The organism is Marinobacterium lutimaris (assembly GCF_900108065.1).
GTDB lineage: Bacteria > Pseudomonadota > Gammaproteobacteria > Pseudomonadales > Balneatricaceae > Marinobacterium_D > Marinobacterium_D lutimaris.
Map to the genome: position 1 here is coordinate 1 of NZ_FNVQ01000009.1, position 57,671 is coordinate 57,671.

Annotated in this window: 53 protein-coding genes and 5 pseudogenes (1 of these 58 running past the window's edge); 32 read left to right on the forward strand and 26 right to left on the reverse strand. The window is 56.7% G+C overall.

Features of this window, described 5'->3' with window-relative positions:
* The first annotated feature begins 121 nt into the window (after positions 1-121).
* The 6 genes and pseudogenes from C4S72_RS26245 to C4S72_RS25850 all read left to right on the forward strand — a co-directional run bounded on the left by C4S72_RS26245 (position 122) and on the right by C4S72_RS25850 (position 2,729).
* Positions 122-436 carry an Lrp/AsnC family transcriptional regulator gene (locus C4S72_RS26245; RefSeq protein ID WP_200826895.1) on the forward strand — a complete coding sequence of 105 codons (315 nt, stop codon included), beginning with the start codon at positions 122-124 and terminating at the stop codon, positions 434-436.
* 232 nt (positions 437-668) lie between these two features.
* Positions 669-815 (forward strand): hypothetical protein, encoded by a 147-nt coding sequence (locus C4S72_RS25840; protein WP_160115587.1) that lies wholly within the window; start codon positions 669-671, stop codon positions 813-815.
* 83 nt (positions 816-898) lie between these two features.
* Entirely contained in the window at positions 899-1,039 is a 141-nt protein-coding gene (locus C4S72_RS25845; protein WP_160115588.1) for a hypothetical protein, read from the forward strand.
* Positions 1,040-1,211: 172 nt separating this feature from the next.
* A pseudogene (locus tag C4S72_RS26110) lies at positions 1,212-1,883 on the forward strand (tripartite tricarboxylate transporter permease).
* A gap of 350 nt (positions 1,884-2,233) precedes the next feature.
* Positions 2,234-2,593 (forward strand): tripartite tricarboxylate transporter permease, encoded by a 360-nt coding sequence (locus C4S72_RS24320; protein WP_104005813.1) that lies wholly within the window; start codon positions 2,234-2,236, stop codon positions 2,591-2,593.
* Complete coding sequence (locus tag C4S72_RS25850; protein WP_160115589.1) at positions 2,580-2,729, forward strand: hypothetical protein; 150 nt, start codon at positions 2,580-2,582, stop codon at positions 2,727-2,729. The genes C4S72_RS24320 and C4S72_RS25850 overlap by 14 nt, the downstream gene beginning before the upstream one ends.
* Positions 2,730-3,007: 278 nt before the next feature.
* On the opposite strand, the gene lpdA is transcribed toward C4S72_RS25850, so the two are convergent.
* From lpdA to C4S72_RS24355, 7 genes are all read right to left on the reverse strand, one after another.
* The gene (gene lpdA, locus C4S72_RS24325) at positions 3,008-4,399 is read right to left on the reverse strand and encodes a dihydrolipoyl dehydrogenase (protein WP_104005814.1); all 1,392 of its coding nucleotides are present in this window, start codon (positions 4,397-4,399) and stop codon (positions 3,008-3,010) included.
* Positions 4,399-5,679: a beta-ketoacyl-ACP synthase II gene (gene fabF, locus C4S72_RS24330; protein ID WP_104005815.1), complete on the reverse strand. Its 1,281-nt coding sequence runs from the start codon at positions 5,677-5,679 to the stop codon at positions 4,399-4,401. Before fabF ends, lpdA begins: the two co-directional genes overlap by 1 nt.
* Before the next feature lie 47 nt (positions 5,680-5,726).
* Entirely contained in the window at positions 5,727-7,205 is a 1,479-nt protein-coding gene (locus tag C4S72_RS24335; protein ID WP_104005816.1) for an MFS transporter, read from the reverse strand.
* An 86-nt stretch (positions 7,206-7,291) separates the two neighbouring features.
* Entirely contained in the window at positions 7,292-8,098 is an 807-nt protein-coding gene (locus tag C4S72_RS24340) for an oxidoreductase (RefSeq protein WP_104005817.1), read from the reverse strand.
* 12 nt (positions 8,099-8,110) lie between these two features.
* Entirely contained in the window at positions 8,111-11,197 is a 3,087-nt protein-coding gene (locus C4S72_RS24345; protein ID WP_104005818.1) for an efflux RND transporter permease subunit, read from the reverse strand.
* On the reverse strand, positions 11,194-12,438 hold the full coding sequence (locus C4S72_RS24350) for an efflux RND transporter periplasmic adaptor subunit (protein WP_104005819.1): 1,245 nt from the start codon (positions 12,436-12,438) through the stop codon (positions 11,194-11,196). The genes C4S72_RS24345 and C4S72_RS24350 overlap by 4 nt, the downstream gene beginning before the upstream one ends.
* An 83-nt stretch (positions 12,439-12,521) precedes the next feature.
* Positions 12,522-13,139, reverse strand: coding sequence for a TetR/AcrR family transcriptional regulator (locus tag C4S72_RS24355; protein WP_104005820.1), 618 nt, complete (start codon positions 13,137-13,139; stop codon positions 12,522-12,524).
* Positions 13,140-13,270: 131 nt separating this feature from the next.
* Between C4S72_RS24355 and C4S72_RS24360 the strand changes: the two genes are divergently transcribed.
* The gene (locus C4S72_RS24360) at positions 13,271-14,758 is read left to right on the forward strand and encodes an efflux transporter outer membrane subunit (RefSeq protein ID WP_104005821.1); all 1,488 of its coding nucleotides are present in this window, start codon (positions 13,271-13,273) and stop codon (positions 14,756-14,758) included.
* A 191-nt stretch (positions 14,759-14,949) separates the two neighbouring features.
* Positions 14,950-15,480, forward strand: a complete 531-nt coding sequence (locus C4S72_RS24365) for a PaaI family thioesterase (RefSeq protein WP_200826896.1) — start codon at positions 14,950-14,952, stop codon at positions 15,478-15,480.
* Between the two features lie 142 nt (positions 15,481-15,622).
* On the opposite strand, the gene C4S72_RS24370 is transcribed toward C4S72_RS24365, so the two are convergent.
* The gene (locus C4S72_RS24370; RefSeq protein WP_104005883.1) at positions 15,623-16,012 is read right to left on the reverse strand and encodes a cupin domain-containing protein; all 390 of its coding nucleotides are present in this window, start codon (positions 16,010-16,012) and stop codon (positions 15,623-15,625) included.
* Positions 16,013-16,079: 67 nt separating this feature from the next.
* Here C4S72_RS24370 and C4S72_RS24375 point away from each other — a divergent pair, with 67 nt between their 5' ends.
* Complete coding sequence (locus C4S72_RS24375) at positions 16,080-16,898, forward strand: AraC family transcriptional regulator (RefSeq protein ID WP_104005823.1); 819 nt, start codon at positions 16,080-16,082, stop codon at positions 16,896-16,898.
* 133 nt (positions 16,899-17,031) lie between these two features.
* Positions 17,032-17,706, forward strand: coding sequence for a GNAT family N-acetyltransferase (locus C4S72_RS24380; protein ID WP_104005824.1), 675 nt, complete (start codon positions 17,032-17,034; stop codon positions 17,704-17,706).
* Between the two features lie 269 nt (positions 17,707-17,975).
* Here C4S72_RS24380 and tnpC read toward each other — a convergent pair.
* The 3 genes and pseudogenes from tnpC to tnpA all read right to left on the reverse strand — a co-directional run bounded on the left by tnpC (position 17,976) and on the right by tnpA (position 20,285).
* Positions 17,976-19,504: pseudogene (gene tnpC / locus C4S72_RS24385) on the reverse strand (IS66 family transposase).
* 92 nt (positions 19,505-19,596) lie between these two features.
* Positions 19,597-19,932: an IS66 family insertion sequence element accessory protein TnpB gene (gene tnpB, locus C4S72_RS24390; RefSeq protein WP_160115590.1), complete on the reverse strand. Its 336-nt coding sequence runs from the start codon at positions 19,930-19,932 to the stop codon at positions 19,597-19,599.
* On the reverse strand, positions 19,929-20,285 hold the full coding sequence (gene tnpA / locus C4S72_RS24395; protein ID WP_104005826.1) for an IS66-like element accessory protein TnpA: 357 nt from the start codon (positions 20,283-20,285) through the stop codon (positions 19,929-19,931). Before tnpA ends, tnpB begins: the two co-directional genes overlap by 4 nt.
* 85 nt (positions 20,286-20,370) lie before the next feature.
* Here tnpA and C4S72_RS24400 point away from each other — a divergent pair.
* The 6 genes and pseudogenes from C4S72_RS24400 to C4S72_RS24430 form a co-directional block, all read left to right on the forward strand.
* Positions 20,371-20,619 (forward strand): annotated as a pseudogene (locus C4S72_RS24400) (DDE-type integrase/transposase/recombinase); the annotation flags it as partial.
* A 266-nt stretch (positions 20,620-20,885) separates the two neighbouring features.
* A pseudogene (locus tag C4S72_RS24405) lies at positions 20,886-21,953 on the forward strand (IS110 family RNA-guided transposase).
* A 16-nt stretch (positions 21,954-21,969) separates the two neighbouring features.
* Positions 21,970-22,284, forward strand: a pseudogene (locus C4S72_RS24410) (integrase core domain-containing protein); the annotation flags it as partial.
* Between the two features lie 104 nt (positions 22,285-22,388).
* Entirely contained in the window at positions 22,389-23,027 is a 639-nt protein-coding gene (locus C4S72_RS24415) for a hypothetical protein (RefSeq protein WP_104005827.1), read from the forward strand.
* A 3-nt stretch (positions 23,028-23,030) separates the two neighbouring features.
* Positions 23,031-23,543: a hypothetical protein gene (locus tag C4S72_RS24420; protein WP_104005828.1), complete on the forward strand. Its 513-nt coding sequence runs from the start codon at positions 23,031-23,033 to the stop codon at positions 23,541-23,543.
* 311 nt (positions 23,544-23,854) lie between these two features.
* The gene (locus C4S72_RS24430; protein WP_104005830.1) at positions 23,855-25,072 is read left to right on the forward strand and encodes a DUF1173 family protein; all 1,218 of its coding nucleotides are present in this window, start codon (positions 23,855-23,857) and stop codon (positions 25,070-25,072) included.
* Between the two features lie 102 nt (positions 25,073-25,174).
* Here C4S72_RS24430 and C4S72_RS24435 read toward each other — a convergent pair whose 3' ends face one another.
* Positions 25,175-25,459, reverse strand: coding sequence for a hypothetical protein (locus tag C4S72_RS24435; protein ID WP_104005831.1), 285 nt, complete (start codon positions 25,457-25,459; stop codon positions 25,175-25,177).
* Between the two features lie 114 nt (positions 25,460-25,573).
* Between C4S72_RS24435 and C4S72_RS25955 the strand changes: the two genes are divergently transcribed.
* Positions 25,574-25,714: a hypothetical protein gene (locus tag C4S72_RS25955; RefSeq protein WP_200826897.1), complete on the forward strand. Its 141-nt coding sequence runs from the start codon at positions 25,574-25,576 to the stop codon at positions 25,712-25,714.
* Positions 25,715-25,723: 9 nt separating this feature from the next.
* Complete coding sequence (locus C4S72_RS26250; protein ID WP_146071934.1) at positions 25,724-25,897, forward strand: zf-TFIIB domain-containing protein; 174 nt, start codon at positions 25,724-25,726, stop codon at positions 25,895-25,897.
* 307 nt (positions 25,898-26,204) lie between these two features.
* Here the strand turns inward: C4S72_RS26250 and C4S72_RS24440 are convergent, their stop codons facing one another.
* The 9 genes from C4S72_RS24440 to C4S72_RS24480 form a co-directional block, all read right to left on the reverse strand.
* Positions 26,205-26,492, reverse strand: a complete 288-nt coding sequence (locus C4S72_RS24440) for a hypothetical protein (protein WP_104005832.1) — start codon at positions 26,490-26,492, stop codon at positions 26,205-26,207.
* Positions 26,482-27,276, reverse strand: coding sequence for a hypothetical protein (locus C4S72_RS24445; protein WP_104005833.1), 795 nt, complete (start codon positions 27,274-27,276; stop codon positions 26,482-26,484). The genes C4S72_RS24440 and C4S72_RS24445 overlap by 11 nt, the downstream gene beginning before the upstream one ends.
* Positions 27,270-27,560: a hypothetical protein gene (locus C4S72_RS24450; protein ID WP_104005834.1), complete on the reverse strand. Its 291-nt coding sequence runs from the start codon at positions 27,558-27,560 to the stop codon at positions 27,270-27,272. Before C4S72_RS24450 ends, C4S72_RS24445 begins: the two co-directional genes overlap by 7 nt.
* A 696-nt stretch (positions 27,561-28,256) precedes the next feature.
* Entirely contained in the window at positions 28,257-30,398 is a 2,142-nt protein-coding gene (fadB, locus tag C4S72_RS24455) for a fatty acid oxidation complex subunit alpha FadB (RefSeq protein WP_104005835.1), read from the reverse strand.
* Positions 30,399-30,463: 65 nt separating this feature from the next.
* Entirely contained in the window at positions 30,464-32,122 is a 1,659-nt protein-coding gene (locus C4S72_RS24460; protein WP_104005836.1) for an electron transfer flavoprotein-ubiquinone oxidoreductase, read from the reverse strand.
* A gap of 29 nt (positions 32,123-32,151) precedes the next feature.
* Positions 32,152-33,081: an electron transfer flavoprotein subunit alpha/FixB family protein gene (locus C4S72_RS24465; protein ID WP_104005837.1), complete on the reverse strand. Its 930-nt coding sequence runs from the start codon at positions 33,079-33,081 to the stop codon at positions 32,152-32,154.
* Positions 33,082-33,091: 10 nt separating this feature from the next.
* Positions 33,092-33,841, reverse strand: a complete 750-nt coding sequence (locus tag C4S72_RS24470; protein ID WP_104005838.1) for an electron transfer flavoprotein subunit beta/FixA family protein — start codon at positions 33,839-33,841, stop codon at positions 33,092-33,094.
* A 34-nt stretch (positions 33,842-33,875) separates the two neighbouring features.
* A complete protein-coding gene (locus C4S72_RS24475) occupies positions 33,876-35,111 on the reverse strand; it encodes a CaiB/BaiF CoA transferase family protein (RefSeq protein WP_104005839.1) in 1,236 nt (411 codons plus the stop codon).
* Between the two features lie 55 nt (positions 35,112-35,166).
* A complete protein-coding gene (locus C4S72_RS24480) occupies positions 35,167-36,354 on the reverse strand; it encodes an acyl-CoA dehydrogenase (protein WP_104005840.1) in 1,188 nt (395 codons plus the stop codon).
* Positions 36,355-36,549: 195 nt separating this feature from the next.
* On the opposite strand from C4S72_RS24480, the gene C4S72_RS24485 reads away from it, so the two are divergent.
* The gene (locus C4S72_RS24485) at positions 36,550-37,311 is read left to right on the forward strand and encodes a FadR/GntR family transcriptional regulator (RefSeq protein WP_104005841.1); all 762 of its coding nucleotides are present in this window, start codon (positions 36,550-36,552) and stop codon (positions 37,309-37,311) included.
* Between the two features lie 78 nt (positions 37,312-37,389).
* On the opposite strand, the gene C4S72_RS24490 is transcribed toward C4S72_RS24485, so the two are convergent.
* From C4S72_RS24490 to C4S72_RS24500, 3 genes are all read right to left on the reverse strand, one after another.
* The gene (locus tag C4S72_RS24490; RefSeq protein ID WP_104005842.1) at positions 37,390-37,920 is read right to left on the reverse strand and encodes a cupin domain-containing protein; all 531 of its coding nucleotides are present in this window, start codon (positions 37,918-37,920) and stop codon (positions 37,390-37,392) included.
* Positions 37,921-37,993: 73 nt separating this feature from the next.
* The gene (locus C4S72_RS24495) at positions 37,994-39,115 is read right to left on the reverse strand and encodes an alcohol dehydrogenase catalytic domain-containing protein (RefSeq protein ID WP_104005843.1); all 1,122 of its coding nucleotides are present in this window, start codon (positions 39,113-39,115) and stop codon (positions 37,994-37,996) included.
* Between the two features lie 105 nt (positions 39,116-39,220).
* Entirely contained in the window at positions 39,221-39,802 is a 582-nt protein-coding gene (locus C4S72_RS24500; protein ID WP_104005844.1) for an amino acid synthesis family protein, read from the reverse strand.
* 122 nt (positions 39,803-39,924) lie between these two features.
* On the opposite strand from C4S72_RS24500, the gene C4S72_RS24505 reads away from it, so the two are divergent.
* The 3 genes from C4S72_RS24505 to C4S72_RS24515 are packed head-to-tail and all read left to right on the forward strand — an operon-like array spanning position 39,925 to position 42,880.
* A complete protein-coding gene (locus tag C4S72_RS24505) occupies positions 39,925-40,779 on the forward strand; it encodes a fumarylacetoacetate hydrolase family protein (RefSeq protein WP_104005845.1) in 855 nt (284 codons plus the stop codon).
* 54 nt (positions 40,780-40,833) lie between these two features.
* Entirely contained in the window at positions 40,834-41,391 is a 558-nt protein-coding gene (locus C4S72_RS24510) for a VOC family protein (protein ID WP_104005846.1), read from the forward strand.
* A 58-nt stretch (positions 41,392-41,449) separates the two neighbouring features.
* Positions 41,450-42,880, forward strand: a complete 1,431-nt coding sequence (locus tag C4S72_RS24515) for an aldehyde dehydrogenase family protein (protein WP_104005847.1) — start codon at positions 41,450-41,452, stop codon at positions 42,878-42,880.
* A 289-nt stretch (positions 42,881-43,169) separates the two neighbouring features.
* Here C4S72_RS24515 and C4S72_RS24520 read toward each other — a convergent pair whose 3' ends face one another.
* Positions 43,170-44,105, reverse strand: a complete 936-nt coding sequence (locus C4S72_RS24520; protein WP_104005848.1) for a LysR family transcriptional regulator — start codon at positions 44,103-44,105, stop codon at positions 43,170-43,172.
* Positions 44,106-44,225: 120 nt separating this feature from the next.
* Here C4S72_RS24520 and C4S72_RS24525 point away from each other — a divergent pair, with 120 nt between their 5' ends.
* From C4S72_RS24525 to gfa, 4 genes are all read left to right on the forward strand, one after another.
* Positions 44,226-45,401, forward strand: a complete 1,176-nt coding sequence (locus tag C4S72_RS24525; protein ID WP_104005849.1) for a cytochrome P450 — start codon at positions 44,226-44,228, stop codon at positions 45,399-45,401.
* 11 nt (positions 45,402-45,412) lie between these two features.
* Entirely contained in the window at positions 45,413-45,730 is a 318-nt protein-coding gene (locus C4S72_RS24530) for a 2Fe-2S iron-sulfur cluster-binding protein (RefSeq protein WP_104005850.1), read from the forward strand.
* 105 nt (positions 45,731-45,835) lie between these two features.
* Positions 45,836-47,050: an NAD(P)/FAD-dependent oxidoreductase gene (locus C4S72_RS24535; protein WP_104005851.1), complete on the forward strand. Its 1,215-nt coding sequence runs from the start codon at positions 45,836-45,838 to the stop codon at positions 47,048-47,050.
* A 72-nt stretch (positions 47,051-47,122) separates the two neighbouring features.
* Positions 47,123-48,130: an S-(hydroxymethyl)glutathione synthase gene (gene gfa / locus C4S72_RS24540; RefSeq protein ID WP_104005852.1), complete on the forward strand. Its 1,008-nt coding sequence runs from the start codon at positions 47,123-47,125 to the stop codon at positions 48,128-48,130.
* A 128-nt stretch (positions 48,131-48,258) separates the two neighbouring features.
* On the opposite strand, the gene C4S72_RS24545 is transcribed toward gfa, so the two are convergent.
* The gene (locus C4S72_RS24545) at positions 48,259-48,948 is read right to left on the reverse strand and encodes a GntR family transcriptional regulator (RefSeq protein WP_104005853.1); all 690 of its coding nucleotides are present in this window, start codon (positions 48,946-48,948) and stop codon (positions 48,259-48,261) included.
* A gap of 292 nt (positions 48,949-49,240) precedes the next feature.
* Between C4S72_RS24545 and C4S72_RS24550 the strand changes: the two genes are divergently transcribed.
* The 6 genes from C4S72_RS24550 to C4S72_RS24575 form a co-directional block, all read left to right on the forward strand.
* Entirely contained in the window at positions 49,241-49,642 is a 402-nt protein-coding gene (locus C4S72_RS24550; RefSeq protein WP_104005854.1) for a GlcG/HbpS family heme-binding protein, read from the forward strand.
* A gap of 119 nt (positions 49,643-49,761) precedes the next feature.
* Entirely contained in the window at positions 49,762-51,399 is a 1,638-nt protein-coding gene (locus C4S72_RS24555; protein ID WP_104005855.1) for a DUF1302 domain-containing protein, read from the forward strand.
* Positions 51,400-51,422: 23 nt separating this feature from the next.
* Positions 51,423-52,775 carry a DUF1329 domain-containing protein gene (locus C4S72_RS24560; protein ID WP_104005856.1) on the forward strand — a complete coding sequence of 451 codons (1,353 nt, stop codon included), beginning with the start codon at positions 51,423-51,425 and terminating at the stop codon, positions 52,773-52,775.
* Between the two features lie 117 nt (positions 52,776-52,892).
* Positions 52,893-53,987, forward strand: coding sequence for a WD40/YVTN/BNR-like repeat-containing protein (locus tag C4S72_RS24565; protein ID WP_104005857.1), 1,095 nt, complete (start codon positions 52,893-52,895; stop codon positions 53,985-53,987).
* 14 nt (positions 53,988-54,001) lie between these two features.
* Positions 54,002-56,434: an efflux RND transporter permease subunit gene (locus tag C4S72_RS24570; RefSeq protein ID WP_104005884.1), complete on the forward strand. Its 2,433-nt coding sequence runs from the start codon at positions 54,002-54,004 to the stop codon at positions 56,432-56,434.
* Between the two features lie 257 nt (positions 56,435-56,691).
* Positions 56,692-57,671, forward strand: the 5' portion of a protein-coding gene (locus C4S72_RS24575; protein ID WP_104005858.1) for a hypothetical protein. The gene runs 442 nt beyond the window's last position; only the first 980 of its 1,422 coding nucleotides appear in the window; the start codon lies at positions 56,692-56,694; its stop codon lies beyond the right edge, outside the window.

Here is a 57,671-nt window from a genome sequence, read left to right on the forward strand (position 1 = left end):
ACTCGGCGCTGTATCTTCTGCGTTGGGTCATGAACACTCCTTTGGCACATTGTGCCTCTTTTCAGAAGTGTCCGCAGTAACGGGGTAGAACCCCAAGAGCGACGGTATAATTATCGGCACAGTGGCCAGACTGGATAGCAGTAAGATCGGACGACCTCTGCTTGCGTTCATCCATGTCGACACGTCTAGTTGGGCTGTAACCCGCTCGATCCTCGCTCTCAAGGAGCTCCCCGACGTAGAGGAAATTCACACGGTGGCAGGTGATAGTGCCATGTTGCTAAAAGTCAGAACCCAGGACACCCGCTCACTGGAAGATCTGCTGGAAGTGATTCATTCGATTGACGGTTTCAGCGGAACACGCAGCTACATTGTTCTGCCCCCCATCTGGAAAGGGGACCGGCCCCGGTGCTCTCGAATTAGCATGCAGTGCTGTTAGCGCCGATTCAGACAGGCTGACGCTCGTCTACCTACCGATCGGAGCCGTAGCCATCCAGCCGTTACTGCGCGCGCGTCCCGATAGCGTCGAAGACTATGCCTATGCTCCGCCGGTCTTCCTCCCGGTCAGCAGCGGGTCTGACCTGACTTCGGTCGATGATGTGATCACGGCCGGTAAAAGCGGGCGCGAGATCTACGGCTCTTAAGGACCGGGAACCATCTCCCATCTCGTTATGGCAGGGGGCGAGATCCAGCTCTTTGTCGACACCACGACCGTGCTGGAATCGAATGAAGTGAAAGCGCTCGCGATCTTCGCCGAAGAGTGCCTGGAGGCCTATCCGGAAATTCCTCCGCTGAAAGAGTTCTGCTGTAACCTGTAGATTTCGGTCTGGCAAGACGTCTTTGCGCCTAAAGACATGTCGCAGGAAACGCTCGACGAATATGCAGCGGGCTGTGTAAAGCAGTGCAGAGAGAAATCCATCCCTACCTGAAATACTCCCGCACCGGCTTTACCTATCGTGGTTCTGTGGCATTCGGGGAGTTCACGCGCAAGAGTGCCGCAACCAACGGCGATATCCTGAAAGATGCTGGCCTTGTTAAATGAAGCTTATCGTTGAAATCAAGTCTACCCCGCCATTAAAAGCAACCAGGTTGATGTGCAACGCCCTTTCAACAGCAATACCCAGCTTGCACTCTTCGAGCAGGGGCTGGGGATCGAGCTTTTGTGGGTGAGCCGGGCAGATGCTGAACGCGGCGCGACCGTGGAACTGCCGCTCATGCGGCTCAGACTCTGGATCGGCTTGTCGGCGGTCGTGCTCATCCAGTGTGTCCTCCAAGCCCGCATAGGCCCACGCAAAAATGGACTGGGTGAGCTACGGTCGGGCTGTCTCGCCACCTGCTTGAGATCCGGCTGCACTAACTGCTCCCGGGAGGTCTCTTCTGATGGATACGGTTATGAACGCACTCGGCCTCGTCTTTTCGCTGGGCCCTATCTTCGCCATCCTCTTGTGCACGGCATCGGAGCGTTGCCGGTGCTGGCCTCGGTCGTCAGTATCTCGATCTGCCTGCTCTTCACCTTAAGCATGGATGCCGTCACCAACATTACACGGTTGCTCGGCGTCTACGGCGGGGCCATCTCGGCCATTCTTATCAATTCGCCCGGTACACCACATTCGGCAGTCACCATACTTTACGGCTATCCAATGGCGCGACTAAATGAGGCCGGCAAGGCGCTGGGCTGAGTGACGCTGTCCTATGTGATTGGCGGACTGATTTCCTGTATTGCACTAATAATTGCAGCGCCGCAGCTGGCGAACTTCGCCACCAATTTCGGCTCCGTCAAAATCTTCGCCCAGATCGTGCTGGCGTTAACCTACATTTCGGAGGTCTCGAAAGGTGCCATGAACAAGGGATTGTTGATGGGCATCGTGGGCTCGCGCTGGCGCTGATCGACGCCGATCCGGTCACCCGCAGCAGTCCCTTCACGTTAGACACCCAGTTTCTCAGGGTGCTGACCTCATCGCCGTGGTTATCGGCATCTTAGCGCTGTCTGAAGCCTTCATCCGCATTGCGCGTCCGGGCGAAGGCGGGATGGAGACCTCCGGCACTCGGATGACGCTGCCGAGCCTCGACTAATGGAAAGGCGTAATCAGTGTATTGTTGCGCAGCTTGGTTATCGGCAGCCTGATCGGCCCCCTTGCCCGGCAAGGGCCCGGCAAAGGTGACCTTTGTGGCCTACGCACTAGGCGAGCAATCATCAACCCGTAGCAAGAACTTTGGCTAGCGTGAGACGGCTGGGTTGATTTTATCTGAGTCGGCCAACAACACCGTGACCGATAGCGCCATGATTCCGACACTCGCGCTTGGTATTCCCGGCGAGGTTGTCACGGCGATTCTTGTAGGAGCCCTCGTCATCCAAGCTATGACACCGGGCGTGCGGCTGATGACTGAACGCGTCGAGACGGTCAACGCGATCTTTATTTCACTGATCCTAATCAACATCACGATGCTGTTCCTCGCCTTGCCCAATCATCCGGGTCTTTGGCTTCCTCGCGGTCATCCTGTGCGGCGGAGCTTTCCCGCCGGCACCTTTGGTCATCGGCCCGGTTCTCGGCCCGCAGTTCCAACAGAACCTGCGATTAGGGATGCAGATCCATGAAGGCAATGACCTGGAGTTTTTCACTGCTAGCCCCATCGCCTCCCTGCTGTTCATCTCCATTGCACTGGACGTGCTCTGGCCACCCGTCTCGGTGTTTATCCGAGTAAGGCGGGTCACCCGAACACGCGAAGCCTGAGGGCGTCGTGTAAATTTGGGGGCCCTCTCGAAACCAGGTTCTCACGGAAACTGCCGACCACCAGATGGAGTCATTAAGACCGCAACGTCCCTGAACCCGGCCAATCGCCGCCGATGCCTTCTCTGTTAACCGGCATGCCGGCTGGTTAGGCCGTCACTAGCCGAACCGGCTCTCCAGCATTAATGCTGTGGCACTTCAGAGTTCCTCGGTTTTGCTTGAGGTCAACCTATACCGGCAAGCGGGTTCTCGCGACCGTGGTCAGCTGCCGCATTCGGCGTCTAGCAATTGATCGGCAAGCCGGACACCGCCATCGCCGCTTCCTTGAGCGCTTCCGAGTGCGTCGGGTGCGGATGACAGACGTAGGCGATGTCGACGCTCTTCGCGCCGAGGGCCATGGCCTGTGCTGCCTGAGAGATCATCGTTCCGGCGACGGAGGCGATCATCCACACGCCCAGCACCTGATCCGTTGCGGCATCGCTCACCACCTTGACGAAACCATCCGGCTCCAGGTTCGTCTTCGCGCGCGCATTGGCGAGCATCGGGAAATGGCCAACCTTGACCTCACCACGTGCACGGGCCTGCTCTTCGGTCAGACCGATGCCGGCGATCTCCGGCAGTGTGTAGATAACCGATGGAATCGACGTGTGGTCGGCTGCTGTCTGACCTGCGATCCGATCGGCCACCGCGATGCCCTCCTCCTCGGCCTTGTGCGCGAGCATGGGGCCCGGCACCACATCGCCAATGGCCCAGATGCCGTCCACCGCCGTGCGAAGGTGCATGTCGACCTCGATCTGCCCCCGCGCGTTGGTCGACAGGCCCGCCTTGTCCAGGTCAAGCCCTTCAGTGTTCGGACGTCGGCCGATTGCAACGAGGACCGCGTCGGCTTCAAGGGTCTCCGACGCGCCTGTCTCGACCGATTCGATCCTGAGCCTGGCGCTGTCTCCCAACACCCGTACATCCGTAACCTTGGACGAGAGCCTGAAGCCGAATCCCTGCTTCTTGAAAATCTTCAGCGCTTCCCGACGAATATCGGCATCCATGCCCGACAGCGGCAGGTCGAAGTACTCCACTACAGTCACCTCGGCGCCGAGGCGCTTCCATACCGAACCCAGTTCCAGTCCGATCACGCCGCCGCCGACGACCACCAGGTGTCGGGGCACACTGGGCAGCTCCAGCGCGCCGGTCGAGTCGAGAACGACCTGCTGGTCGATCGCCACACCGGGCAACGGGGTCACCGAGGAGCCGGTGGCGATCACGATATGAGCCGCACGGACAGTGCGACCGTCGACCTGCACGGTGTTGCTGTCGACGAAGGACGCCTGCCCCTTGATCCATTCAATATTGTTCTTGCGAAACAGATAGGCCACTCCGTTGTTGAGCGACTTCACGACGCTCTTCCGATAGTTGTGCATCGCGTCCAGATCGAGACTGGCATGGGGCGTGTTGATGCCCAAGCGGGCGAACTTCCCGGAAGCGGCCTCGGCATAGATCTCCGAGGCATGCAGCAAGGCCTTGGATGGAATACATCCCACGTTGGTGCAGGTGCCCCCTAGCGCAGCGCTGCGCTCCACACAGGCCGTGCGCAGGCCGTGTTGGGCGGCGCGAATCGCGGCGGCGTAGCCGCCGGGGCCGGCGCCGATGATCAGTACATCGAAGATATCGTCAGACATTAGAGTCTCCTTGCAGAAGTTGAATCCCAACGGCGAAGCAGGACGCTGGCGTTGACGCCGCCAAAACCGAAGCCATTGGAGATGGCATACTCCATCGGCATCTGCCGCGCGCTACCCCGTACCAGATTCAGCCCCGCGGCAGCGGGATCCGGATGTTCCAGATTGAGCGTGGCCGGCGCGATCTGGTCGCGCAGGGCTAGGATCGTCAAGATCGCCTCCAGTCCTCCCGCCGCGCCGAGCAGATGACCGGTCGCCGATTTGGTCGCACTGACCGCCACCTGGTCACCGAACAGTGCCTTGATCGCGGCCAGTTCGCCCCGGTCGCCCAGCGGCGTGGAGGTGGCATGAGCGTTGACGTGCTGGAGATCGGCCGGAGTCAGTCCCGCCTGCGCCAGCGCGATCTCCATGGCACGCCGGGCGCCACTGCCATCCTCCGGACCCGAGGTGATGTGATGGGCATCCGCCGTCGTGCCGTAGCCAACGATTTCGGCAAGGGGCGTCGCGCCACGGGCAAGCGCATGTTCAAGCTCCTCAATAACCAATACGCCCGCACCTTCGCCCATGACAAACCCGTCCCGGGCCCTGTCAAAGGGACGCGAGGCACGCGCCGGCGTGTCGTTGAAACCGGTGGAGAGGGCGCGAGCGGCGGCAAAGCCACCCAGGCTTACCTTGTCGATGCAGGCCTCGGCACCACCGCAGATCGCCACATCCGCCTCGTTGGCTCGAATCAGCCGCGCGGCGTCGCCAATCGCCTGCACGCCTGCCGCGCAGGCGGTGACCGGCGCGCCGATCGGACCCTTGTAGCCGTAGCGAATTGAGATGTGACCGGCGGCCAGATTGACCAAGAATGAGGGCACAGTGAAGGGCGACAGGCGGCGGACGCCCCGGTTGTCGGTCGTGCGCACCGCCTCGGCAATGGCCGGAAAGCCGCCCACTCCGGACGCGATCACGGTGGCAGTGCGCTCCAGTTCGTGCGCATCGGTAGGCTGCCATCCCGCTTGGGCGACCGCCTCCTCCGCGGCCGCCAATGCAAACAGCATGAAGCGATCCATCTTGCGCTGCTCTTTAGGCGCGACAACGCGATCGGCATCGAATCCGGCCTCCGGGTCCTCCGTGAGATCAGGGACCACCCCGGCTATCTTGACCGGCAGGTCACCCACCAGAGTTTCAGGTAGTTGCCTGATGCCGGACTGTCCGTTCAACAGCCGGGCCCAGGTAGGCTCTACGCCTACCCCCAAGGGCGAAACCAGCCCAAGGCCTGTAACAACAACGCGACGCATGCTCTGTTCCTCGTTTGAAATTGGTAGATCTCTTCTAGCTCTTGCCGTTACAAGAGCGCAGGATCGACTTTTCGTTTTTTCGGTTGAGATTCGATGACCTTGGACAAGGTGTTGACGGGCAGACACAGAACTGCAGTCATCAACGCCAATGCCATGTGACACAGGTAGACCACATCGAAATCCGCACGCTGCAAACCGGCACTGCCAAGCAGCAGCACGGTGAGGGCAACCCCTATCACAGCGCCTATTTGCCGTATCGCCTGGTTGACGGCACCGCCTACGGCGTAATGTTCCAGTGGCAGGTGGCTGACAGCAGCGCCCGATAGCGAAGGCAACACCATACCCACGCCAATGCCGCTGAACAGCATGCCTGGTAGCCACTGCGTCAGATAGGCGGGCTCAGTGCCGGGCACCAGCAAAAACCACAGTGCGCTGGCCGCGTAGATCAGGCACCCCACGACCAGCAAAGGTCGGTGACCATACCTGCTCGCCAACCGACCTGACAAAGCAGCCACGGGAACTACCAGCAGTGGTCCGGGAGCCATCGCCAGCCCAGCCAGAGGCAGCGAGTAATGCCAGATTGAACGCATGTAGAAAAAGAAGGCAAAAAACATCATCGCGAACGCGATGCCGAAGCTCAACGTTGCGAGATTGACGTAACGGTAGGTGGCGTTGCGAAACAAACCCAAGTCCACCAGTGGCGCCACGGTAGTCCGCGCCCAGACGCAAAATCCGACGACGCACGCTAATCCGATGCCTGCAGCACCCAGAAGCTCGTGGCGTGACCAGGCAGGCGACTCCGCTTGCACGATGGACAGCGCCAGGGCGCCAATACCGACGATCAGCAAGCCCATCCCCACTAAGTCCAGAGGGCGCCCTCGGCTTGGCTGCCGGGCTTCCGTCAGCAGGGTTGCACCGCGCCATATGGCAACAATGCCCAACGGTACATTCAGGTAGAACGCCCATTGCCACCCGAGCGACGCGATAACGAACGCACCCAGGCTCGGCCCCACTGCAGCCGCCAGCCCACCGACCGCCCCCCATAGACTGACCGCTACAGCTCGCTTATTTATCGGGAACGCTGCCAGTACCAGCGAGAGTGATGCCGGCGTCAGTAATGCTGCGCCAATTGCCTGCAGAACCCTTGCAGCAACCAGCCACTCCACGCTGACAGCCAGGCCACAGGCAACGGAAGCCGCCAGAAACAACGCTACGCCAGCGAGAAACACCCTCTTGCGCCCATGCCTGTCCGCCAACCCGCCGGCTGGGATCAGCATCGCTGCATAAACCACGGTGTAGGCATTGAGCACCCACGAAAGGTCTGCCGCTGTGGCCTGCGGAAACCCTTCCCGCAAGGCACTGAACGCTGCAAACAGCATGGTGCCATCCATGGAGACAAGGAACACCGCCATACTGGCCACCCAGAACACCGGCCATGGCGAGGCCGTACTGGTAGGCGAACTTGGCAAAGCCTGTTCCATGGCGGCAGGCGAGGAAATGATGGTCTGGCTGTTCGGAGCACTCATTGGGTTCTTCCGGTCATCTGGTGCACTTGCTCTCTCAGAGCTAGGCTCTTTGGTTGCCTACAAGCGCTAGTAAGGTTGTGATCGATTCAGGCGAGCCCAAAGGTTTTCCTCAGGCCCTTCTCAACCGGGCCGGTGGGCATGAAGCGACGCAGTTTTCTCAACAGAGAGGCTTCACCCTTGGGTGTATGCCGCATCTTCCAAGCGCCCAAAGCAGCTTCGACTATCGTGGTGGCGACGCCATCTGGCTCGGGCGCTTTTTGGACGTTGTTCTGGATCGCCTGGGTCACGACACCGAGTTCCTTGCTGTAGTCCGGGATTCTGGTAGCCGTTTGGGGCGCATTGAGATCCAAGTTGGTCTTGGTAAAGGAGGGTTCGACCAGCGCCACTCGAATGCCGAACTGGCGCACCTCGTGATCCAGGCTTTCGGACAGCCCTTCGACGGCATGCTTGGATGCCGAATAGAGCCCCATATACGGCGCCGGCAGAAAGCCCAGCACCGAACTGACATTGACGATACGACCGGAACGCTGCTCGCGCATGTGGGGCAGCGCAGCCTTGATCGTGCGCAAGAGGCCTAGAAGGTTGGTGTCGAACAGCGTCTGGGCCTCGGCAATCGAGGTTTCTTCCGTCGCGCCGAGCAGGGTGACACCCGCACTGTTGACCAGCACATCGATGCGCTCGGCCTGAGCGATGATGGTCTGGATTCCTTGTTGAACCGATGCATCGTCACGGATATTCATCTCGACCAGTTCAACACCGGGGATCGGTTGCGCCTGTGCAGTGTTGCGCACGGTGCCGAAGACCCGGCAGCCACGCTCGAGAAATTTCACGGCGGCGGCACGCCCGATACCCGATGATACGCCGGTAACAACGACCACTTTTGAGTTTGACATGGCAGTTCCTCTTTATATGACGGTTTCGGATATTGAAACGCGACTTTGCGATGAAGCTTTGATCTTGAACCAGATTGAGTACATAGCCGGCAGGAATACCAGGGTCAGCACCGTTCCGGCGAAGGTGCCGCCGATCAGGGTGTAGGCCAGGGTGCCCCAGAACACCGACTGGGTCAGCGGTATGAACGCCAGGATGGCGGCGAGCGCGGTCAGGATGACCGGGCGCGCGCGCTGCACGGTGGCCTCGACCACGGCATGGAACGGCGCCAATCCAGCCTCCTCGTTGTCGCGGATCTGACCAATCAGGATCAGCGTGTTGCGCATCAGGATGCCGGACAACGCAATCAGGCCGACCAGGGCGTTGATGCCGAACGGCTGCTGGAACGCCAGTAGCGTGGGCACGACGCCGATGAGGCCCAGCGGCGCGGTGGCGAACACCATCGTCATGGCGGAGATCGAGCGTACCTGGAGGATAATGGTGATCAGAGTCAGCGCGATCATGACGGGGAAGATCGGCAACAATGCGCTATTCGCCTTGCCCGACTCCTCGATGGAACCGGCCATCTCGATCCGGTAACCGGTCGGCAGCGTGGCGACAATCGGCTGGAGCTCCGTCCACAGGCGGGTGGAGACATCCGGCGGCTGCAGGCCCTCGGCGATATCGCCGCGCACGGTAATGGTCGGTGTGCGATCGCGGCGGCGCAGGATCGGATCTTCCATGCGCACGTCCACTTTTCCCACCTGCGACAGAGGAATCCGCTGACCGCTGGCGCCAACAAGGGTGAAGTCGGCGATCCGACTCGGATCGAGCCGCGTCTCGCCGGCCGACCGGGCCGTAACCTGCACCGAACGGATATCTTCGCGCACATCGGTGACCGGGATGCCGCTCAGCAGGAACTGCAGTTGCTGAGCCACGTCGGTGGAAGTCAAGCCTATGCTCTGCAAACGATCCTGGTCGAGGGAGAAGTGCAGCGTGGGTACGCGATCGCCCCAGTCGGTGTTGACCGTCCGCATCTGAGCATCGGCCTGCATCACGCCACTCACCTCTGCCGCGATCTCACGCAGCTGGTCCGGGTCCGGCCCCATGACGCGAAAGGCAACGGGAAACGGCGACGGCGGACCGAACACGATCTGGGTCACACGCACCCGCGCCTCAGGCGCCAAACCGTCGGCTATCGCCTGCCGCAGCCTGAACTTAAGCGCCTCCCGTTCCCTGTCATTGCCCGCGAGCACCACAATCTTGGCGAACGACGGATCGGGCAATTCCGGTGACATCGCCAGGAAGAAGCGCGGAGCGCCCTGGCCGATGTAGGCAGTCACAATTCTGGCCTCCTGCTGCTGCGCAAGCCAGGCTTCGACCTTCGCCGTCGCGGCACTGGTTTGCTCGATCGAGGTACCATAGGGCATCTGCACCTCAACCAGCACTTCGGGCCGGTCGGAGGTCGGGAAGAACTGCTTCTTCACCACCCCCATGCCCATCACTGCGATCACGAAGGCGCCGATCACGCCGGCCGCGACCAGCCATTTGCGCCGGACCACCCATCCGAGCAGGCGGCGGAAACGCTCGTAGTTCGGCGTGGCGTAGATGGACGCGTGCCCGCCTGCTTGCTGCTCATAGTTCGGCAGCAGCTTCACCCCCAGGTAGGGCGTGAACACCACGGCAACGAGCCAGGAGGCGATCAAGGCAATGCCGACGATCCAGAACATGTTGCTGGTGTACTCGCCGGCGGTCGACTTGGCGAAGCCATTGGGCATAAAGCCGATCGCGGTCACCAGGGTGCCGGCGAGCATCGGCGCGGCGGTATGGCTCCAGGCATAGGCGGCGGCCTGTATTCGCTCGTAGCCCTCCTCCATCTTCACCACCATCATCTCGATGGCGATAATCGCGTCGTCTACCAGCAGTCCCAAGGCCAGGATCAGGGAGCCAAGCGTGATGCGGTCGAAGTTCTTTCCGGTGGCCGCCATGACGATGAAGACCACGGCCAGGGTCAAGGGGACCGCGGCCGAGACCACGATGCCGGCGCGCCAGCCCATGCTGAGGAATCCCACCAGCATCACCACACCGAGGGCGACGAAGAACTTGACCATGAACTCGTCGACCGCCGAGTGGATATTGACCGACTGGTCGGTGACCTTGGACAGACTCATACCTAGCGGCATCTCGGCGTTGATCGCTTCCGCTTCGGTCTCCAGCGCCTCGCCGAGATCGAGGCCGTTCCACCCCTCGCGCATGACCACGCCAAGCAGCAGGGTCGGTTCGCCGTTGTTGCGGATCAGGAAGGTAGCCGGATCCTCGTAGCCACGCTTCACCTCGGCGAGGTCACCGAGCTTCAGCGTCTGGCCCCGCGCCGCGACGGGCGTATTGCGGATCGCTTCCAGATCGTCGATGGCACCATCGAGTCGGATGAAGACCTGTGGCCCCTTGGCTTCGATCGAGCCGGCGGGGGTCATCTGGTTGCGGCTATTCAGCGCGTCAAAGAGATCGCGTGGAGACACACCCAGGGTGGCAAGGCGGTCATGGGAGAACTCGATGAAGATCCGCTCGGCCTGCTCGCCAATGATGTTTACCTTCTTGACACCGGGCACGTGAAGCAGGCGCTGGCGCAAGGTCTCCGCATCGCGCACCAGTTGCCGATGCGGCTCGCCCTTGGCTTTCAGGGCATAGAGCGCGAAGGTCACGTCGGCGTATTCGTCGTTCACCATCGGGCCGATGACGCCCCGCGGCAGCGTGAGCGCCTCATCACCGAGCTTCTTGCGTGCCTGATAGAACTGTTCAGGGACATCGGCGGGCGGCGTACTGTCGAGCAGCACCACCGTGGTGAAGGCCAGGCCCGGTCGCGTAAACGTCTCGGTGCGGTCATACCAGCGCAGCTCCTGCATCCGCTTTTCCAGCGGCTCGGCGACCAACTCCTCCATCTCCTTGGCGGTCGCTCCGGGCCAGGCGGTGATCACGGTCATCTGCTTGATGGTAAAGGCGGGATCCTCTGCCCGGCCCAGCGTCAGGAAGGCGAAGACGCCGGCGATGAAGATCGCCAGCATCAGGAACAGGGTGACCGAGCGCTCGCGTACGGCGAGCGCGGAGAGATTGAAGCCGCTCATTGGCGTTCCCCTAATCCGCTCAGGGCTGCTCCCCCTGATTCGCTCATGGCTGCCCTCTCGCCATTGACGGCCAGGCCGTATGCGGCAGCGTTCCCGATCAGTCGCACGGGCTCGCCTTCATGCAGCAGATGGGCACCGAGCGCCACGACGCTGTCACCAACCTCCAGATCACCGACCACCAACGCCGTTTCGTCACTGAGACTGGCGACCTTCACCGCATGCCAAGTGGCGCGAGGCCCCTGCTCTTCGCTCCCCAGCCCCTCGACCAGCCAGACACCGGGGCCTTTGCCCGAATCGTAGAGCGCGCCTATTGGTACTTGGAGCATCGGTGCCTGGAGCGCCGGCTCGGAACTGCCGGCCGGCCTTTGTGTTGCCGAATCATGCTTGGCCGGATCCTGGTTGGTCGCAAGCTGAATGGAAACGGTGGAGCCCAGCGGCGCGTTCGCCAGTCCTTCCTCCAGCACGTATCGCGCCTCGAAGGTCCGGGTCTGGGGGTTGGCCGCGTCCGACAACTGGCGCAGTGTCGCAGAGCCGGTCTGCCCGCTGCTATATAGTGTCGCCCGGCCGGTGGATCCGATCACCGGACGCAGGGTTTCGGGGAGTTCGATAATCGCCTCGCGAGCCCCGGCATGTGCCACACGCACGACAACCTGACCGGCACCGACAACCTGCCCCGGCTCGGCCAGGGTCTCGACTACCACACCATCCGCATCGGCCAACAGGACAGCGTAGCCGGTCTCGTTACGGGCTACCTCGGCCCGGGCCTGGGCCGCATTAAGCTCCGCCCGGGCTGCCATGGCGGCCGCCTTGACCTTGTCGTAAGCCGATGCCGACACCGCGCCCCTGGAGACGAGATCTCGGTATCGCGCCTCGTCCTCCGCGGTCTGGCGCGCAAGCGCGGCGGCAGCCGCAACCGCTTCCTCATAGGCGCGCGTGGCAAGCCTCAGATCCGTGGGGTCGATACGCATCAGCGGCTGACCGCGCTTGACCGACTGTCCGGTATCGACCAGACGTTCCAGGATCTTGCCGGGTACACGAAAGCCAAGGCCGCTCTGCACCCGCGCCGCGACGACACCGGTGAACGCGCGCTCCGCCTGACCGGCTGTCGCCACCGTTGCTACCCGTACGAGGGGGCTTTGCGTGCGCGGATCGGTTGAAGAACTAGCGTCATTACATGCCGACAAGGCCAAGGGCAGCAGACCGATGACAGCAAGGAGTGGGATATCACGGTGCTTAAGCATGGAGACCTCCTAAAGAGTGAATGTCCCCATACTAGAACTAGTGACCATTTTCGTCAATGGTCACAATCAGTATTTACTAGCGTCTAAGGTGCCAAACTGCGCAACACCAGATTCGAAAGCTGTACCGGTGCCTCCTCGACAAGATCGAGGTTGTACTGCAGTTGAAGCGGATTGACATAGGGCTGCATGACCAAGTCGACCGCATGCACCGTCTCGTCCAAGGGAGTCTTGCGCTCGAACTCGCCGCTCTCCCGCCCTTCGCGGACCACCTCCGTCAGAATCTCACGAATCCGCTCGCAGTAGGAACGGGCGGACGGCCAGCCCTCGCCGGCGGAATACGCCGCGATGTCGTAAAGCTTGCGCTCATTGAAGAAAAGTCCCGCACCAGTCTCCACTAACGTCTTGAACATTCTACGAAATTTTTCGGATGGCGTAGTCGCATCGGCCACCGCCCGTTCGACCGCCGCGATCATCGTACTCAAAGTTTTGGCACAGATCGCCTCGCCGATCGCCTGCTTGGAATCGAAGAACTTGTAGATGTACGCCTTGGAAAAACCGATCGCCTTGGCCAGGTCGGAGACCGTGGTCTTCTCGTACCCGTAATGGCTGAAGTGCGCTTCAGCCGCCTCCACGATCTGCTCGCGAACACTGTGTTCGGCGGGGCCGCGCGACTGCGGGACAGAAGACTCGTTTTCACTCATAAGAACACCTTATCTCGATATTTTCGATTGACAACTAGTGACCATATTGGACTATAGTCACTTTAGCAACTCAACTACGTAACTCAATTAAGCAACTCAAGCTAACACCACTCAACTGCCGGAGAACTTCCATGCTTACCCGCCCCCGCTCTCTTGCCTTTCTGCTGAGTGTCAGCGTCATGACGGGCTGCGCGGTCGGCCCTGACTACAGGGCACCCGAGACCAGCCTGTCGGCTCGCTTCCTCGGTCAGGACAGTGTCGAGCAGCGGCAGGCTCAAAACAGTGCTGAGCTGCAAGCCTGGTGGGCATCTTTCGATGACCCGTTGCTGACACGCTTCGTCACCCTGGCGCTCGAACAGAACCTGGATATTGCACAAGCGGCGGCGCGAGTCGTCCAGGCGCGGGGGTCATTGCACCTGGCCGATGCGGCACTGCTACCGTCGGCGAATGTGAGTGCTCAGGGTGCGAAAGCCTACCAGTCGATCGAAACCCCGCTGGGACAGGTGCTCAACTCGACGCCCGATTTCGACCGCAGTGGCAGCGCCTACGAGGCCGACCTTGTTGCAGGCTGGGAGATCGACCTGTTCGGCGGCCTGCGGCGAGGCCGGGAAGCCGCACACGCAGCGTACGCGGCATCCGAAGCCGGCGCCGTGGCGACACGACTCGCCGTGGCTGCACAAACGGCGGATCTGTACGTCACGATCCGAGGCTTGCAGGCGCGCATCGCGATCGCCGAACAGCAGGCCCAGACCCGCCGCCGCCTGCTCGACACGATCAGGTTCCAGTATGAGAAGGAGATCGCCGCCGAACTTCAAGTGAATCAGGCCGAGGGCTCGCTTGCTCAGGTCGAAGCCCGGATTCCCGTCCTCGAAGCGGGCCTCGATGCAGCGATGAACGCACTGGACGTACTGCTCGGCGCACAGCCGGGCACCTACCGTAACGAACTGACCCCGGTGGCGCCGATCCCGCTCGCGCCGGCGCTGGCCGAAACCGGCACCCCGGCCGAGATGATTCGCCGCCGACCGGATCTCATCGTCGCCGAGCGGCGCCTTGCCGCAGCCAATGCTCGCATAGGCGTGGCAATTTCGGAGTACTACCCCAAGTTCTCACTCGGCGCGCTACTGGGCAGCGCCACCACGATATCGAGCGGCAACCTGTTCAGCGGTGACGCCAACCAGGCCCAGGGCGTGCTCGGACTACGCTGGCGCCTGTTCGACTTCGGCCGCGTCGAGGCACAGATCGCCGCCGCGCGTGGCCAGGAAGCCGAAGCGCTCGCAGCCTACCGCCTGGCCGCGTTGAGGGCAACCGAGGAGGTCGAGAACGCCTTCTCGGCTCTGATCAAACGTGAGGCCCAATTCGGCATTTTAACACGGGGAGAAACATATCTCGCCCGTGCCCGCGAGAACTCGCTTGCCGCCTACGAGGGGGGCGTCGTCAGCCTGATCGAGGTGTTGAATGCCGACAGTAATCTGCTGCAGGTGAGTGACGCCAAGGCACAGGCGCAAACCGAGGCGACACGCGCCGCCATCGTCTCCTTCCGGGCACTCGGGGGTGGCTGGGATCCGAGAAAGGCCAGCGACCTCTCGACGCCCTCCTTCTCTGGCAACAATCAAAGGTGAGCAACATGATCACGGAGGACCCATCACGGGTACTCATCACGGGCCGTCGCGCAGAATCGACGAGGCGATTGCCCGCCAACATGCCGAACAAGGCCGCTCGCTGGTCTTAGCGGCATACCGGCTGGGCAGGCCCTGGGTAACCACGCACATGATCTCTAGAGGTTAACTGCATGACATTACACTGCGACGCTATGAATCCCGAAGAGACGCTGGCTCTCTGGCAGGCCGAGGACACCGCCATACGGGCCAGGCTCCAGCCCACCCCCGGCGTGGCATCGCCGGCCCAGATCGCCAGGCGCAGCGGATTGCAGATATTGGAAGCGATCTCCGCCGGCGAGCTGCCGCTACCGCCGATGGCGGGCACGCTCGACTTCATCCCGGTTCACATCGAGTCCGGATATGCAGTATTCCAGGGACGGCCGGACTCCAGTTACTACAACCCGATGGGCACGGTACACGGCGGCTGGTACGCCACCATGCTGGATACGGCGATGGGATGCGCCGTGCACTCGACATTGCCGGCGGGAAAGGCATACACGACTCTCGAACTGAAGCTCAACCTCATTCGTCCCCTCTCCGAGGCGGTGCCGCTGGTGCGCGTGGAGGGTCGCCTGGTTCACGGCGGTGGTCGAGTAGCGACGGCAGAAGGCCAGATTTTCGGACCGGACGGCAAACTCTACGCACTCGCGAGCACGACTTGCTTGCTATTCAAACCGACGTGATAACCATCGGCAGTTTTGGGGCGCAGATGAAAACTTCGTACTGAATTACCCCTAGTCCTCTAGACACCTCAATGCCATAGGATGGGCTTACCCCCGCCCTTGAAAATCCGGGGGTTGCACTTCATTCTGCCAGCGGATCGACTCAACTTGGGCCGTCGACATTGAGGAGGGTTTCGCCTTCGCCGATACGCACGAAGACGTAGTGAACATCGTCTCCGCCTTCCAAGATTTGGCACCGATGGATCGCCTGGCGCGGGAAATAGGCATAGTCGCCCTTGCCAATCTCGAAGGATTGCTCACCGTTTTCACCGTAGTCGACACGAATTCGACCCGAGAGCATATACATCACGCTGTCGAAATCCTTATGATGATGCCACTGGCTTGGCGCGTTGAGTGCCGTGACGTGGCACTCGCCAACCCAAAGCGTGCCTGCCTCCAGTGCCTTCTTGCGATTCTGCCCTGGCGTCTGAGGCCCCTGGGTCAACTGCTCCGCTTTCACGAAGCCGATCTTTTCAAATAGTCCTCTGTTCATGTCGATACCTCTCATTGTTGGGCTATGCCTGTCTTGAAAGCAGTGAATTTCAGAGTATTCTGGTCGAATGAAGATAACTGGACATTTTCTGTCGCCAACGCGACAGGCTGAAATTCTTCCGTTCGAGACTGCGTCGCGTTCGATCGTCGGGTTCGCATGCGACTACCCGGCAGGCCTGTCGTCGGGCATGCATAGTCATCCAAGGGCGCAATTGCTCTACGCAACTTCAGGTGTCATGCGGGTGGACACGCAAGACACCAGCTATCTTGTGCCACCCACGACCGCTCTCTTTCTTCCCGCCAACGTGGAGCACGCCATCAGCATGGATGGCCCGGTTGCGATGCGAGCGCTGTTCATGCGGGAGGAGGTCGCCGCACGGGTGGCAAATGTGACCAAGGTCATCGCGATTTCGGGCCTGCTGCGCGAACTCATCCTCGCGGTCTGTGCCGAGACGGTGGAGTGGGAACTAGAAGGCCGGGGGTATTACCTGACTGAATTGACTCTGGATGAGATCGCCAGGGCAGAGCCGCTTCCGCTCGGTCTGCAGTTGCCATCCGACGCACGCCTTCTAAGGGTGGTGATGGGGCTGTTGAAGCGTCCGCACGACAGGAGCAATCTTGAAGAGTGGTCGGATGTCGCTAGCGCGTCGAGCCGGACGCTCGCCCGATTGTTCCGGGCGGAAACAGGAATGAGTTTTCGACAATGGCGACAGCAGGCGCGTTTGACGGCGGCGCTCAGTGCCCTGTCCACCGGGGGTTCTCCCGCCCGGGCCGCCGCCATTGCGGGCTTTGATTCGGTCCCTGCTTTTGGTGCTGCGTTCCGGGGGCTTTTCGGAATAACCCCAGGCCAGGCGCGTCGACGCTATTTCGGTTCTCGAGACGAGTAAACAGGTATTGTCCGATTGGCGATAGAAATTGTCAGGTTGCCATTCGTCCCGTCAGCTAGATTGTCTTTGGGCTGAATATCGCGGTGACACCCACCCGTTAATCTCAACCAGAATTATTGCAGAGGAGACACCTATGGATCTTTCAAATTGGCGTGGTGCCCCCCAACCTGAGCGGGTGACCCTACAGGGGAGATATGCGCGGCTAGAACCGCTTAGCGAAGCGATACACGGGGCGGACCTGTTTGCCGCCGCGATCGAACCCGGTGCGGATGGCCGGTTCCGTTACCTTCCCGACACTACGCCTCCAGACTATTCGGCCTTCACCAACTGGCTGCAAAAAGCGGAAGCATCGGCGGACCCAATGTTTTTCGCGGTTATCGACATGCGGACCGGCCGGGCGGAGGGGCGCCAGGCACTGATGCGCATCGATGCAGACAACGGGGTCGCCGAGGTTGGGCACGTACTCTGGTGTCCTGCAATCGCGCGCTCAAGGATATCGACAGAGGCGCTTTTCCTGATGGCGCAGTATGTTTTCGACGAGCTCGGCTACCGCCGCTTCGAATGGAAATGCCACAATCACAACTTGCCGTCAAAGCGCGCGGCTGAGCGGTTCGGCTTCCTCTTCGAGGGTATTTTCCGCAATCACCTGGTAGTGAAAGGTGAAAATCGCGACACCGCCTGGTTCGCGATGACGGATGACGACTGGAAATCGATAAAGCCAGCCTATCTTGCTTGGCTTGATCCGACGAATTTTGATTCGAATGGACAACAACGCACCAAACTGGCGATCGGATTAAAGGCATCGTAACTAGACCGTTTCCCAGTCGTGTCGGAGGATACCTCACGCCTGACCATCGAACGCTGCCGCCCATCCATAAAGCGGTCAGACAGCCAAATTTTCAACATCGCAATCTGTTGCGACGCAGAGCAATCCGGGGGCTTACGCTGACTGGTAATCTTTTTTAGACCAAACAGCTTTAAAAAGTGCCTCAGTTTACGTTTGCCTCCAGTCCTTTGTGTAGTGTTTCAATGATTCCGGACACCAATTTAGGTGGTACAGTCGTAACCGTCTGCCGGTCACACCTTGTCAGCGGTAACCGGCGTCCAGTTATGCGGCAGTAACTCATCGATGGCACTGGCCTTCTGTTTCGGCAGCCGGGTGAGTACATCCTTCAGGTAGGCGTAGGGTTCATGTCCGTTCAGCTTCGCTGACTGGATCAGACTCATGATCGCGGCAGCCCGCCGGCCACTGCGCAAGGAGCCTGCGAAGAGCCAGTTCTTCCGACCCAACGCCCAGGGTCGGATCAGGTTTTCCACCCGGTTGTTATCGATCGGCACCGATCCATCAACAAGGTAACGCGTCAGGGCTGTCCAACGCTTCAGACTGTAGTCCAGCGCCTTAGCGGTCGCTGTCCCATGGGGTATTTTCGTACGTTGGGCCTGCATCCATTGATGGAGTGCGTCCAGTATCGGTTTGAATCGGCTTTGCCGGATCTGCTCCACGGCTTGGCCGGCGATCTGACTTTTACCGCTGACCTCCAGTTCCACGAACTTGCGACGGGCATGGGCCATACAGGCGATCTCGGCGACCCCTTGGGCGAAGCTGGCCTTATATCCGCTGTAGTCATCACAGACCAGCTTGCCGCTCCACTCTCCGAGCATCTCTCGGGCGTGCTGTCCGCTCCGTCCGGGAGTGAAGTGATAGATCACCGCGTTCAGGTTAGAGAACGGAGTGCTGGCGTAGGCCCAGATGTAGGCTTTATGGGTTTTCTTCTTGCCGGGAGGCAGCATCGGTACCGGTGTCTCATCCGCATGCAGCACCGCTTCCTTGAGGAGCGTATCGCGCAATGCATCGACCAGTGGCTGTAGCTGTACTCCGCAGACACCGATCCACTCGGCCAGGGTGGAACGCCGGCACGGGTAAAGATCTGTTCCTGTCGGTACAGCGGCAGGTGGTCTGCGTACTTGGCGATCAGCACCTGGGCGAGCAACACTGAGGTAGGGATCCCCTTGTCGATGATCTGTGCCGGCATCGGCGCCTGGATTAACGTCTCGCAGCGATTACAGGCCCACTTGCCCCGGATATGCCGCTCCACCGTGAACACGCCGGGCGTATAGTCGAGCTTCTCACTGACCTCTTCGCCGATGCGCTTGAGCTGGCAGCCGCAGGTGCACCGGGTATTGTCCGGCTCATGGCAGATCTCGGTACGGGGCAGTTCAGGCGGGAGCGGTGAGCGCTTGGGCTGACGCTTTTCAGCAGGGGCGACCGCTGGAGCCTGTAATTGCTCCAGTTCGGTCTCTATTCCGGCGATATCCGCATCCATTACTTCGTCCAGCAAGCTGATCTGAAGCACGTTGAGGTGTTCGCTACGCTGACCGAATTTATGCCGTCTCAGTAAGGCGACTTCGTAGGTGAGTTACCCGATTTTCAGATCGCGCTGCTTGATGGTTTGGTCACGTTTCTGGATGACCTGGTCGCGTTGCTGGAGAGCTTGATCGTGGGCCTGGATCACCTGGTCCTGTTGCTCGACACGGGTCATCAGCTCGGCGGCTAACTGGCGGAGCTGTTCAGGTGTGAGCTGGGTCAGGTCCGGGGATGCACTCATGCACGACAGTATGCCCGCATTGACCGAACTTGGGGATGCCCGGATCGGCTAATAGCCCGGCGAGCGTGCCTGTGCTCAACTCGGTTAAAGCCTCAGATCTGCGTAATCACACCGGCGGCACCGACGTGCTGCCAAGGGAGCCCCTGTACCAGTGCTGTCAGTTGCTCGGCTGTTAATACCCGGTGATCGCCGCGCCAAGCCTCGGCCCAGTGGAACTTGCCCTGGTTGAGGCGCCGTGCGCACAACCAGATACCCAGGCCGTCATGCACCAACACCTTCATCCGGTTACCGCGCTTGTTGGTAAACAGGTAAGCGCAGTGTGGGCGAGCCTCACCGAATACCTTAATCACGCGTGCCAGAGCCGTATCCGGTCCCGCCCGCATATCCATGGGTTCGGTGGCTAGCCAGATCTCATCAATACGGATCATTGCAGCAGATCCTGCAACCAGCGCAGACATCGGTCGCCGTCAGCCAGGGGCCAGTTCACGACGATGCTGCCGTTGGTTCGCGGGATCTCGATACGGATCACGCTTGAATCCGAAGCAGCGGAAGAAAGCGAAGGCGCTGAAACGGGCAGCGGTAGCTTCACAAAATCATTCGGCGCCGGCAGCCTGCTTTGTTGGCGAGCCTTACGGATCCAAGTCTGAACTTGGTTAGCATTGAGTTCATGTTCACGCGCTACCTGCGCGACCGAAGTACCAGGTTGGAGGCAGGCAGAGATCACTGCGGCCTTGAACTCGGGAGAATGTCGGCGACGCTTGCGGATCGTGTCGGTCGTCATGATAAGTGCCCACTTAAATATAGATGGGCACTTATTGTTGGCGTACTGACTGGACCCGGAAAGATGGGTTTACCGGACGGTTACACCCAACCGCCTCAATAGGGAGTTTGAGCCAGCCGCACCGAATCAGGCGTGGTGTGGCGACATCACATATGTCTGGGTGCAGAACCGGTGGTGTTATCTGGCTGTTGTGCTCGACCTGTTTTCTCGCCGTATTGTCGGATGGGCCTTCTCTGAACGTCCAGATGGTGCCTTGGTGGTGAAGGCGCTCGATATGGCCTTTGAGCAGCGAGGAAGGCCGGCTGGGCTTCTGTTCCACTCCGATAGTAATACTGTCAGGGCAAGGTATTTCTGATTTTTGCTTTACTTGAAATCCTCGGTGCCGCAAGGGTTCTTGGGTTTCCTGACCCGCACTCCGATCGACTGAGTTAAGTGTCTTTCCCTGGACCTGTCGGTAATCTAAGAACACCTCGCGGCTGGGGTTTCGCCCCGCCGATGCATGTGACTCAAGAAGGGCCTGACAGCCTGTCTCGTTACTGTCGCGTCCAAGCTATCGTGCATGGTGAAGCCATCTTGAAACAGAGAGCCAGGAGCTTCGTCATGTCTCCACAACAGGTCGTTTGCCCAGTAATTGTCGGTGGTGTTGATACCCATAAAGATATGCATGTTGCTGCCGCAGTTGATGAACAGGATCAGGTTCTTGAAACAGCAACTTTTCCGGCCACTCGCCATGGTTACAAAGCCATGCTGACTCGGATGCGCAACTTTGGCGAAGTTACCAGGGTCGGCATTGAATGCTCAGGAACCTACGGAGCAGGTCTTATGCGCTATTTGCAGCAGGCCAACATCACGACTTGGGAGGTTACAAGTCCAGATAAATCTGTCCGCCGCAAGCGGGGTAAAGATGACAACATAGATGCTGAGAATGCTGCACACGCAGCTTTCGCAGGCATTCGCACGGTAACACCAGAGGCGCGTGATGGCATGGTTGAGGCATTACGTGTTCTGAAAGTGTGCCGGAAGACTGCTGTCGCAGCCCGCCGTGTAGCCCTCCAGATGATTCAAACTCAGATTGTCTCTGCTCCGGAAGGGTTGCGAGAGCAGCTTAGAGCCATGACGCGCATGCAGCTTATTCGGACGTTCGCATCATCGCGTCCCGACCTGGGAGGATATCGAGATGTCGTTATGGCCTATCGGATAGCTCTGAAATCCCTCGCTCGACGATATGTAGAGCTTCATGACGAAATCGCAGATTTGGATATCATGATTAAGGCAATAGTTGATGAACTCGCTCCGGACTTGGTGTCCAGAACAGCTATTGGTTATGAGTCAGCGGCCCAAATGCTGATTACGGCAGGTGATAATCCTGAACGGCTTGGTTCTGAAGCCAGTTTTGCTGCGCTCTGCGGAGTAAACCCTATTCCCGCTTCCTCTGGAAAGGTCCAGCGCCACAGACTCAATCGGGGCGGTCCAATAGTGCGCTACATATCATTGCAATCGGTAGGCTTAGGATGGACATGAAAACCCAAGAGTACGTTACAAAACGAGTCGCAGAGGGACATTCCAAGCTGGAAACTATCCGTTGCCTGAAACGTTACATAGCGCGTGAAATTTTACATTTTGCGCCATCGACAACGTGAGATTGGACAGTCGAAAATTGCTGCTTGACTCTTAGAAGGGCGTCCAGGGAAGTCAGTATGCCAGCAGAGTATTCCGTCAGCGGTTGTGGCGTTACCGCGTTCAACAAAGCATGAGCCGGCGTGGCAACTGTTGGGACAATTCGCCAATGGAAAGGCTATTCCGAAGTTACAAGAGCGAATGGATGCCCAGCATTGGCTACTCATCCGCTCAGGAAGCACAGCGCGATATCAGCTTCTACTTGATGGAGCGCTACAACTGGCTGCGCCCCCATCAGTACAACGATGAAGCGCCGCCCGCAAAGGCAGAAGAAAAGCTTACTGTCCGGGATTGGTTGACCACTACAGTTCGCCAGATTTAAGCCTTGAAATTCATCTGAATTGGAACATTTGGAATGTCCCAATTCCCCGATATTTTCGGGAACCCTCGTTTTACAGTAGCGCAATCCAGAATAAGGAGATTCGTATGAAGATTTCGCGTGCAATAGCGCCGTCGCTTGTCGTCACTGCACTGTCACTCACTGTAACCGGCTGCATTACAACGCAAGGTGAAGACACCTACGTCAACGGCCAGTGCGTCACTTGCTGGCAGAACCCGCTTAGCATCGAATCCTCCACTGGCGCGAACTCACCGACTCCTAACACTGGTATGACGGTAAACGGCGTGACCCAAAGCTGCCGCCCGGCAACCTCTAAGTATGACCGTACTTGGCATGCTCATGATGAGCGGTGGTGCGATAACGTCACGCTCCCCGGCGCTAGCCTGTCTCCGAGTGTCACGTACACAGAGACTGTGGCAGCGCCAGTGGACACGGCCTACATCAAGGCCAAACGCTTCCTGCGCTTTACTGACCCTGATGACAACCCCAATGGTGACTCACCCTTTGCTGCTGCTCGCTGGGACGCCCTCCCCGGCTCCTATTACAACGTCGTTGGCATGTACGGTGGGCCCATGCGGCAGATGCTTTGGTACGCCGAGTACGACTTGCAGCTGGAAAAAGTATCCAGCACGCGCACGAAAGTCAGCATTCGCAACCGCGTTTACAGCCGGGGCATGGATCCTGCTGAATTCCGCAAACAGCTGATGAATGCCATCAAGAGGTGAGCCATGAGCCTTTCATGCCGGGAAGTGGACAACATTTTCCAGTCGATCGTGATCCAAGTGCAAGATCCGCCGCAGATGCTGAATGCGTCTATGGCCGCCTTCAAGCCAGAAGATCCAACGCGGATGGAGTGGCGTTACGAGTTGCGCGGCTTTGTCCGCGGCCTGACTGTCACTGGGCAACTGAATGGAAACGTATTAAAGCAGACGGACCGCCTGTTTCAGCAACCCAAGGATGGCCAAACCCGGCCAGGACGAATCCATCTGTTTTCCATTGATGTTTTTGCACACGCTCCCGGCAAGAAAGGCCGAATTTTCCAGTTCGACGTTGCAGCCATGAACCCGATGGATGCCTACGTCCAACTTACCAAACGCTTGGTATATCGCACTATCCCTGACGTTTACCAAGTTGAGGTATTTGAGTCGGCCCTTGCTGATCGTGAGGCCACCCAGCAACCCGCTCGCCTATTCGGAGAGGATGAGCTTATTTTTGTGACCGACAATGGACAGACGAAATAGCAATTCCACAGTTGACCATTTATATCCGGACAAAACGCCTTTCACTGTCAAATTTGAGACGGACACTTGGATTTTTCTGCTTGATCTTGATGATGATTCGGCTGCGTCCATCATGGATTCTGCCGATTGGGTTATAGCCTCTCTCCGCGTGTACCGGGGCATACTGAGCAAAAAAGTCTACTTCCTCGACACCCGGGAAGGATTGCTTGAAATCACCCATAACGGTGAAGAAAAAACTGGCATCATCCGCTGCTCACACTCTCAACGGGTATCAATCGAACGCTTAATCCAAAACCAGAGGACACAGTCCAATGAGCATGGTTCAGATCCAGATCGCCGGGAATACCTATAACTCCCAGTCTGTAGGCTTTAAAGATGTGTTGAAACAGGCCTACGAAGGGCGGGAACGCCCTTTGTGCCTGTGCACTGCAAAAAGGCCGGAGCTCTATATCGCCAAAATCAACGACGGATACTTCCTGAAGCGCATGCCCGGCACCGGCATCGAGCATGATGCAGAATGCCCCCACTTCGAAATATCTCCTTTGCTATCTGGCCGCGGTAACTTGGAAGCCTCTGCCATCACCCACGACCTAACATCCAACACCACCCTCTTAAAGCTGGGATTTCCACTTTCCACGCACATTGGTTCTTCCAGGGGCGCCCCGCCCCCCGGCAGTAACAAGGCAACGCAAGAAGTTGCCAGCGTACCAGATCGGAAATTGAACCTGCGTAGCCTGCTTGACCTGATCTACGAGGATGCACACCTCAACCGCTGGTACCCCGCTATGGAAGGTAAGCGGTTCTGGGGTATCGTGGCGCGGGAAATAGCCGGAGCGACGAAGCCCCTGCGTACCTCACGCAGCTCCCTCTCCAGCTCATTCATGATACCCAAGTACGCCAAACGCGGCGAGTATGGGGGGAACAATGCGAGCTGTGCAGCCTTCATCGACCAACTGGCAGGCAAGGGCAGCAAACGCCCGAACGGCTTTGTGATCGGGGAGATTCACTCGATACACACCGACTATAACCGTCCCCGCCTGGTCCTGCAGTTTATGGACACGGCCATTGAGCTGGACCCAACCGTATATACCAAATTTAGTGCAGTGTTTGAGGAAGAGCTGGCCCTTAATGAGGGCAACAATGACGTTCACTTGCTCGTGATCGTCTGCGTTCATAACGAAATGTCACGCCTGGTAGCCAACCAGATGACCGCCATGTTGCTTGATGAACATTGGATACCCGTTGGCCAGTCTGCCACTGAAGTGCTGCTGCTAGAGTCAATGCATAATCAAAAGCGGGCGTTCCAGAGAATACTGCGCTACACAGCTCCACCCGAACAGGTTATGGCCACGGCGATTCTTCTGGATACAGTTGAACCCACGCCAATCTTCATTGCGCCAGCCCCAGAAGATGAAGACGAGGCTAAACAGTATGTATCCTTGGTGAAAAATGAAGCACCGGATGCGGTGATTATCTACCCTGGCTCAACGTTTGAGTTACCACCGAAACGGACTCAGCAAAGCAACTGAAGCTCAGTGGGCTGAACCACGCCCGTCAGAAGCTAAAATTCCTTCAAGGGTGTGACGGCACTCCTTATCGTGACAAGCGTACCCTCCCATTTTTTCCCCTGGTTAGCCTTTAGATTGCATCATCTGCGCTGTCATCGCCCGACTCTCCTTTGCAGTACGCGAGCAACTGCCGTGATTCCACAACGCCTTCGTGACCATGACGAACGCATCTATTTCATCTGGCGTTGCGCCTATTTCCGCCGCAAAGAGATCCAGGTTTGTGAAGTCAAACCGGGTCAGGTCGATCGGCTGTTTGATCTGATGCTCGGCAAAACCCCTGGCGTATTCTTCATCGAGTTCCGGGTTCTTGCTCATCGCCCGGTAAACCAATTCCTGCAGGTATTCCATCATCAATTCCCTTGTCTAACTGAAAGAAAACCAGCTTCAGCGTGTGTTTTAAGTTCCTGAATTTATCACAGAATATCCTTATCTCATGAACATCCAGCAAGGTGATAAATCAATATGAGTCGTGAAGAATTGGAACAACTTGCTCTCTCTGCTGTGCCTGCTGACCTTTACTACGACCTGCAGGACACATTGAACGAGACGCCGGATGAGGATCTTTGGACGATCGTGAACGACGACCAAGAGCTCGAACATTGAGGAGGATCTATGTGTGAGGACAAAACGCCAGCTAAATGCCCCGATTGCGGGGTCCCGGCAGGACAATTACACCGTCCAGGATGCGATGTGGAGATTTGCCCCGAGTGTGGTGGCCAAATGATAGATGATGAGTGTTATGTGCAATCACCCCGTATACCGTGGAGCGGTGTTTGGCCCGATTAACGTCATGCGCCCTTCAAGTTTGCTAATGTCCGGTTCAGATCCAACGTGATCCTGGCTATCGCCTGCACCGGGTGCGCTGTCGCAATGGGGTCAGCTACTACTATTCGCTTTTTTCGCTCACCCCATTGTTCCATATTTGATCTGCACGTCGTTAGGGACCTGATTAGTGGAGCCGGGCATGGCACGTCTGCTCTAGGTAATGGCGATTTACCGCGCCTTTTTGCAAACCACCCGCGGACGCAGATCCTCTACTATCGACGCCCAGTTACCCTGTGCTGCTTCCCGCAGGCAAACCATAAAGAAGGACTCATCTGGAATTGAATGCAGGATGGGCATCTGATTCTGCTGCTCGATGTTGGGCATCGTGCTCGTTCCAATACTGCAGATTGTTTAATAAAGCCTGCTCCCAACCCTCGTGGATTTGGATACACATAATCTCACCGTAGGGAGTATCTCCCCAATAGAATCCGGCCTCGTTTTCGAAGATCACGTCACAGCCGTTCGTGAAATGCACCATTTTACCGATCAGGTCCGGCAACAGCTCTACAACAGCAGCCAAGTCATCACAGTCTATCGTGACGCGCTCAATCCTCATTGAGTTTGCTCCGACCCTGTAGCACTTCCCGATACGGATTATCCGGAGATTCCTGGGCCAGAATACTCATGGCTTTACGCATATCCTGCATGGTTTCAGCGCTGCTGAGATATCTCGGATCGCGCCTTGCCACTTCGACGCCGGCACTCAATAGCTCTATGCCTGCTTCCCTGGTGGTTACATCCTGCAGGTACCAGAATCCAAGCTGGAACTGGCACGGCGCGAATCCGATCCGTGCACAGTTGGAAAGGTACTGGAATGTGCGCAGGGCTTCGTCCGAGATTTCCCCTTCGCCCCCCTTCATCGGCGTTGGTATCGCACGCTGCTGCCACGCTTGTAATTGTCGTTCTGCCCAATAGACCTGAGCAGGCCAGTAGTCTCGAATAGCCGCGACTGATAGCAGCTTAATTGCTGCTTGATCGCGCTCATCACCTGTAAAATTCTGGTCCTTCGCATATGTCAGAATCAGAGCGACATTCACTACCGTATCCAGACTGAGGGTTGTCTCCTGCTCGAACAGTCGCACCCAATACCCAGGGCCTGCTGTTGCAATATAGGGAATCCCGATCTGTTCTTGTCGCGTAGGTGAATTTTTTGACTGCTGATCAAATGCGATGGCTAGCAACAGTAGGCTTTCTGCCCTGTTCCCATGCTCGAGGCTATCACCAAATACTTCTTGGATATCCTGCTCTGTCGGGTTCGGGATGGAATCCGTGGCGGAGTCTGCAGCTGACAACTTGAGGCAGAATCCCAGCGTCAGTAGCAGCACTGCGCGCTTCAACATAAGCCCAGCTTCCCGCCTCTACCAGCTGAGAAGTTAGGAATATCCTCAGCAGGCATACCCTGCAATGCAAGACCTCTAATCCAGCGCTCATTCGCTATGTGGAAGTAAACTGTAATTGCTGAAGTGCCAGGACTGAAGGTAGCCTTTCTGGCCACCGTTGCTTGTGCTTCTTGAAGGTTTCCAGCAAGCATGCTTTTGCGGCTGACGTGATTAAAATTATCAACTAACCCAACAGCGTATGAACACGTTCGTTGCGCGAAATCGACGTGAAGCAGGTTACCCATAGTGCCCTCCATAGATGCTTGTGTGCATTCTAGGGCACCCTCAGTGTCTCCGTGTTGGTAATTAGAACATCCAATATGTCCCAATTATTAGGCTGACAGCATTCCAGGGGGCGAATGGCCTCCAGACTCTTATCGATCAGATCCACAGCCATTGATTGGACTTCATGACCTTGGGCGAGAATCCCGAAGCAAGTCCTGGTTGGCACTGCTGAAGTCCCGTTGTAATAGCCGTTTGCAGACGCTCGACTCGTAGTGCGCTATGAGTGCAATCGGCACTTAGCTGACGTTTGGCTCGCAGTGCTCCATACGAGCTACCGGCACAGAGCGGACGCTCATGAGTCATATAAATGACCGATACCTATGGTTTAGTGCGCACCAAAAATAGGAGCGATTCAGTGTCCACCTGAGTACCACAGTCCAGCATACTAATAACAACAAATGGCCCAAGAGAGATATAAGGCACTACAAGAAAGCCGATGTGAAATCTGAGTCAGGACAGGTGTTTCGGGGCATCATCAGGCAGGTAGCCATTGAGCATGCCTCCATTGGTAACTGGGGTGTATCATCCTTTTTCGGGTGTAGTCCATTATGCTCATTGCATATTGTTACGGATAGTTGCCAAGGGCCGGTAAGACGAGGCACACGCTATACGGAAATAGATCCAATCCCGCATTGCAGTGCGCCGACTCCGTCCCATTACCTGTAAAGTATGCCGCTTTTACGAAATGCTTCACGGAAGCTTTGCGGCAACTGGTAGAGTGGTCCGTTTGCTTGGAGAGATTCGACCCGGTCTGCAAAACGAGAGGCGCCATACTGCTCGATATAACAAAGGGCACCGCCTCGGAATTTCGGAAATCCGAGACCAAGAATCAGTCCCATATCAACCTCTGCAGCGGTGGCCACTACCCCCTCACTCAGGCAGAGATAGGACTCCAGGCAGAGCGGTATCATCATCCGATCGATAATCTCTTCATCGCTGATATCGATCGAACGCGTTACCTTCTCTGAAATCAGCTTCAACGCTTGCTTAGTCGCACGCTTGTCGCGTGCGCCTTTACTGTAGTCGTAGAAACCTGTGCCATTTTTCTGCCCCAAAGCGCCCTGCTCCAGCAGCCATTCGATGATCGGCTTCTCAGCATGACCCATCCGTTCAGGATAGCCCTCTTGCAACACCTGATCTGCGTGCACCATGGTGTCCAGACCGATGACGTCCGCCAGATAAGCCGGACCCATCGGCCAGCCGAATGCTTCCATAACCCGGTCGATGCGCTGGAAGTCGACACCGTCATGTAGCAGGCGGTTAAACGCGTTGAAGTACGGGAACAGTACACGGTTAACCAGGAATCCTGGACAGTCGTTGACGACAATCGGCACCTTACCAAGGCTCAATGCGTAGCTTAGCGTCGACGCGATTGTCTCATCACTGCTCTGCTTACCCCGAATCACCTCCACCAGCGGCATCAGTGGAACCGGATTGAAGAAGTGCATACCGCAGAACTGTTGGGGCCGCTTCAACCCTTTTGCTAGCTGGGTAATGGATATTGTTGAAGTATTTGAGGTCAGAATTACACCATCCGCGAATTTCGACTCGGTCTCCTGCAACACCGATGATTTCACCGCCTCGTTTTCAACTACCGCCTCTACCACCAGATCAACATCGGCAAGCAACGTGTAGTCCAGAGTCGTTGCGATCCGCTCAATGCAGGCAACCTCCTGCTCCACGCTGAGGCGCCCTCTCTCAACCTGCTTGTCAAACAGCCCATGTGCGGTTGAGATACCTAGATCCAGCGCCTCCTGACGAATATCCTTGAGCACCACCGGGGTACCGCTTAGCGCAGACTGGTAGGCGATACCGCCTCCCATGATACCCGCTCCGAGAACGGCTGCCTTTTTCACCGGTTTCACAGCACCAGGGGCCTGCTTGGCGCGCTGGTACACACGCTGTTCGTTAATGAACAGCCCCACCAGGCTTTCCGCTTCACTCGATCGGGCAAGCTTAGCGAAACACTCTTTCTCTCGCAGCAGCGCTTTATCGAAGTCTAATCCCGCATGTCCAGCCACCAACTCGACGATATGACCGGCAGCCGGGTACTGCGGACTCAGGTACTTGGCAAAGCGCTCGGTGAAAGTAGTGATATGTTCATTGATGGCGGGATCCTGGGCACTCAACGAGGCTTTTTTCCATGGCCGGGCGGTGCGCCAGTCAATCTCCATGGAGACAAGGCGCTCGAGATGAGCCAAGGCAACAGAGTGCAACTCGTCATCATCAACCGCAGAGGATGCGATTCCAAGCTCCACAGCTCGCTGCGCCTTGATCGGGTTGCCAGAGACCATCATATCGAGTGCTGGTATGGAACCGACCAGACGACTGAGACGCACAGTGCCGCCCCAACCTGGGCAGATACCCAGTTTGACTTCCGGTAACCCGACGCGGGTTGAGGTCGTCATAATGCGAGCATCGGCGAGCAACGCCAACTCCAGTCCTCCGCCCAGTGCCATACCATTCACCGCAGCAACGCTGGGGAACGGCAGGCTTTCAATCCGGCAGAATAGTGCATGAGCTTTATCCAGCCATTCATCTAACACACCGTTACCCTGGGTGAAAAAAGTGGGAAACTCGAACACATCCGCACCCACGACAAAAGTCGATTTGGCGCTTCTGATCAGCAACCCCTTTACATCGGGATCTGATTCAAGCTGTGTCACCGCCCTATCAAGTTCAGCCAGCGCTGCCTGGTTGAGTGAGTTCGCCGAGCTGCTCTGTTTATCGAGTACAAGCTCAACCAATCCCGATTTACCGGTCAACGGTTTGAGCCTCAACGTATTGCCACTGTACATCTATCTCTCCTCATTATTATTCTCTTGTCCGCCGTCAGATAGCGTCTAGCAACCCACATGGGGCCTTACATATTCGGATAGTTGGGACCGCCGGCCCCCTCAGGCACTGCCCAGGTGATATTCTGGGCCGGGTCCTTGATGTCACAGGTTTTGCAGTGCACGCAGTTCTGTGCATTGATCTGGAAGCGCGGACCCGATGCCTCTTCGACTATTTCGTACACCCCCGCCGGGCAGTAGCGCTGAGCCGGTTCTGCGAAGGTCGGCAGGTTCTGCTGCAGCGGGATATCCGGGTTCTTCAGCTTCAAGTGGCAGGGCTGATCCTCTTCGTGGTTAGTGTTGGAGATAAACACCGAGGAGAGCTTGTCGAAGCTGAGCTTGCCGTCCGGCTTCGGGTAGTCGATCTGTTTGCACTGGTCGGCCGGTTTGAGCTGGGCGTAGTCCGGTTTGTCATCGTGCAGGGTGATCGGCAGCTTGCCGCCGAAGAGGTTCTGATCGATAAAGTTGAAGGCGCCACCGAGGATCGGACCGAACTTGTGCATCGCCGGGCCAAAGTTACGGGAGCGGAACAGCTCGTCATAGGCCCAGCTGGCTTCGAATTTGTCCGTGAAGCTGCTCAGTTCTGAGCCGCCTTCATTACCAGCGGCAATCGCTTCAAATACCGCTTCGGCGGCCAGCATGCCGGACTTCATGGCGGTGTGCGTGCCCTTGATCTTGCTGAAGTTGAGAGTGCCTGCGTTGCAGCCGATCAGCAGACCACCGGGGAATGTCATTTTCGGCAGTGCGTTGAAACCGCCCTTGGTGATGGCGCGGGCGCCATAGGCCACACGCTTGCCGCCTTCGAGATGCTCGGCCAGCACCGGGTGATGCTTCAGGCGCTGGAACTCGTCGAACGGGCTGAGCCAGGGGTTTGTGTAGTTGAGGTCGACGATCAGGCCCACCACTGCCTGGTTATTCTCCAGGTGATAAAGGAAGAAACCTCCGGTCGTGTCACCTTCAAGCGGCCAGCCGGAACCGTGAACCACCAGACCCGGCTTGTGCTTGGCCGGATCGATATCCCAAAGCTCCTTTAGGCCGATACCGTAGTGCTGGGCGTCAGCCTCGTTATCAAGCTTGAACTGCTCGATCAGCTGCTTGCCGAGATGACCGCGGCAGCCTTCTGCGAACAGGGTGTACTTGGCGTGCAGCTCCATCCCTTGCATGTAGTTGGGGCCCTGCTCACCGGCGGCGGTGATACCCATATCACCGGTGGCTATGCCTTTGACTGAACCATCGTCATTAAACAGGATTTCTGCAGCGGCAAAGCCGGGGAAGATCTCCACGCCCAGGCCTTCCGCCTGTTCCGCCAGCCAGCGGCAGACGTTGCCGAGACTGACCACGTAGTTGTTCAGATCCTGACCTGTGTTGTGCATGGTCTTGGGAATCAGTGCGTTGGGCAGTTTTTTGGCTGCCGTATCGCTTTTCAGCAGGTAGAGCTCATCCGAGGTCACCAGCATATTCAGCGGTGCGCCCATTTCTTTCCAGTCCGGGAAGAGTTCATCCATGGCGCGGGATTCGATCACCGCGCCGGAGAGGATGTGTGCTCCCACCTCGGAACCCTTCTCGACCACGCAGACCGTCAGCTCCTGTTCTGCTTCCTGAGCCTGTTGCATCAAGCGACAGGCGGCGGACAGGCCCGCAACGCCTGCACCGACGATGACGACATCAAATTCCATGGATTCACGCATGGCGTACTCCTATTTCAGCGGGTGTCGGGTTATAGCTTCTCAGCCAGCTCCGGCAGCGCTTGGAACAGGTCAGCCACCAGACCATAGTCAGCGATCTGGAAGATCGGCGCTTCCTCGTCCTTATTGATCGCCACGATTACCTTAGACTCCTTCATCCCCGCCAGGTGCTGGATCGCACCGGAGATACCCACGGCGATATACAGCTCAGGCGCGACGATTTTGCCGGTCTGCCCCACCTGCAGGTCGTTGCTGACAAAACCGGCATCCACCGCGGCACGGGAGGCACCAATGGCGGCACCGAGCTTGTCGGCCACGCTATCTAGCAGGGCAAAGTTCTCGCCGGTCCCCATACCGCGACCACCGGAGATGATGACGCGGGCACTGGCCAGATCGGGACGGTCGGACTTGGCCATCTCTTCGCTGACAAAGGCGGAGGTGCCAGCATCGCAGGCAGTCGTGATGGCGTTGACGATGGCACTGCTCCCCTCAGTGGCAGCGGCATCGAACGCCGATGCGCGCACGGTGATTACCTTGACCTCGTCCAGCGACTGCACGGTGGCGATAGCGTTACCGGCATAGATCGGGCGTTTGAAGGTGTCGGCGGACTCCACAGCGGTGATCTCACTAATCTGGCCCACATCGAGCAGGGCCGCCACACGGGGCATCAGGTCCTTGCCTGTAGTACCGGCCGGAGCCAGGATGTGACTGAAGCCGGCCGCCTGTTCGACCACCAGTGCGGCCAGATTCTCGGCCAGTGCCTTGTCGTAGACCGGATTGTCAGCCAGAAGGACATTGCTTACCCCAGCCGCCTTGGCGGCATCGTCCGCCACGGCAGCGCAGCCGCTGCCCGCCACCAACACAGTAATATCGCCGCCGATCTGCTGAGCTGCGGTCAACGCGTTCAGGGTGCCCGGATTGAGGGTCTGATTGTCGTGTTCTGCAATAAGTAGAATGCTCATATTCGTCCCCTCAGATCACTTTCGCTTCGTTTTTAAGCTTGTCCACCAACGCATCCACGCTGTCTACCTTAATACCGGCCTGACGGCTGGCCGGCGTTTCCACCTTCAACAACCGGCTGTGCTGCTTCAACTCCACACTTAGATCAGCCGGGGTCTTAACCTCGAGGGGCTTGCGCTTGGCCTTCATGATATCGGGCAGCTTGGCATAACGCGGCTCATTCAGACGCAGGTCGGTGGTCACGATGGCCGGCAGGACCAGCTCGACGGTTTTCAGGCCGCAGTCCACTTCACGGGTTACCATAGCCTTCTCACCTTCGACCTTCACTTCGGACGCGAAGGTGCCCTGGGGACGACCGGTCAGCGCCGCGAGCATCTGGCCGGTCTGGTTGTTGTCGACATCGATCGACTGCTTGCCGAGGATCGTCAGGCCCGGCTGCTCGGCTTCCACCACCCTGGCCAGGAGTTTGGCCACGTTGAGCGGCTCCGGCAGATCATCGCACTCGATCTGGATAGCGCGGTCGGCGCCAAGCGCCAGCGCGGTACGTAGCTGCTCCTGAACCGCTTTCGGTCCGATGGAGGCGACCACTACCTCGGAGGCGATACCCGCTTCCTTCAGGCGGATCGCCTCTTCCACGGCGATCTCGCAGAAGGGATTGAGAGCCATTTTGACGTTAGCCAGGTCCACATCGGTGTTGTCGGCTTTGACCCGTACCTTGACGTTGTAATCGATAACGCGTTTTACACTTACCAGTACTTTCATAACGTACCTTTCCTCAAAAAATCAGCCCGACGCCTTAACGGATCACACCTTTCGCTTCCAGGGTATCCAGTTGCTCTTTGCGCTTGGGTAAGAGTCTCTCCGTCCGCTCAGGTAACAATCTCTCTAGCACCTCGCGGGTATGCTCACCCAGTTGCGGTGGCGGCAAATCGGAGTTCACGTGCAGGTTATCGAAGCGGACAGGGTTGCTGACCAGAGACACCTCTCCCGCCTCGGCGTGAGGTAAGTTGAGTTTCATGCCTCGGTGCTGAACCTGGGGATCGGAAAACACCTGTTCGATGCTGTTGATTGGACCACAGGGCACGCTTTCACACTCCAGCTCACTTAGCCAGAACTGGGACGGTTTGGATTTGATCAATTCTTCTATTTGCGGCACCAACAGAGTGCGGTTTTCGACGCGACTGCGGTTAGTGGAAAAACGTTGGTCCTGAGCCAGTTCGGGGCTACCGGCAACGGCACAGAAACGTTGAAACTGGGTGTCGTTTCCAACAGCCAGGATGATATGGCCATCCGCGGTCGCGAACGCCTGATAGGGCACGATATTGGGGTGGGAGTTACCCAGGCGTCCCGGGGACTGTCCGGAGGTCAGGTAGTTCAACGCCTGGTTGGCGAGAACGCCTACCTGTACATCCAGCAAAGACACGTCTATCCATGCCCCCTCGCCGGTACGATCACGACCAATTAGCGCCGACAAAATGGAAGTGGCGGCGTACATACCGGTAAACAGATCAACAACCGCGACTCCGACTTTTACCGGCCCGCCTCCGGGCTCACTATCTGGCTTACCGGTTATTCCCATAAGACCGCCCATGCCCTGCAACAGGAAATCGTATCCCGCCCGTTTCGCATAGGGGCCGTCCTGGCCGAATCCGGTGATCGAGCAGTAGATCAGATCGGGCTTTACCGACTTCAGGCTTTCATAATCCAGCCCATAGCGCTTAAGCCCGCCAACCTTGAAGTTCTCCAGTACCACGTCGCAGTTTTTTACCAGATCGCGAACCAGCGCCTGTCCTTCCAGTTGTGCGATATCAATCGCGACCGATTGCTTCCCTCGATTGGCACACAAGTAGTACGCAGCATCACCGGTATCACCCAGAAAGGGAGGCCCCCAACCGCGAGTATCATCACCGCGCTCTGGGTGCTCGATTTTGATCACCTCGGCCCCCATGTCGGCCAGATGTTGAGAACACCAAGGACCCGCCAGGATGCGGGAGAGATCGAGTACGCGAATTCCGGACAGAGGCTTGTTCATCTTATTTCCTCCAGCATAAAGGGAGGCCCCAGCCTCCCCATAACATCACAGGCGGTTAGCAGAACGCTTGCAGACCTGTTTGAGCGCGACCCAAGATCAACGCATGGACATCATGAGTCCCCTCGTAGGTGTTCACCGATTCAAGGTTGACCATATGACGCATAACACCGAACTCATCGGAGATACCATTGCCACCATGCATATCACGCGCGATACGAGCTATTTCCAACGCTTTCCCGCAGTTGTTACGCTTGATCAACGACACCATCTCCGGTGCCCAGTTGCCGCTATCCATCAGACGACCGACCTGCAATGCGGCCTGCAGACCCAGAGTGATTTCGGTTTGCATATTGGCCAGCTTTAGCTGAACCAGCTGATTGGCGGCCAGAGGACGACCGAACTGCTTACGATCCAAGGTGTACTGACGCGCCGCATGCCAGCAGAACTCCGCCGCACCCAAGGTGCCCCAGGCAATACCGTAACGGGCTTTGTTGAGGCAGCCGAACGGACCGGACAAACCACTTGCGTTAGGCAACAGGTTCTCCTCCGGCACAAACGCCTCGTCGAGGACGATCTCACCGGTAATTGATGCGCGCAGGCTCAACTTGCCTTCGATCTTCGGTGTAGAGAAACCCTCGGTACCGCGCTCGACGATAAAGCCGCGAATTTTGCCCTCATGCGCCTCAGACTTGGCCCAAACAACGGCAATGTCAGCGATCGGACTGTTGGTGATCCACATCTTCTGACCGGTTAGCAGATAACCGCCATCGACCTTCTTGGCGCGGGTGATCATCGAGCCCGGGTCAGAGCCGTGATCGGGTTCAGTCAGCCCGAAGCAACCAACGATTTCACCGGTGGCCAGTTTGGGCAGGAACTTCTGCTTCTGCTCTTCAGAGCCGTAACTCTCGATGGGAAACATCACCAGGGAGGACTGCACGCTCATCGCTGAGCGGTAACCTGAATCGACACGCTCCACTTCACGGGCGATCAGGCCGTAAGCCACATGGTTCAAACCGGCACCGCCGTACTCCTCGGCCACAGTTGCGCCGAGCAGGCCCATCTCGCCCATCTCACTCATGATGTTGCGGTCAAAACGCTCTTCACGGTATGCACTAAGCACCCGCGGCTGCAGCTCGTTCTGGCAATAGGCCCGTGCGGCCTCACTGATCTGACGTTCATCTTCCGTCAGCTGTTGATCAAGAAGCAGCGGATCGTCCCAGTTAAAGCTTGAGGAGTGTGACATTTTTTTAATCTCCGTAACCTGTGTCCCATCCGTTCGAACCCCAACGTCCGAACCAATATATTCGAATTAGAGTAGCGGCACCTTAGAAAGAGACCGTTTATTATATTTATACTAATAAATAGAATAATACAACCAAGTCGCCAACAAGATCTGTTTATGGCAGGATGAGCTCCCACCGGAGGTAGCAATACAGAGATGCAAGAGAAAAAATTCAGCGCGCCGAAGCGAGTTAAACGTGCCGATCAGATCGTCGAGTCAGTCAAACGTTGGGTCGCCATCAACGGCAAACAACCAGGGGACCGGTTGCCAAACGAGCGTGAATTGATGGAACAGTTTGACTGCTCCAAAGGCACCGTCAGAGAGGCGTTAAAGTCACTGGAGGTTCAGGGACTTGTCTCGATCCGCACTGGCCCCAACGGAGGCGCGACGCTGGAACGCGTACCCTACGAGAAAGCCAGCGAGCTACTGCGCAACTTCCTGCATTTCGAACAACCCTCCGGCCCGGAAATCTACGCGCTACGCACACTGATCGAGCCCGAGATTGCAGCACTTGCCACCCCGAAACTGAACACTGAAGATCTGGCGCAGCTGGAATCTCTGGTCAAACGTTGCGAGAGCGCTCCCCAAACATTCGAAGAGCGTATAGAGCAACGCATCGCAGAACTGGAGTTTCATGTTCTGCTCGCACAACGCTGTGACAACGCCATGCTCGCGTTCATTGGTCGCTTCGTAAACGACATGATCCGCGACCTGGTAATCTTCAAGAAATCGGCACTGCCCGAGCAACATGAGTTCTCCTGCGCCAATCTGAAATACCATCAACAGCTGCTGCAGGCGTTCCATGACAGAGATGCCAGCCGGGCCCGCGCGCTGATGCTGGAGCATATGCAGTCGGCCGAACAGTTCAATCGCGAGCTGGAAGGCCAGCTGAACCAGCACTTTTTAACGCCACAATAAGGACACGCCTGGTGCCATGATCAGTGACGGGGACCGCGACAGCACAAGTTCCCGTCAGAAACGCCAAACAGACAAGCTCTAGACTATGGCACCTTGCATAAAGAAGACCGCTTTAGCCGGCTGATCGGAACGATTACGCCAGGCGTGACTCGTGCCGTTTTGGATCACCACATCACCGGGGTGAAGGACCCGTGACTCGCCGCCCTCCAACTCCAACCAAAGCTCACCCTCCAGCAATACACCGTAGTCAACGGTCGGCGTCTTATGCATACCGGGGCGTTCGGGATCGAAGCATTCCAGCAGACCGGGAAGCTCCTCAGCCATCTGCGCGAAGGCACGCTCTGGATTCCTAGGTTGAGCCATAACACTGTCTGGCGGCAAGCTCACCATCAGCATCGAAGTACCGCCCGTACCGGGGATAAGCGATCCCCTCGCGGCGGTCGGATCATCGGTCGCCGTCGTCGTGCTGGGATACTCAGTGCTCCATAGCTGAGCGAAACCATAACCCGGGATATCGGCAAAATCAGCGGCCCGGGGTGTATTGTCATCTGAAATGAAAACCGGTTGTCCACCAGCATCGTGGCCGGTCACGACTCTTCTTACCTGCATCTCACAATCCTTCAAAACACAAACACTTCACTTGAGGGTGGCCACTGCCGAAGGCAGCGGCCACTAGACACTATTACGGACAGATCACGAAGTTACCGAAACCGCCCGCGCGGTTTTCGATACCGTTGATCGCCTTGTTCACATCCTCAAGCGGGAAGGTGTTGTGTTCGAAGAAAGAGAGATCAAGAACGCCGGACTCGACCATGTCCGCCATCTCCTGCCCCTGCCCAGTTGTAAACCAGGCGGAACCCATCAGTGTCTGCTCCTGGTCCATCATGCGGTGGATATCTACCGGCAACTGACCAGAGACCGCACCGATGTTCACCAGCGTGCCGGTACGTTTCAGGCTGCGCATAGCATCGAGCAGAGTCTCCTGAGGAGCTCCCGGTCCCAGCGCATCAATGACGATATCGACACCATCACCCTTTGTCACATCGTATGCCCAATCCTCGATACTGCCGCTACCAAGCTGATGGATCTCGATACGCCCAGCCGGTGCCGGTGCAAGATCCTTAACACGCTGGAACAACGCTTCGTTACGCGCAGTACCGATGATCTTACGGACGCCGATTGCAAGCGCACAAGCCAGGACACCGATACCCAGAGTTCCGCTGATACCGTTAATCAGCACAGTGCTGTTGGGACCCGCACCAGCCTTGCGCAGCGCGCGGTAACCGGTACCGACGTAGCCCAAACGCGCTGCTGTATTGAAGTCCATATTGTCCGGCAGTTTTACCAAGCTGTACTGAGGGGCCGGCATGTACTCGCAGAGACCGCCGTAGGGGTAATCCTCAAAGATACGAGCGCTGTTCTTGGTAAAACCAAAGTAGCCATTAAAGGTATAAGAGGTACAACCAGTAGAGTTACCTGAACGGCAGGCACGGCATGAGCCGCAGTAACGTGCGGGGTTAACGTATACGCGATCACCAGGTTTGAAGTCATACACCTGATCACCCACCGCCTCGATAACCCCTGTGGGGTCCAGCCCGAAGATCGCCGGTAACGGCGGCAACGGCATATGAGGGAACCAGCTCACCCAGTTGGTCAGAATATTATTCAGGTTGGGAACAATGCCACAGGCCTCGACCTTAACCAGCACTTCCGTCGGGCGAATCTGAGGAACCGGGATCTCCTCGATCACCATCGGCTGACCACACTCATACATACGAGCAGCGCGCATCATTTTAGTCGACATAGCTTTCTCCTTTATTTTTCTTATAAAAACTGCAAGACCGTTTCTCTTAGGGGGGGGGGCGTGACCCTGCAGATCGCTGTGGTACTTCTTTTTATTGCAGCCCGATCAACGCAGGCCGTCCTCACCTTTCACATCGTCCGCAGATAGCCCCCCCAGGCGCGCATGAATGCGACCACCGGTAGACATCGCCAAAGCGAACAGTATCTCATCACGACGGGGACCATCCCATACGGTCACTTCCGCGACACCGAAATGGCTACGTACATAAGCAGCTTGAATATGACCCAGCGGCACCATCAGTCGAGTTCCTGGACCTGAAATGGTCTTAGCAGAGGGAACTATCGCTTTCGGGTTACCCAAGGCTTCACGCATGGCCCAACCACCCGCTTCGTGCCAGATCGCACCATGCTCCAACTCACCATCTTCACCCACGATGGCAGCCTTGCCGTAGGCCTGAATCTTATCAGCACCACCGAGTGCAGCAAGCAAACGCTTGGAAAGCTCAGTACCCAATGAGCGAAGCTCGCCCATAAAAGGCATCAAATCATCTACATACTGCCCCGCATAAGGGTTTGCGATAACAGCAGAGGCAACTGCGACCTTCAGCGGAGTGGACGCAACCGGCCCGCGTTCATGAAACACCTCTTCGACATCAAGCTTGTACTTGCGGACTTGTATCAACGACATGCTGACCCTCCATTCATTGCCTTATATTAAGTTTTGCACTCTAGGGCTTCCATAATATGCACGTTTATAGCTATAGTGCAATAATATTACTTTGTGCACAAAAACAAAAAATGGAGTCAATTATGAGATTTATCTCTTACACCAAAGACAACAAGCCTGGTTTTGGCGTTGTTACTGCGGATAATAAGGTTATTGAACTGGCCGGCAAGGTCGCTGGCGCGGATTGTCTGGCAACGCTCGTGGGCAGTGAAGAGCTGTTGGGCAGGGCTAAAGACTATGCAGCAACCGCCACTCCCAGCTGCGACTACGATGCTATCACCCTGGAGCCGGTCATTCCGCAGCCGAGCAAGATCATCTGTGTCGGTATCAACTATGTAGCTCACGCCGCCGAGGCTGGTCGCAAGGTGGGACAGTATCCGGTTATTTTCCAGCGTTTCGCCGACACACTGCAGGCAGCTGACGCACCGATTATCCGTCCAGTGGTGTCTCCTGAATTCGACTTCGAAGCTGAGCTCGCAGTTGTTATCGGCAAAGGCGGTGGCCACATCGCTCCTGAAGATGCCATGAAGCATGTAGCCGGCTACACCTGCTTCAACGATTCAAGTGTGCGTGACTGGCAGTTCCACACTCACCAGTACGGCATGGGTAAAACCTTCCGCAAAACCGGTGCGCTCGGCCCCTGGTTGGTAACTACAGACGAGATCGCGGATTACCGCGAGCTGGAGATCAAGGGCGTACTGAACGGTGAGCAGATGCAGGAGGGCAAGCTGTCCGAGCTGGCATTCGACATTCCGCACCTGATTTCATACGTATCCCAGGCCCTAGACTGGAATCCGGGAGACATCCTCGCCACCGGAACCCCGAGTGGAATCGGCTTCAAACGCAATCCGCCGATTTTCCTCAAGCCTGGCGATGTGTTTGAGGTGGTTATCTCGCAGATCGGAACGCTCACCAACACCGTAGCCGACGAAGCCTGATCGCCAGCCAAGTGCAATGTGATTAACAATCAAATAACAACAAGAGAGACAATCATGAACACCTTGCCAAAACTGCACTTCACCCACGCCGGTATCCACTGCGTTGACGTGGATATGATGGTCGAATTCTATACCAGCAAACTCGGCCTGGTCATCAGCGATCAGGGGGTAGCATCCACCGGCCACCGTCTGTTCTTCATGACCCTGGATCCAGAAATTCACCACCAGTTTGTGCTGTTTGACGGCAAACCGGAGGGGATGAATTTCAACCCCGTCAACCAGCTATCCTTTCTAGTGGATAGCCTTGGCGACCTGCGAAACTATTACCGCTTCGCCACGGAGAATGGCATCCAGAATATTGGCCAGGTTGACCACGGTAACGCTTGGTCGATCTACTTCAAGGACCCGGAAGGCAACCCCGTCGAAGTGTACGTGGACAGCCCCTTCTATACAGCTCAACCCTGCCGCGAACCGCTTGATCTGAGCACAACTGACGAAGAGATTCTCGCTCGCACAGAAGCAATGTGCCACAACCGCCCGGATTTCCAGACACGCGAAGAGTGGATTGAATCAACACGCCAGCTGATCGCCGACAAGCGCGCCCGCTTGTAACTCAAAGCGTCTCGGCCCTGCCATGCAGGCCGAGACTCTCACCGGGAAATAGAACACTATGCATAAGAACCTAATCGGCGGGCAATGGGTTGACGGCCGAGCCGAGCGCATCAACCTAAACCCCTCGGATACCAACGATCAGATCGGCGTGTATGCTCAGGCCTCGGCTGAGGATACGCTAGTCGCAATCGATGCCGCGGAAGCGGCGCAGCCTATCTGGGCATCACTGAGCCTACAGCAGCGTGCCGACGCTCTGGAGTTCATTGGTACTGAGATTCTGTCTCGCCAGACAGAGCTGGGCACCCTGCTCGCGCGCGAAGAGGGCAAGATTCTACCCGAGGCTGTCGGAGAGGTAGTTCGCGCCGGACAGATCTTTAAATTCTTTGCCGGAGAAATCCTTCGCCCCCAGGGGGAACATCTGGACTCCGTGCGCAGCGGCATCGAGGTCGATATTGTGCGCCAGCCGGTTGGCGTAATCGGCATCATTGCCCCATGGAACTTCCCGATCGCCATTCCCGCCTGGAAGATCGCACCGGCACTGGCCTATGGCAACGCCGTGGTGTTTAAGCCAGCCGACCTGGTACCCGGGTCAGCCTGGGCGCTGGCCGAGATCATCTCTCGCGCCGGTCTGCCGGACGGTACATTTAACCTGTTGATGGGCCGCGGCAGCGTTGTTGGCCAGTCTATGGTTGAATCTCCCAAGGTCAAGGCGATCAGCTTTACCGGTTCAGCCGACACCGGACGCCGGATACTGACCACTGCAGCTCCCCGTCTGGCGAAACTACAGATGGAGATGGGTGGCAGTAATCCACTGGTGATCCTCAACGACGCCGACCTCGATCTAGCAGTGGATGTGGCCGTTCAGGGCGCGTACTTCTCGACCGGACAGCGCTGTACCGCTTCTTCCCGCTTTATTATCGAAAAAGGGATCTACTCCCGGTTCACCGCGGCGGTGCAGGAAAAACTGCAATCGCTGGTAGTTGGGCATGCCCTGGACCCACAGAGCACTATTGGCCCTGTCGCCGACAAGGCGCAGTTTGAGCTCAACTTGAGGGATATAAAAGCAACACGAGCCGAGGGCGCTCGGCTGGCGTTTGGGGGCGAAGCGCTGACACGGGAAACACCGGGATACTTTATGAGCCCAGCTCTCTTCGTTGATGCGGAACCCGGTATGCGTATCGCTCAGGAGGAGTTTTTCGGCCCGATCGCCTGTGCGATACCCGCCGTCGACTACGAACACGCTCTGCAGCTGGCAAACGACTCCTCTTACGGACTCTCAGCCGGCATCTGCACCAACTCGCTCAAGTACGCCACCGACTTCAAGCGCAAAGTGCAAAGCGGAATGGTGATGGTGAATACCCCCACCGCCGGCGTTGATTATCACGTGCCGTTCGGCGGCACCAAGGGGTCGAGTTATGGTTCACGCGAGCAGGGTCGCTATGCGGCCGAGTTCTACACCACAGTAAAGACGGCTTACACCCGATACTGAGCTTTCATCGAAGATCCAGATGCAGACAAATCGTCTGCATCGACGAAAGCCGTAACCCGGCTAACGCAGCTATAGCTGCTTGATAGACCACCCTGAGCCGGTCTTTCTGAGAGATATGCGGTAGTATCAAGCACGGCCCCCGCTCGTTCCCCCAGTTGAACCTGGGGCTTGCTTGCTGCTGTTCGTCAGTCCGAAACCTTGACCGCTTTCAGATACTATTGCACGCCGACTCGGTGTTTCGTTGCACCTGGTTCGCTTATCAGGCCCGGTTTATTCCCTCACTGATCGTTCACTCACTGTTTTTTACCACCACACCCAATGGAGGGCGCTGCCGATGCTCAGCAGAAACTTCGGCCAGAATTTGCCTGATCCATTTATGCAGGCCAGAAAAATGTGTTCGCTCAGTCCAATACATATCGATGGCTATGGGCACCTCCAGCGGGAAAGGCTTGGTCACAAGTCCATCACCTAATACGTTCGCCAGCCGCCCTGGGATGGTAGCCACAAGGTCACTGCCTCGAATCATTTGACCCAGGTTGTCGTGGCTGGGGATAGAGAGATCCGGGGCAAGGTTGATACCTTGTAGACGCAGGACAGAATAGAACAAGGCCTCCCAGTGTCCGTTGTGGGTAACCGCAATATGCTTGGCGTTGCAAAATTGCTCCAAGCTCAGCGGCTGATCTGCCAGATAATTATCAACATCCATCAAACAGATATATTGATCTGTAAATAGATTACGTCGATAAAAAACGTCCCCTATGATCGCCACTGGGCCGAGCAGGATATCGACCGTATTCTCCAAGAGCTGACGCTTGCCATCAACAGCCGCCTCATGCAGATCGATTTTGATATGGGGTGCTTCACGCCTAATACGCCGAACCGCTTCCGGGATCAGTGCTCGTCTTTCATGATAGTTACAACTGATAACAACCCTACCCTGCGCTTCCTTCGGCTCAAAATCCTTCTTTGATGCCAATCGATCAAGGGTTGTCAGAATATCCCGCACCTCTTCAACGATTTCGTGGCAACGATCGGTAGGTTCAATCTTGTTTCCGGTACGCACAAACAGAGGGTCTTCGAAACTGTCGCGCAGAATTTTCATGGTGTAGCTGGCGGTCGATTGATTGATCCCGATTAGATGGGCAGCTTCGGTAAACGAACCACGCTCATAAATCGTAACGAGAGTCCTGAACATATTTATATCGAGCTTCTCAAGCTTCTTCATACACGTACCAGCCAGCACATTTAATATTTAGATGACCTGAATCTAAACCATACCATTGCTCAATACAGATTACCTCCCTAAAGTCTCATACAACAAAAATAAATAAATATGGAGCTGTAGATGCCCAACATCCCCGTAATTGGCGATGTCACCATGTCTGACATTCTGGCCAACCCCTACCCCATTTATGCCCGTGCTCAACAGATGGGCCCTGTCGTTCGTGTAGAAGCCGCAAACCTGATGCTGGTAACACGGTTTGACGACATCATGGAAGTTGAGCGCGATCCCGTTACCTACTCTTCCGAAAACCCCCACTCTCTGGTGGTAAAAGTCTGCGGCCCCAACCTGATGCGTAAGGATGGTGAAGAGCATCAGGTAGAGCGTAAGGCGGTGGAACCCTCTTTGCGTCCCGGTACGGCAAAGCGCTGCTGGGCGCCCAAGCTGGAGGATATCGTCGATGAGATTATCGAGGCCTTCGAAAAAGATGGTGAAGCTGATCTGTTTGACGCTTATGCCAGCCCGATGGCAGCCCGTGCTCTGGTGGCTGTTCTGGGTCTGGGTGATGTAGATTGGCAGACGGTTGCCCGCTGGTCTCAGGCGATGATGGATGGCAACGGCAACTATGGCAACGATCCGGAAATCGCACGCCGTGCGAAACAGGCGACCGATGAGATCGAACAAGCCATCGACGCCATGATCCCCTACCATCTGGAAAATCCAAACGAATCGGCTTTGTCGTCGCTGCTGCAGGCCGACCAAAGTAAAAAGCAGATCTACGGTAATGTAAAAGTCTTTATCGGCGGAGGCCATAACGAGCCACGCGATGCGATCCTGACACTTGTCCTGGGCCTGCTGCAGAACCCGGATCAATTAGCCAAAGTCAAGGAAGACCCCAGCCTATGGGAAAAGGGCTTTGAAGAAGCCGTACGCTGGATTTCGCCGATCGGCATGTATCCGCGCCTGGTTACCCAAGATGTGGAGCTCTCCGGCGTTCAGCTTAAAAAAGGTGATCAGATTGGCCTGTGCATAGGCGCTGCCAACCATGACCCTACACACTTCGACTCCCCTGAGAAGTTCGATATTTTCCGTCCAAAACAGCCCCATTTAGCGTTCGGCGCCGGTGCGCACTTCTGCGCCGGAACCTGGGTAGCACGTATTTTAGTATCAAAACTGGCTGTCCCACGTTTATTCGAACGCCTTCCGAATCTTCGTTTGAAAGATCCTGAAGCGGTAAAAATCAGTGGTTGGGTTTTCCGGGGCCCTACCTCCTTGCCAGTCGTTTGGGACGCTAAGTAGTAGGTGCTGTCATGACAATAATTACATTTGTACAACCTTCAGGTAGTAAAGCGACGGTCGAAGTGACCGAAGGCCTCTCGTTGATGGAAGCTGCGTTGCACAATGGCGTCGAAGGAATTCTGGCTGAATGCAACGGTGCGGCTGCGTGCGCTACCTGCCATGTGGTGCTGCCGAAAGAGGTTTATGACCGGCTGGATGCACCGGAAGATCATGAAGAAGATATGCTGGATTTCACCACGGCTGACCGTCAACCCTGTAGTCGCCTAAGCTGCCAGGTCAGTATTTCTGAAGATATGAACGGCATGGTCGTACATATCCCGGGCGAATAACCGCTCCTTCTCTGGTGGCGGTTTGACACCTGTCTCCGCCGCCTCGTCTGTTAATTCGACACCCTGTTAAACGGGATAAATGCCGAACAGGATCGGAGATGAGAAATGCAAACTGTAGTCATGATCGGTGCGGGGCAGGCTAGTTTAGCTTGTGCTGCAAAATTACGATCTAAAGGCTTTGACGGAGAGATTATTATAATTGGTGATGAACCAAATCTTCCTTATCAACGCCCACCGCTTTCCAAGGCTTATTTATTAGGGAAAGTCGAAAATGAACGTTTATTACTGCGCCCGCAAGCCTGGTATGAAAAAGAAAAAATCGAGTTACTAACGTCCAATAAAGTTGAACGAATTGACCGCAGCAACAAAAATATTGAGCTGTCTGACGGCCGCTTACAAAAATATGATGCTCTTGTCATCGCCACTGGATCAGCTGCCCGCAACCTACCGCTATCGATGACCCGTTCAATATCGGGCATCCATACCATCAGAGACCTGGCCGACATTGAAAGACTGCGCCCCGAATTGGACGTGGCCAAAAACATGGTGGTAATCGGCGGTGGATACATCGGACTGGAGATGGCCGCCGTTGCCAAAGGCTTGGGGCTGGAGGTTAATGTCATCGAAGTCGCACCCAATATTTTGGGACGTGTCGCATCGAAAGAGACCGCCGATTACATATTGAAACTGCATCAGGATCAGGGTGTTCAATTTCATGTAGGCGAGCAGATCAAGGAGCTGACTGGCGAAGAAAAAATTCAGTCGGTGGTTCTTGAAAACGGCAAAGAGATACGGGCTGATATTGTCGTCGCCGGCATTGGCGCTATGCCCAGGGTAGAACTTGCCGAACAAGCCGACCTGGAGATCGCCAACGGAATTCTTGTCAACGAGCTTGGCCAAACCTCCGATTCAGATATTTACGCGATTGGCGATTGCGCCTGCTACCGCTTGCAAAACGGTGATATCCGCCTGGAAAGTGTCGGTAACGCTATCGATACCGGCGAACTTGTCGCCTGTAACATTCTTGGTGAAACGGTTTCCTACGAGCCTAAACCCTGGTTCTGGTCCGATCAGTTCGATATGAAACTGCAGATCGCAGGGCGGATTTCCACCCAGGACTGCGTCACTGTCCGCGACGTCGAAGGTGAAGGGCGCTCCCATTGGTACCACCGCGATGGGCAGTTGGTCGCTGTCGATGCCCTCAACGCGCCACGTGCCTACCTGATCGGACGCAAGATGGTTTTAAACGGCTTGTCACCAACTGGGGAGCAGCTAGCCAACCGACAGAAATCACTGAAAGAGATCTTCGAGAGTTTATGAATCGAGCAGTAGACCGCTGAAAAAGACCTACTCCTCCTTTTATGAAGCTTAATTTCGCAAAGCGTGAGAAAGATGGAAAAAACATTAGATACATCAATTAAGATCAATGCACCGGCCCATGTAATCTGGGCCATATTGGATGACATTGAACGATATCCCGAATGGAACCCTCTGGTCCCTGAGCTGAAGGGAAAAACGATGGTTGGCCGCCAGGTGGAAGGTATCTTGACTCGCGAAGGTATGCCCACCGTTCCACTGAAGCCGACGCTGACAGCTATTGTCGGTGCAAGAGAGCTACGCTGGCTCTCCGAGCGCCCCACTCCCGGCGAGTTTCGTGCAGAGCACTACTTCGTTCTGGAACAGAATGATGACGGTACAACCACCCTTATCCATAACGAAGATTTTTCCGGAACCTTCCTGACTCAGGTCTGGGATGGGATCAATACTCTGGGGCGTGCGGCTTACATCAGGATGAACGAAGCCCTGAAGGAGCGTGCAGAAGCGTTGGCCACCGAAGAACCCTATGTCCACGCCAGCCTTGATAACACACCGTCAGATAAGGTTTCGCTGCAGGGAAAAACCCTGAAATGCTCATGCGCGGAAAACCCTGTCGTTATCAACGTCAATGCGCCGATTTACCATAACCACCTGTGCGGCTGTAGCAAATGCTGGAAGCCTGAGGATGCGTTGCTGGCGTTGATCGCAGTCGTGGCGGATGGACAGCTGACCGTTGCAGAGAATAACGACAAGCTGCAGATTGTCGATGAAACCCAATCCATCAAGCGCTATGCCTGCTCATCCTGCGGCACGCATATGTACGGTACGGTTGAAGACAGGGATCATCACTTTTACGGTCTGAACTTCATCCACCCTGAACTGGTGACAGATGGCCAGATACCGGTACCTGAATTTGCGGCGTTTGTTTCCTCGTTGGTTGAAACCGGATTGGAACCGGCTCAGATGGTTTCAATTCGTACCAAACTTGAGGACCTCGGGATCCCATCCTACGACGTATTTTCTCCGGAAATCATGGACCTGATCGCCTGGCATAAGGTCAAACTGGAAAAGTGCGACCAGTAGAGATATGGCATGGAATGCCGGGTATCGATCGCCGTTACCCGGTTACGTTTACCGCCCCTCTTCGGTAAACGTCGTGCTCAACCGTTAAAGCGATCTTTCCCGGGGTGTTGCAGTAGTAATCATGATGGTTACTGCAGAGTGGCGCTTTCCTGCAGGCGCAAAGCGGCGGTCACATTCTTCAATGTGCCCCTGATGTGCGCATCCAACAGTTCCGCAGCGCCCTTTGCATCCCGCTCCAACGCAATATCCATCAGCCGCTGGTGCTCATCGCTCTTATTGCGAACCGCGGTGCGATGAAGTGCAGAGTAGCGCCTATAACGCTCGGCCTGATCGAATAGAGAATCGATCAGCCGCAGCAGACGATCTGACTTGCACGCGGAAAAAAGCGCGAAGTGAAACGCTTTGTGGCGCTCGGTCCAGTCATCGTCCAGCACTACGGAACGCCCAGCCAATTTCTTCTCCGCCACCCTCAGACGATGGAAAGCACCAATCACGTCGGCTTCCCAAGCATCGTCGCCATTCTCGATTGCATCGACCAGCGCCTCACACTCCAGCAAACATCGCAACCGCGTGATCTGCTCGAAGTCGTCGATTGTAAGACTGGAGACTCTAAAACCCCTGTTTTCACTGGCAACGACCACGCCTTCCTGCGATAGACGATTCAGTGCCTCACGAATGGGAGAGCTGCTCAGGCCATAAGACTTGGACAGGTTGGCTACCTTGAGCTTCTCACCGGGAGCAAGCTCACAACAGATGATCGCTTTCTTCATCTGCTGAAAGGCCACCTCAATGAGTGATCCTTCTTGGGTGTTTTGCATGGTAATGGTTACCTAAAACTAATAATTGAGTAAATTTTATGCGCAAAATTTTATTTGTGCAATTTTTAGCCGCACCTCCAAGTAGCTTTCCCCCCCCCCCCCGCCATATCCTGCCATTAAGCCTTTTTCGGCCATTTTTACGGGTGTAAATGTGCCCTGCCAACTCAACCACCGCTTGACTAAAAATTTACATAGCTATATTTTGTGCATAAAGAAAGATTTTGTATTAATATTATAATTAAAAACATATTACCTATTATTATGCGTAACAATATCCACTTCAGGGGACCGCATGCGAACACGTTTGGAGCTAGACGCAGCTGAGATAGACAGCATGATCGCTGCAGCGAACGACGAGGCATCCTGCAATAGCTGGGCTGTCTCTATCGCCGTAGTTGATGAAGGCGGGCATCTCCTGGCATTTCGTCGTCTGCCCGGCGCATCACGCTCCTCCGTCCAGATCTCGATCGACAAGGCCCGTAGCGCTTCGCTGACACGCCGTCCTACCAGTTTTTTTGAACAGATGCTGCAGGAGGGCAAAGCCGGTACCCCCACACTCCATGACGTCATCCCCATGGCAGGGGGACTGCCGATCGAGGTCCAGGGACAAGTCGTAGGTGGCATTGCCGTCAGTGGCGTGAAATCTGAATTTGATGTGCAGATCGCACAAGCTGGGCTAAACGCCCTCAGTTAATTTCTCTTCCATTTCAACGCAGCAACAGGAGATCGGCACAACAGACCACCCAGATACGCTCGCTCAACGCGTTCGATAGCAAACCCAAAAATAAAGATAAGAATGCAAAAGAGGTTTTCATGACTACGCCTAGAAAGATCCAGGTAAACTGGAACTGCTTTCGACTACCCCTGTACACCGCAGGCATCGCTGCAGCACTGCTGACTTCGTTCAACACCTACGCGTTTCAGATCGATACTGGCGACTCTGGAGTAAAAGCCAGTTGGGAAAATACTATTAAGTACAGCACAGCCTTCCGTGTCTCCGATCTTGATGAAAGCGTTGCCGCTACCAGCACCAATCCAAACGTCGATGATGGCGATCGCAACTTCGATAAGGGACTGATCTCCAATCGTCTCGATCTTCTCTCTGAATTCAACATCCGTTATCAGAACATTGGGGCTCGTATCAGTGCCGCCGCTTGGTACGACGACGTCTACAACAACTCCAACGACAACGACTCCCCCGCCACCTTCAATGGGCTGAGCGTGGATAACGATGAGTTCACCGACGATACCAAGGAGCTGCACGGCCGTGATATCGAGCTGCTCGACGCCTTTGTCTACGGCTCTACCAATATCGGTTCATCTCACATCTCGGCTCGCCTGGGTCAGTTCACCGAGATCTACGGCGAAAGCCTGTTCTTCGGCGCCAACGGTATCGCTAGCGCTCAGGGGCCGGTCGATCTAATCAAGCTGCAATCGGTCCCCGGCTCGCAATTCAAGGAGATCTTGAGACCCGTTCCACAGCTATCCACCAGCCTGCATCTGAGCAACGGCATCAACCTCGGCGCCTATTACCAGTTTGGCTGGGAAAAAACGCGACTTCCCGCATCAGGGAGCTACTTCAGCAATGGTGATTTTGTCGGCGAAGGTGCAGAAACCGTCAACATAGGCTTCCCGTTGATTCACGCATCCGACCTCGAGGCAAAAGACTCAGGTCAGTTCGGTGTACAGATGAAGTTTTCCTACAATGACTGGGATTTCGGCCTGTATGCAGCCAAATACCACGCCAAAACTCCCCAGTTTTACTGGCAGCCCGCTTTCGCAGGTGGTGACGACACCTATAAAGCGGTGTATGCGGAGGATATCAAAACCTATGGCGCTAGCTTCAGCACCCTGGTGGGCGAAGCCAACGTGGCAGGTGAAGTGTCTGTCCGTATCGATACCCCATTGGCCGCCCACGGTGGTGTAGTGTTCGGTGCCCCGCTCAGTGCTGACAACGGCGATAATGCTGCTTACCCAGTGGGTAACTCCCTGCATGCTCAACTCTCGATGATCGACCTCTACGGCGAGAGCAGCCTCTGGGACGCCGCTGCGCTCGTCGGCGAAGTGGCGTACAACCGTCGTCTCAGCGTGAAGAAGAACAAGGCGATGCTCGATCCGAACTCGACTCGTGACGCCGTGTCACTGCGCTTCACCTTCGAGCCTCAGTACTTCCAGGTGATACCCGGCGTAGATCTGCAGGTTCCGATCACCGTCGGCTATACCCCTTACGGCCGTTCATCGGTCACCCCGCTGGCCTTTGCACCTGAGCATGGCGGCGATATCACCATCGGTGTCAAAGCTGACTATCAGAAAACCTGGTACGGCTCGCTGAGCTACACCAACTTCTTCGGTAGTGGCGGCCCTATTGTGCGCTCCGACAACAACTACAGCTTCGACCAAACCATGGCGGATCGTGACTTCATTGCTCTCTCGATCCAGCGCAAGTTCTGAGCCCCTCTCTTCAGGAGAATAATATGAATAAGTACCTTCTGGCTTTTTCCGCGAGTCTCACGCTTGGGCTCGCATCCTCTTCCTCTTTTGCAGCGGTATCCGCCGACCAGGCCGCCGAGCTCAAGAGTAAGCTTACCCCTCTGGGCGCCGAGCGTGCAGCGAACGCCGACGGCAGCATCCCAGCTTGGGATGGCGGTATGACGCAGGACCCTGGTGGCGCCAAATTCGGCGATGTACCTGCCGATCCGTTTCCTGGCGAGAAACCACTGTTCCGCATAACTGCCGAGAACGCGGCTCAGTACGCTGACAAACTGACCGACGGTACCAAAGCGCTGATGCAGAAATACCCGGACAAGTTCTTTGTCGATGTCTACCCGACTCACCGTACCGCAGCGGCACCGGACTGGGTGTATAACAATACGCTGAAGAACGCCACCGACTGCAAACTGACCGACAACGGTCTGTCGGTAGACGACTGCTATGGAGGCATCCCCTTCCCGATTCCGCAGAACGGTAGCGAAGCGATCTGGAACACCCTTCTGCGCGTCGAAGCCGAGTCGGTGGAAATGGGTTACGTCAACATAGTCGGTAACGCTGACGGCACGCGTACCCTGGCCAGCCGAGGCGTGGAGAACTGGCAGTACCCCTACTACTACAAGGAGGGTGACGCGGCCGATTGGTCTGGTCTCTATGTACTACTGCGCTTCCTGACCAACGAACCACCCTACAAGGCAGGGGAATCGTTGGTCACTCACGACAGCATTGACCCCAAATCACCCCGTTCAGCCTGGCAGTACCTGGTTGGCCAACGTCGCGTGCGCCGTGCGCCGACTGTGGGTTACGACACCCCTGACTTCGTAGCATCGGGCGCTAACTACTTTGACGAGGTGCAGGGCTTTATCGGCCACCCGGACCGGTACGACTGGAAACTGATCGGTAAGCAGGAGATGTACATCCCCTACAACACCAACAAGTTCCACAGCGAGAAACCGGACGACGCCTTCTCCGAAGACGTACTGAACTCCGAAAAGATGCGCTGGGAACTGCACCGTGTCTGGGTTGTGGAGGCCAACGTATCTGAAGGCAAGCGCCATGCCGTACCCAAGCGCCGCTTTTACATCGATGAGGACAGCTGGACCGTGAGTCTGGTCGATGGCTATGACGCAGAAGACAAGCTCTGGCGCGTAACTCAGGTGATGCCTTTCGTCGTACCGTCAATACCGGCTGTCGTGGTTAAGCCCATCGTGGTTTACAACCTGCAGGGCGGCATCTACAGCGTGGTACAGGGACTGAATGGCGAAAGCTATGAAGTAGTGCCTCGGAAAAACGATTACTTCTTCACCGGTAACTCCATGATTTCGGACTCCGTCCGCTGATCACTGCCGGGACCGGAGCGCTTACCCACTCCCAAAATAAGTGTGCGCTCCGTTCAGCCGAACTCGAGGTTCTACATCATGCAAAAAGAATACAAACAACCGACTCGGTACTCCCACATGTCACTGGCTGTTCTTTCGGTGCTTGGTCTCAGCGCAGCCCTGCTGTCACCGAGTGCAGTAACTGCAGCAAGTGCAGAAATCAGCAACAACCTCTACGAACAGACTGCCATATCCAGCGGTCTGGCCTCGCACTCGTTGATGTTGGATGTGGCGGATACCGGGGATCGCCTCGTCTCTGTCGGTGAACGCGGGTTCATTCTAATCTCCGACGATGCTGGCCGTTCCTGGCAACAGATTCAGTCGCCGGTGAGCGTTACCCTGACACGGGTGGTTTTCGCGACTCCGCAGCAGGGCTGGGCTGTCGGTCATGCCGGTGTCGTCCTGCATACCAAGGATGGCGGACTGACGTGGCAGAAGCAGCTAGATGGCATGCGCATCGCGGAGCTTGAGGTTACCGCAGCAACGGATGCCTACAACCTCGATCCCAACCAGGAAAACGAGTTCAAACTGAAGATGGCTAAGCGTCTGGTCGAAGACGGGCCGGACAAGCCACTGCTAAACCTCTATTTCTCCGATGCGCATAACGGCATGGTGATTGGTGCCTACGGTCTGGCACTGACAACAGAGGATGGTGGCGCCAGCTGGCACAGCATCAGTAATCATCTCGATAACCCTTCCGGATTGCATCTGTACGATATCATCGAGAACAACGGCACCCTGTATATCGCCGGGGAACAGGGACTATTACTCGCCTCTTACGACGGCGGCGGCTCTTTTGAGGAGCTGAATTCACCCTCCATGGGCTCTCTATTCGGCCTGGTAAGCACTGAAAACGGCGCGATAGTCATATACGGACTCCGCGGTGGAATCTATCTCTCCGAGGACAGCGGCGACTCCTGGCAGGAGATCCCCAACCGCCTGCCCATTACCATTACCGCCGGTGCCCGCCTGCAGGATGGCAGCCTGCTGTTGCTCGACGAGTCGGGACGGACTCTGCGCAGTAGCGACAACGGCCACAGCTTCAGCGCCACCCCCATAGCCGAACCTACCTACCTGACCGGGCTGACTCAGACACAGGATGGTGAACTAATCCTCACCGGTCTGCGCGGCCCGATACGGCTAGCCGAAGGCAGCCACGATAGGGAGTCCTGACAGTGAATGCGCCCATGAACAAACAACCGATAGAATCCGTGACCCATCAAACCGCCTTCGATAGACATTCTGGCAACATCATTGAGCGAGTCCTGTTCAATAACCGGATCGCGGTGATCGCAGTCTGCCTGCTTGTCAGCCTATTTCTGGGCTATCAGGCACTCGGGCTCAAACTGAACGCCGCGTTTGAGAAGATGATCCCGATCGATCACCCCTACATCCAGAACTACTTCGAGAACCGAACCCAGCTGGGCCAGGGCAGTAATGTGCTACGCATCGCGGTCAGCACCACCGAGGGTACGATATACGACGCCGACTATCTGGATACACTGAAGAAGATCAGCGACGAGGCGTTCCTGATCAAGGGTGTCGACCGCCCCTACATGAAATCCCTGTGGACGCCGGCCACTCGCTGGATCGGTGTAACGGAAGAGGGATTCGACGGCGGTCCGGTGATTCCTGACAGCTATGACGGTTCGACACAGAGCCTGGAACAGGTACAGCAGAATGTGGACCGCTCTGGCGAGATAGGCCGACTGGTCGCTGCGGACCTTAAATCCAGCATCGTGCTGCTGCCACTGCAGGACGCTGCAGCGACCGGATCCGAAGAGGCCAAACCGATCGATTATGAGGCTCTCTCGCAGCGCTTGGAAGAGATCCGTAAGACCTACGAAAGCGATACGATCAAGATCCATATCACCGGTTTTGCTAAAGTCGTTGGAGACCTGATCGACGGTCTACAGCTAATGCAGCTCTTCTTCGGCATGACGCTGGCGATCTGTACTCTGGTGCTGCTCTGGTACACCCGCTGCGTACGCAGCACGGCGCTAGTGTTATCCTGCTCACTGATCGCGGTAGTCTGGCTGCTGGGCCTGCTGCCTCTACTAGGCTTTGATCTGGACCCCTACTCTATATTGGTGCCCTTCCTGGTATTCGCTATCGGCCTGAGTCATGGCGCCCAGAAGATGAACGGCATCATGCAGCAGATCGGCCGTGGATCGGAGAAATACGCCGCCGCACGACTCACCTTCCGCCGCCTTTTCCCGACCGGCATGATGGCGCTGACTACCGACGCCGTAGGTTTTGCCGTACTGATGGTGATCCATATCCCGGTTATCCAGGATCTGGCTCTGACCGCCACCATCGGCGTAATGATATTGATCCTGACCAACCTGATCGTTTTGCCGATACTGCTCTCCTACACTGGCGTCAGCAAAAAGGCAGCAGCACGGGAAGCGGAATCCGCCCGTGTCGACCCGCACGATACCGAGCATCAGCGCCACCCGACCTGGGCGTTTCTCGATCACTTTACCACCAAACGCTGGGCAAGCATTGTCGTAGTGGTGGCCATCGTACTGGGTGCCGGTGGCTTCATCATCAGTTCCAAGGTAAAAGTGGGAGACTTGGATCCCGGTGCACCGGAGCTACGCGCCGACTCGCGCTACAACCGTGACAACGCTTTCATGGTGGCCAACTACGCCGCCAGTAGCGACCGGTATGTGGTGATGGTCAAGACACCACTGTATTACTGCGCTAACTACGACACACTGGTCAAAGTGGATGCGCTGGAAGCCCAATTGCAGCAGCTGCCGGGTGTGGTATCGACCAGTTCGCTGGCGGCGCTGAGCAAGTACGCGGCGGCAGGCATGAACGAGGGCAGCATGACCTGGTACGAGATCCCCCGTAACCAGGGCCTGTTGAACGCCATCATCACCCGCGCGCCGCGCGAGCTGTTCAACCAGAACTGTGACCTGATGACGATAAACGTGTTCCTGTCAGATCATAAGGCCGACACGCTGAACCGCGTCGTAGATTTGGTCGACAAGTTCGCAGCCGCCAACAATACAGACGATATCCGGTTTATGTCTGCCGCCGGTAACGCCGGTATCGCCGCAGCCACTAATATCGTCGTGGAGCAGGCCAACACGCAGATGTTGATTCTGGTGTACGCAGCAGTAATCGTGCTCTGCTACCTGACCTTCCGCAACCTACGTGCGGTGGTCTGCACCGTACTGCCGCTGATGCTGACCTCTATTTTGTGTCAGGCACTGATGGTGGAGCTGGATATAGGCTTGAAGGTTGCAACACTGCCAGTTATCGCTCTGGGTGTCGGTATCGGCGTGGACTACTCGCTCTATATCCTGAGTATCACGTTGAACAACCTTCGCCAGGGTGCCCCACTATCCAACGCCTATTACGCAGCACTGCTTTCCACCGGCAAGGTCGTAATCCTGACCGGTATCACGCTCGGCATTGCCGTTGCCACTTGGTCGCTGTCACCGATCAAGTTCCAAGCCGATATGGGCATCTTGCTCGCCTTCATGTTCATCTGGAACATGCTCGGCGCGCTGATCCTGACACCCGCGCTGGCCAGACTGCTGCTGCCAAGCATGAGCAAGGCATCCAGCGAGGAACCGGCGACGGCCATGAGAGCAGTCAGCGAATAATCCTTTTCCGCGCCCGCAACTTTCCGCCGCTCTTGCGGCGGCTTTTTTCTTGATGGGGTAAAGACCCGGAAAAGCCGACGGATGGATTGAGACCACACCACCTGCACAATATTCCGGCAACGCTTCGGCGGTCGTTCCTCGTGTACGCGGCCTCGACCCACAGATCCTAACCCTGGAACAACGGGTCTTGATCGCCAATGCGACTAAACGGGCCGTATCGGTTTACCAGCGATTACCGACTGAAGAAAGATAGAGTTATGACAGCGAATACATCGGAAAAGCCTACATCCCTAGCAGAAAAAATATCAACGACGGCATTGGTCTGTGTTGTAACCAGTGTATTAATTCAAGCCACCTCTAGTCTGAAAGATGCGGTCTGGGTCGCCTCTGTCGGGTTGGTCATCTATTGGGGGCTGGAGGCGCGTCGTACCGGCAACATTGGAAAGATTATTCTAGCGACAGCCTGCGCCCTCACCGTCGCCGCGATATCCACTCTGCCTCAGCCACTTACCGTAATTAGCCATGCATTGGCCGAATCCAGCTTTGTTATCGGGTTGTTCATCTCATTGGGATTGCTGCGCGAGGCGGCGGACAGTTCACCGCTGATACAGGCCTGTGGTGAGAGCATCGTCAAGCAGCCCCCAAGACGCCGCTACCTCGCGTTGACGTTTGGCAGTCATGCAATTGCAATCATCCTAAACTTTGGAGTGATGCCGCTGCTGGGTGTGATGATTAACAAGGGCAACACACTCGTTGCGGCTGACAACGACCCCGATCTTAAAGCCGCCCGCCAGAAAAGCATGATGATGGCGATCTTCAGGGGATTTGCTCTGATGACCGCTTGGTCGCCACTGTCGATCGTGTTCGCTATCGCGCAGTCGATACTGCTTGAGGTGCCTTGGTGGCAACTGATGGGGTTGCAGTTCGTGATCACAATGGTGCTGATACTGTTCGGGGCGCTGCTAGATACCAGGCATAGACCACAGTCCGAAGCTCTCGACCAACCCGAAACCGGCACCAGCAGCCCCCTGATGTGGCTGGCGCTGCTGATCGGCGCGATCGTCTGCGTATCGATCCTGATCGCCGAACTCTTGGGTGCGCGGATGGTTATCGGAGCCATGCTGACGATCCCGCTTTCGGCCTGGGGCTGGTTGATAGTTCAGGAATCGCACAAGGGGATTGACGCGCCTATAGCAGCCAGCAAACGGCTGGCAACGCGTGTCTCCAAATCTTTTCC

Excerpts from the sequence above, each read along its gene's own strand:
- C4S72_RS24475 (WP_104005839.1), bottom strand. The coding sequence starts at position 35,111 with ATGAACAAGCCTCTGTCCGGAATTCGCGTACTCGATCTCTCCCGCATC.
- C4S72_RS24500 (WP_104005844.1), bottom strand. The coding sequence starts at position 39,802 with ATGTCGTTGATACAAGTCCGCAAGTACAAGCTTGATGTCGAAGAGGTG.
- C4S72_RS24355 (WP_104005820.1), bottom strand. The coding sequence starts at position 13,139 with ATGAGTGAAAACGAGTCTTCTGTCCCGCAGTCGCGCGGCCCCGCCGAA.
- C4S72_RS24435 (WP_104005831.1), bottom strand. The coding sequence starts at position 25,459 with ATGGAATACCTGCAGGAATTGGTTTACCGGGCGATGAGCAAGAACCCG.
- C4S72_RS24375 (WP_104005823.1), top strand. The coding sequence starts at position 16,080 with ATGAAGATAACTGGACATTTTCTGTCGCCAACGCGACAGGCTGAAATT.
- C4S72_RS24535 (WP_104005851.1), top strand. The coding sequence starts at position 45,836 with ATGCAAACTGTAGTCATGATCGGTGCGGGGCAGGCTAGTTTAGCTTGT.
- C4S72_RS24560 (WP_104005856.1), top strand. The coding sequence starts at position 51,423 with ATGAATAAGTACCTTCTGGCTTTTTCCGCGAGTCTCACGCTTGGGCTC.
- tnpA (WP_104005826.1), bottom strand. The coding sequence starts at position 20,285 with ATGACGACCGACACGATCCGCAAGCGTCGCCGACATTCTCCCGAGTTC.
- C4S72_RS24545 (WP_104005853.1), bottom strand. The coding sequence starts at position 48,948 with ATGCAAAACACCCAAGAAGGATCACTCATTGAGGTGGCCTTTCAGCAG.
- C4S72_RS24515 (WP_104005847.1), top strand. The coding sequence starts at position 41,450 with ATGCATAAGAACCTAATCGGCGGGCAATGGGTTGACGGCCGAGCCGAG.
- C4S72_RS24345 (WP_104005818.1), bottom strand. The coding sequence starts at position 11,197 with ATGAGCGGCTTCAATCTCTCCGCGCTCGCCGTACGCGAGCGCTCGGTC.
- C4S72_RS24440 (WP_104005832.1), bottom strand. The coding sequence starts at position 26,492 with ATGAGGATTGAGCGCGTCACGATAGACTGTGATGACTTGGCTGCTGTT.
- C4S72_RS24360 (WP_104005821.1), top strand. The coding sequence starts at position 13,271 with ATGCTTACCCGCCCCCGCTCTCTTGCCTTTCTGCTGAGTGTCAGCGTC.
- C4S72_RS24430 (WP_104005830.1), top strand. The coding sequence starts at position 23,855 with ATGAGCATGGTTCAGATCCAGATCGCCGGGAATACCTATAACTCCCAG.
- C4S72_RS24495 (WP_104005843.1), bottom strand. The coding sequence starts at position 39,115 with ATGTCGACTAAAATGATGCGCGCTGCTCGTATGTATGAGTGTGGTCAG.
- C4S72_RS25840 (WP_160115587.1), top strand. The coding sequence starts at position 669 with ATGGCAGGGGGCGAGATCCAGCTCTTTGTCGACACCACGACCGTGCTG.
- C4S72_RS24450 (WP_104005834.1), bottom strand. The coding sequence starts at position 27,560 with ATGGGTAACCTGCTTCACGTCGATTTCGCGCAACGAACGTGTTCATAC.
- gfa (WP_104005852.1), top strand. The coding sequence starts at position 47,123 with ATGGAAAAAACATTAGATACATCAATTAAGATCAATGCACCGGCCCAT.
- C4S72_RS24370 (WP_104005883.1), bottom strand. The coding sequence starts at position 16,012 with ATGAACAGAGGACTATTTGAAAAGATCGGCTTCGTGAAAGCGGAGCAG.
- C4S72_RS24505 (WP_104005845.1), top strand. The coding sequence starts at position 39,925 with ATGAGATTTATCTCTTACACCAAAGACAACAAGCCTGGTTTTGGCGTT.
- C4S72_RS24555 (WP_104005855.1), top strand. The coding sequence starts at position 49,762 with ATGACTACGCCTAGAAAGATCCAGGTAAACTGGAACTGCTTTCGACTA.
- C4S72_RS24340 (WP_104005817.1), bottom strand. The coding sequence starts at position 8,098 with ATGTCAAACTCAAAAGTGGTCGTTGTTACCGGCGTATCATCGGGTATC.
- lpdA (WP_104005814.1), bottom strand. The coding sequence starts at position 4,399 with ATGTCTGACGATATCTTCGATGTACTGATCATCGGCGCCGGCCCCGGC.
- C4S72_RS24490 (WP_104005842.1), bottom strand. The coding sequence starts at position 37,920 with ATGCAGGTAAGAAGAGTCGTGACCGGCCACGATGCTGGTGGACAACCG.
- C4S72_RS24565 (WP_104005857.1), top strand. The coding sequence starts at position 52,893 with ATGTCACTGGCTGTTCTTTCGGTGCTTGGTCTCAGCGCAGCCCTGCTG.
- C4S72_RS24480 (WP_104005840.1), bottom strand. The coding sequence starts at position 36,354 with ATGTCACACTCCTCAAGCTTTAACTGGGACGATCCGCTGCTTCTTGAT.
- C4S72_RS24365 (WP_200826896.1), top strand. The coding sequence starts at position 14,950 with ATGAATCCCGAAGAGACGCTGGCTCTCTGGCAGGCCGAGGACACCGCC.
- C4S72_RS24470 (WP_104005838.1), bottom strand. The coding sequence starts at position 33,841 with ATGAAAGTACTGGTAAGTGTAAAACGCGTTATCGATTACAACGTCAAG.
- fabF (WP_104005815.1), bottom strand. The coding sequence starts at position 5,679 with ATGCGTCGCGTTGTTGTTACAGGCCTTGGGCTGGTTTCGCCCTTGGGG.
- C4S72_RS24550 (WP_104005854.1), top strand. The coding sequence starts at position 49,241 with ATGCGAACACGTTTGGAGCTAGACGCAGCTGAGATAGACAGCATGATC.
- C4S72_RS24570 (WP_104005884.1), top strand. The coding sequence starts at position 54,002 with ATGAACAAACAACCGATAGAATCCGTGACCCATCAAACCGCCTTCGAT.
- C4S72_RS24485 (WP_104005841.1), top strand. The coding sequence starts at position 36,550 with ATGCAAGAGAAAAAATTCAGCGCGCCGAAGCGAGTTAAACGTGCCGAT.
- C4S72_RS25850 (WP_160115589.1), top strand. The coding sequence starts at position 2,580 with ATGCAGATCCATGAAGGCAATGACCTGGAGTTTTTCACTGCTAGCCCC.
- C4S72_RS24510 (WP_104005846.1), top strand. The coding sequence starts at position 40,834 with ATGAACACCTTGCCAAAACTGCACTTCACCCACGCCGGTATCCACTGC.
- C4S72_RS24335 (WP_104005816.1), bottom strand. The coding sequence starts at position 7,205 with ATGAGTGCTCCGAACAGCCAGACCATCATTTCCTCGCCTGCCGCCATG.
- tnpB (WP_160115590.1), bottom strand. The coding sequence starts at position 19,932 with ATGATCCGTATTGATGAGATCTGGCTAGCCACCGAACCCATGGATATG.
- C4S72_RS24380 (WP_104005824.1), top strand. The coding sequence starts at position 17,032 with ATGGATCTTTCAAATTGGCGTGGTGCCCCCCAACCTGAGCGGGTGACC.
- C4S72_RS24420 (WP_104005828.1), top strand. The coding sequence starts at position 23,031 with ATGAGCCTTTCATGCCGGGAAGTGGACAACATTTTCCAGTCGATCGTG.
- C4S72_RS24415 (WP_104005827.1), top strand. The coding sequence starts at position 22,389 with ATGAAGATTTCGCGTGCAATAGCGCCGTCGCTTGTCGTCACTGCACTG.
- C4S72_RS24350 (WP_104005819.1), bottom strand. The coding sequence starts at position 12,438 with ATGCTTAAGCACCGTGATATCCCACTCCTTGCTGTCATCGGTCTGCTG.
- C4S72_RS24525 (WP_104005849.1), top strand. The coding sequence starts at position 44,226 with ATGCCCAACATCCCCGTAATTGGCGATGTCACCATGTCTGACATTCTG.
- C4S72_RS24530 (WP_104005850.1), top strand. The coding sequence starts at position 45,413 with ATGACAATAATTACATTTGTACAACCTTCAGGTAGTAAAGCGACGGTC.
- C4S72_RS24460 (WP_104005836.1), bottom strand. The coding sequence starts at position 32,122 with ATGCGTGAATCCATGGAATTTGATGTCGTCATCGTCGGTGCAGGCGTT.
- C4S72_RS25955 (WP_200826897.1), top strand. The coding sequence starts at position 25,574 with ATGAGTCGTGAAGAATTGGAACAACTTGCTCTCTCTGCTGTGCCTGCT.
- C4S72_RS24520 (WP_104005848.1), bottom strand. The coding sequence starts at position 44,105 with ATGAAGAAGCTTGAGAAGCTCGATATAAATATGTTCAGGACTCTCGTT.
- C4S72_RS24465 (WP_104005837.1), bottom strand. The coding sequence starts at position 33,081 with ATGAGCATTCTACTTATTGCAGAACACGACAATCAGACCCTCAATCCG.
- fadB (WP_104005835.1), bottom strand. The coding sequence starts at position 30,398 with ATGTACAGTGGCAATACGTTGAGGCTCAAACCGTTGACCGGTAAATCG.
- C4S72_RS26250 (WP_146071934.1), top strand. The coding sequence starts at position 25,724 with ATGTGTGAGGACAAAACGCCAGCTAAATGCCCCGATTGCGGGGTCCCG.
- C4S72_RS24445 (WP_104005833.1), bottom strand. The coding sequence starts at position 27,276 with ATGTTGAAGCGCGCAGTGCTGCTACTGACGCTGGGATTCTGCCTCAAG.